The 55752-nt window shown below is 72.8% G+C and carries 57 protein-coding genes and 1 riboswitch (1 of these 58 only partly in view); of the genes, 25 read left to right on the top strand and 32 right to left on the bottom strand.

Features of this window, described 5'->3' with window-relative positions; translation table 11 throughout:
- Together HNP84_RS46490 and HNP84_RS46485 are read left to right on the top strand one after the other, a co-directional pair.
- Positions 1 to 437, top strand: the 3' portion of a protein-coding gene (locus tag HNP84_RS46490) for a LacI family DNA-binding transcriptional regulator (protein WP_185056539.1). The gene continues 568 nt to the left of window position 1, outside the view; the window shows 437 of its 1005 coding nt (coding positions 569-1005); the start codon falls outside the window, past its left edge; the stop codon is at positions 435 to 437.
- Between the two features lie 85 nt (positions 438 to 522).
- Entirely contained in the window at positions 523 to 1266 is a 744-nt protein-coding gene (locus HNP84_RS46485) for a hypothetical protein (RefSeq protein WP_185056538.1), read from the top strand.
- Position 1267: 1 nt separating this feature from the next.
- Here HNP84_RS46485 and HNP84_RS46480 read toward each other — a convergent pair whose 3' ends face one another.
- The 3 genes from HNP84_RS46480 to HNP84_RS46470 form a co-directional block, all read right to left on the bottom strand.
- On the bottom strand, positions 1268 to 2614 hold the full coding sequence (locus HNP84_RS46480; RefSeq protein WP_185056537.1) for a cation:proton antiporter: 1347 nt from the start codon (positions 2612 to 2614) through the stop codon (positions 1268 to 1270).
- A 482-nt stretch (positions 2615 to 3096) separates the two neighbouring features.
- Positions 3097 to 3750, bottom strand: a complete 654-nt coding sequence (locus HNP84_RS46475) for a hypothetical protein (protein WP_185056536.1) — start codon at positions 3748 to 3750, stop codon at positions 3097 to 3099.
- Between the two features lie 245 nt (positions 3751 to 3995).
- Positions 3996 to 4703, bottom strand: a complete 708-nt coding sequence (locus tag HNP84_RS46470; RefSeq protein WP_185056579.1) for a lysophospholipid acyltransferase family protein — start codon at positions 4701 to 4703, stop codon at positions 3996 to 3998.
- Between the two features lie 207 nt (positions 4704 to 4910).
- On the opposite strand from HNP84_RS46470, the gene HNP84_RS46465 reads away from it, so the two are divergent.
- Together HNP84_RS46465 and HNP84_RS46460 are read left to right on the top strand one after the other, a co-directional pair.
- Positions 4911 to 5675 (top strand): alpha/beta hydrolase, encoded by a 765-nt coding sequence (locus tag HNP84_RS46465; protein ID WP_185056535.1) that lies wholly within the window; start codon positions 4911 to 4913, stop codon positions 5673 to 5675.
- A 67-nt stretch (positions 5676 to 5742) separates the two neighbouring features.
- Complete coding sequence (locus HNP84_RS46460) at positions 5743 to 6318, top strand: hypothetical protein (RefSeq protein WP_185056534.1); 576 nt, start codon at positions 5743 to 5745, stop codon at positions 6316 to 6318.
- Between the two features lie 75 nt (positions 6319 to 6393).
- Here HNP84_RS46460 and HNP84_RS46455 read toward each other — a convergent pair whose 3' ends face one another.
- From HNP84_RS46455 to HNP84_RS46425, 7 genes are all read right to left on the bottom strand, one after another.
- Positions 6394 to 7557, bottom strand: coding sequence for a hypothetical protein (locus HNP84_RS46455; protein ID WP_185056533.1), 1164 nt, complete (start codon positions 7555 to 7557; stop codon positions 6394 to 6396).
- 49 nt (positions 7558 to 7606) lie between these two features.
- Positions 7607 to 8305 carry an endonuclease/exonuclease/phosphatase family protein gene (locus HNP84_RS46450; RefSeq protein ID WP_185056532.1) on the bottom strand — a complete coding sequence of 233 codons (699 nt, stop codon included), beginning with the start codon at positions 8303 to 8305 and terminating at the stop codon, positions 7607 to 7609.
- A gap of 39 nt (positions 8306 to 8344) precedes the next feature.
- Complete coding sequence (locus HNP84_RS46445; RefSeq protein ID WP_185056531.1) at positions 8345 to 9289, bottom strand: ROK family glucokinase; 945 nt, start codon at positions 9287 to 9289, stop codon at positions 8345 to 8347.
- A 29-nt stretch (positions 9290 to 9318) separates the two neighbouring features.
- Positions 9319 to 10011 (bottom strand): hypothetical protein, encoded by a 693-nt coding sequence (locus HNP84_RS46440; protein WP_185056530.1) that lies wholly within the window; start codon positions 10009 to 10011, stop codon positions 9319 to 9321.
- Positions 10004 to 11194, bottom strand: a complete 1191-nt coding sequence (locus HNP84_RS46435) for an ArsA family ATPase (RefSeq protein WP_185056529.1) — start codon at positions 11192 to 11194, stop codon at positions 10004 to 10006. Before HNP84_RS46435 ends, HNP84_RS46440 begins: the two co-directional genes overlap by 8 nt.
- Positions 11191 to 11628, bottom strand: coding sequence for an SRPBCC family protein (locus tag HNP84_RS46430; protein ID WP_185056528.1), 438 nt, complete (start codon positions 11626 to 11628; stop codon positions 11191 to 11193). The genes HNP84_RS46435 and HNP84_RS46430 overlap by 4 nt, the downstream gene beginning before the upstream one ends.
- Before the next feature lie 81 nt (positions 11629 to 11709).
- A complete protein-coding gene (locus HNP84_RS46425) occupies positions 11710 to 12477 on the bottom strand; it encodes a metallophosphoesterase family protein (RefSeq protein ID WP_185056527.1) in 768 nt (255 codons plus the stop codon).
- 195 nt (positions 12478 to 12672) lie between these two features.
- On the opposite strand from HNP84_RS46425, the gene HNP84_RS46420 reads away from it, so the two are divergent.
- Positions 12673 to 14463: an AMP-dependent synthetase/ligase gene (locus HNP84_RS46420; RefSeq protein ID WP_185056526.1), complete on the top strand. Its 1791-nt coding sequence runs from the start codon at positions 12673 to 12675 to the stop codon at positions 14461 to 14463.
- A gap of 57 nt (positions 14464 to 14520) precedes the next feature.
- On the opposite strand, the gene HNP84_RS46415 is transcribed toward HNP84_RS46420, so the two are convergent.
- Positions 14521 to 15483, bottom strand: a complete 963-nt coding sequence (locus tag HNP84_RS46415) for an SEL1-like repeat protein (RefSeq protein ID WP_185056525.1) — start codon at positions 15481 to 15483, stop codon at positions 14521 to 14523.
- Positions 15484 to 15843: 360 nt separating this feature from the next.
- On the opposite strand from HNP84_RS46415, the gene HNP84_RS46410 reads away from it, so the two are divergent.
- On the top strand, positions 15844 to 16056 hold the full coding sequence (locus HNP84_RS46410) for a hypothetical protein (RefSeq protein WP_185056524.1): 213 nt from the start codon (positions 15844 to 15846) through the stop codon (positions 16054 to 16056).
- A 37-nt stretch (positions 16057 to 16093) separates the two neighbouring features.
- Complete coding sequence (locus HNP84_RS46405; protein ID WP_185056523.1) at positions 16094 to 16273, top strand: hypothetical protein; 180 nt, start codon at positions 16094 to 16096, stop codon at positions 16271 to 16273.
- A 46-nt stretch (positions 16274 to 16319) separates the two neighbouring features.
- Here the strand turns inward: HNP84_RS46405 and HNP84_RS46400 are convergent, their stop codons facing one another.
- From HNP84_RS46400 to HNP84_RS46385, 4 genes are all read right to left on the bottom strand, one after another.
- Positions 16320 to 17432, bottom strand: coding sequence for a glycosyltransferase family 4 protein (locus HNP84_RS46400; protein WP_312927245.1), 1113 nt, complete (start codon positions 17430 to 17432; stop codon positions 16320 to 16322).
- A complete protein-coding gene (locus HNP84_RS46395; RefSeq protein WP_185056521.1) occupies positions 17429 to 18781 on the bottom strand; it encodes a M48 family metallopeptidase in 1353 nt (450 codons plus the stop codon). Before HNP84_RS46395 ends, HNP84_RS46400 begins: the two co-directional genes overlap by 4 nt.
- 86 nt (positions 18782 to 18867) lie before the next feature.
- Entirely contained in the window at positions 18868 to 19665 is a 798-nt protein-coding gene (locus HNP84_RS46390) for a gluzincin family metallopeptidase (protein ID WP_185056520.1), read from the bottom strand.
- 282 nt (positions 19666 to 19947) lie between these two features.
- A complete protein-coding gene (locus tag HNP84_RS46385; RefSeq protein ID WP_312927244.1) occupies positions 19948 to 20562 on the bottom strand; it encodes a C40 family peptidase in 615 nt (204 codons plus the stop codon).
- Positions 20563 to 20584: 22 nt separating this feature from the next.
- A riboswitch (cyclic di-AMP (ydaO/yuaA leader) is annotated at positions 20585 to 20740 on the bottom strand.
- Between HNP84_RS46385 and HNP84_RS46380 the strand changes: the two genes are divergently transcribed.
- The gene (locus HNP84_RS46380; protein ID WP_185056519.1) at positions 20719 to 21021 is read left to right on the top strand and encodes a hypothetical protein; all 303 of its coding nucleotides are present in this window, start codon (positions 20719 to 20721) and stop codon (positions 21019 to 21021) included. (Overlaps the previous riboswitch by 22 nt.)
- Positions 21022 to 21226: 205 nt before the next feature.
- On the opposite strand, the gene HNP84_RS46375 is transcribed toward HNP84_RS46380, so the two are convergent.
- From HNP84_RS46375 to HNP84_RS46360, 4 genes are all read right to left on the bottom strand, one after another.
- Positions 21227 to 22201: a C40 family peptidase gene (locus HNP84_RS46375; protein ID WP_312927243.1), complete on the bottom strand. Its 975-nt coding sequence runs from the start codon at positions 22199 to 22201 to the stop codon at positions 21227 to 21229.
- 145 nt (positions 22202 to 22346) lie between these two features.
- Entirely contained in the window at positions 22347 to 23003 is a 657-nt protein-coding gene (locus HNP84_RS46370) for a hypothetical protein (protein WP_185056518.1), read from the bottom strand.
- Between the two features lie 132 nt (positions 23004 to 23135).
- Positions 23136 to 24458, bottom strand: coding sequence for an NYN domain-containing protein (locus tag HNP84_RS46365; RefSeq protein ID WP_185056517.1), 1323 nt, complete (start codon positions 24456 to 24458; stop codon positions 23136 to 23138).
- Positions 24459 to 24788: 330 nt separating this feature from the next.
- Entirely contained in the window at positions 24789 to 25232 is a 444-nt protein-coding gene (locus HNP84_RS46360) for a hypothetical protein (protein ID WP_185056516.1), read from the bottom strand.
- A 42-nt stretch (positions 25233 to 25274) separates the two neighbouring features.
- On the opposite strand from HNP84_RS46360, the gene HNP84_RS46355 reads away from it, so the two are divergent.
- On the top strand, positions 25275 to 26372 hold the full coding sequence (locus HNP84_RS46355; protein ID WP_185056515.1) for a phosphotransferase family protein: 1098 nt from the start codon (positions 25275 to 25277) through the stop codon (positions 26370 to 26372).
- Between the two features lie 78 nt (positions 26373 to 26450).
- Here the strand turns inward: HNP84_RS46355 and HNP84_RS46350 are convergent, their stop codons facing one another.
- The gene (locus HNP84_RS46350) at positions 26451 to 27128 is read right to left on the bottom strand and encodes a response regulator (protein WP_312927242.1); all 678 of its coding nucleotides are present in this window, start codon (positions 27126 to 27128) and stop codon (positions 26451 to 26453) included.
- A 60-nt stretch (positions 27129 to 27188) separates the two neighbouring features.
- Complete coding sequence (locus HNP84_RS46345) at positions 27189 to 28454, bottom strand: sensor histidine kinase (RefSeq protein ID WP_185056514.1); 1266 nt, start codon at positions 28452 to 28454, stop codon at positions 27189 to 27191.
- A 110-nt stretch (positions 28455 to 28564) separates the two neighbouring features.
- Between HNP84_RS46345 and HNP84_RS46340 the strand changes: the two genes are divergently transcribed.
- The 3 genes from HNP84_RS46340 to HNP84_RS46330 are packed head-to-tail and all read left to right on the top strand — an operon-like array spanning position 28565 to position 31079.
- Entirely contained in the window at positions 28565 to 28774 is a 210-nt protein-coding gene (locus HNP84_RS46340) for a hypothetical protein (RefSeq protein ID WP_185056513.1), read from the top strand.
- A gap of 5 nt (positions 28775 to 28779) precedes the next feature.
- On the top strand, positions 28780 to 29262 hold the full coding sequence (locus HNP84_RS46335; RefSeq protein ID WP_185056512.1) for a PH domain-containing protein: 483 nt from the start codon (positions 28780 to 28782) through the stop codon (positions 29260 to 29262).
- A complete protein-coding gene (locus HNP84_RS46330) occupies positions 29259 to 31079 on the top strand; it encodes a PH domain-containing protein (RefSeq protein ID WP_185056511.1) in 1821 nt (606 codons plus the stop codon). The genes HNP84_RS46335 and HNP84_RS46330 overlap by 4 nt, the downstream gene beginning before the upstream one ends.
- Here the strand turns inward: HNP84_RS46330 and HNP84_RS46325 are convergent.
- Entirely contained in the window at positions 30977 to 31426 is a 450-nt protein-coding gene (locus tag HNP84_RS46325; RefSeq protein WP_185056510.1) for a BP74-related protein, read from the bottom strand. The genes HNP84_RS46330 and HNP84_RS46325 overlap by 103 nt on opposite strands.
- A 206-nt stretch (positions 31427 to 31632) precedes the next feature.
- Here HNP84_RS46325 and HNP84_RS46320 point away from each other — a divergent pair, with 206 nt between their 5' ends.
- From HNP84_RS46320 to HNP84_RS46300, 5 genes are all read left to right on the top strand, one after another.
- On the top strand, positions 31633 to 32298 hold the full coding sequence (locus HNP84_RS46320; RefSeq protein ID WP_185056509.1) for an ATP-binding cassette domain-containing protein: 666 nt from the start codon (positions 31633 to 31635) through the stop codon (positions 32296 to 32298).
- The gene (locus HNP84_RS46315) at positions 32295 to 33188 is read left to right on the top strand and encodes an ABC transporter ATP-binding protein (protein WP_185056508.1); all 894 of its coding nucleotides are present in this window, start codon (positions 32295 to 32297) and stop codon (positions 33186 to 33188) included. Before HNP84_RS46320 ends, HNP84_RS46315 begins: the two co-directional genes overlap by 4 nt.
- Positions 33185 to 36220, top strand: a complete 3036-nt coding sequence (locus HNP84_RS46310) for an FtsX-like permease family protein (protein ID WP_185056507.1) — start codon at positions 33185 to 33187, stop codon at positions 36218 to 36220. Before HNP84_RS46315 ends, HNP84_RS46310 begins: the two co-directional genes overlap by 4 nt.
- Before the next feature lie 57 nt (positions 36221 to 36277).
- Complete coding sequence (locus HNP84_RS46305) at positions 36278 to 38005, top strand: DEDD exonuclease domain-containing protein (RefSeq protein WP_312927240.1); 1728 nt, start codon at positions 36278 to 36280, stop codon at positions 38003 to 38005.
- A 101-nt stretch (positions 38006 to 38106) separates the two neighbouring features.
- Positions 38107 to 38394: an Lrp/AsnC family transcriptional regulator gene (locus HNP84_RS46300; protein WP_185056505.1), complete on the top strand. Its 288-nt coding sequence runs from the start codon at positions 38107 to 38109 to the stop codon at positions 38392 to 38394.
- Here HNP84_RS46300 and HNP84_RS46295 read toward each other — a convergent pair.
- The 3 genes from HNP84_RS46295 to HNP84_RS46285 all read right to left on the bottom strand — a co-directional run bounded on the left by HNP84_RS46295 (position 38337) and on the right by HNP84_RS46285 (position 40831).
- Positions 38337 to 39212 carry a sensor histidine kinase gene (locus HNP84_RS46295; RefSeq protein ID WP_185056504.1) on the bottom strand — a complete coding sequence of 292 codons (876 nt, stop codon included), beginning with the start codon at positions 39210 to 39212 and terminating at the stop codon, positions 38337 to 38339. The two genes, HNP84_RS46300 and HNP84_RS46295, sit on opposite strands and share 58 nt — an antisense overlap.
- A gap of 90 nt (positions 39213 to 39302) precedes the next feature.
- Positions 39303 to 40355: an anthranilate phosphoribosyltransferase gene (gene trpD, locus HNP84_RS46290; protein WP_185056503.1), complete on the bottom strand. Its 1053-nt coding sequence runs from the start codon at positions 40353 to 40355 to the stop codon at positions 39303 to 39305.
- Positions 40356 to 40426: 71 nt separating this feature from the next.
- The gene (locus HNP84_RS46285) at positions 40427 to 40831 is read right to left on the bottom strand and encodes a response regulator transcription factor (RefSeq protein WP_185056575.1); all 405 of its coding nucleotides are present in this window, start codon (positions 40829 to 40831) and stop codon (positions 40427 to 40429) included.
- Positions 40832 to 41091: 260 nt separating this feature from the next.
- Between HNP84_RS46285 and ctaE the strand changes: the two genes are divergently transcribed.
- The 4 genes from ctaE to qcrB are packed head-to-tail and all read left to right on the top strand — an operon-like array spanning position 41092 to position 45290.
- A complete protein-coding gene (gene ctaE, locus HNP84_RS46280) occupies positions 41092 to 41706 on the top strand; it encodes an aa3-type cytochrome oxidase subunit III (protein WP_185056502.1) in 615 nt (204 codons plus the stop codon).
- Between the two features lie 17 nt (positions 41707 to 41723).
- Entirely contained in the window at positions 41724 to 42539 is an 816-nt protein-coding gene (qcrC, locus tag HNP84_RS46275) for a cytochrome bc1 complex diheme cytochrome c subunit (protein WP_185056501.1), read from the top strand.
- Positions 42532 to 43629 (top strand): cytochrome bc1 complex Rieske iron-sulfur subunit, encoded by a 1098-nt coding sequence (gene qcrA, locus HNP84_RS46270; protein WP_185056500.1) that lies wholly within the window; start codon positions 42532 to 42534, stop codon positions 43627 to 43629. The genes qcrC and qcrA overlap by 8 nt, the downstream gene beginning before the upstream one ends.
- The gene (qcrB, locus tag HNP84_RS46265; RefSeq protein WP_185056499.1) at positions 43626 to 45290 is read left to right on the top strand and encodes a cytochrome bc1 complex cytochrome b subunit; all 1665 of its coding nucleotides are present in this window, start codon (positions 43626 to 43628) and stop codon (positions 45288 to 45290) included. Before qcrA ends, qcrB begins: the two co-directional genes overlap by 4 nt.
- 662 nt (positions 45291 to 45952) lie before the next feature.
- Here the strand turns inward: qcrB and HNP84_RS46260 are convergent.
- Positions 45953 to 46543: a TIGR03086 family metal-binding protein gene (locus HNP84_RS46260; protein WP_185056498.1), complete on the bottom strand. Its 591-nt coding sequence runs from the start codon at positions 46541 to 46543 to the stop codon at positions 45953 to 45955.
- Between the two features lie 95 nt (positions 46544 to 46638).
- On the opposite strand from HNP84_RS46260, the gene HNP84_RS46255 reads away from it, so the two are divergent.
- Both HNP84_RS46255 and HNP84_RS46250 read left to right on the top strand, forming a co-directional pair.
- Complete coding sequence (locus HNP84_RS46255) at positions 46639 to 47214, top strand: TetR/AcrR family transcriptional regulator (protein ID WP_185056497.1); 576 nt, start codon at positions 46639 to 46641, stop codon at positions 47212 to 47214.
- Between the two features lie 66 nt (positions 47215 to 47280).
- Positions 47281 to 48081: an SDR family NAD(P)-dependent oxidoreductase gene (locus HNP84_RS46250; protein ID WP_185056496.1), complete on the top strand. Its 801-nt coding sequence runs from the start codon at positions 47281 to 47283 to the stop codon at positions 48079 to 48081.
- A 66-nt stretch (positions 48082 to 48147) separates the two neighbouring features.
- Here the strand turns inward: HNP84_RS46250 and HNP84_RS46245 are convergent, their stop codons facing one another.
- The 4 genes from HNP84_RS46245 to ctaC form a co-directional block, all read right to left on the bottom strand.
- The gene (locus tag HNP84_RS46245; RefSeq protein WP_312927237.1) at positions 48148 to 49383 is read right to left on the bottom strand and encodes a L,D-transpeptidase; all 1236 of its coding nucleotides are present in this window, start codon (positions 49381 to 49383) and stop codon (positions 48148 to 48150) included.
- A gap of 154 nt (positions 49384 to 49537) precedes the next feature.
- Entirely contained in the window at positions 49538 to 49933 is a 396-nt protein-coding gene (locus HNP84_RS46240; protein ID WP_185056495.1) for a cytochrome c oxidase subunit 4, read from the bottom strand.
- Complete coding sequence (gene ctaD, locus HNP84_RS46235) at positions 49930 to 51597, bottom strand: aa3-type cytochrome oxidase subunit I (protein ID WP_185056494.1); 1668 nt, start codon at positions 51595 to 51597, stop codon at positions 49930 to 49932. The genes HNP84_RS46240 and ctaD overlap by 4 nt, the downstream gene beginning before the upstream one ends.
- Positions 51594 to 52352, bottom strand: coding sequence for an aa3-type cytochrome oxidase subunit II (ctaC, locus tag HNP84_RS46230; RefSeq protein ID WP_446697330.1), 759 nt, complete (start codon positions 52350 to 52352; stop codon positions 51594 to 51596). The genes ctaD and ctaC overlap by 4 nt, the downstream gene beginning before the upstream one ends.
- Positions 52353 to 52532: 180 nt before the next feature.
- Here ctaC and HNP84_RS46225 point away from each other — a divergent pair, with 180 nt between their 5' ends.
- Both HNP84_RS46225 and HNP84_RS46220 read left to right on the top strand, forming a co-directional pair.
- Positions 52533 to 53666: a cysteine desulfurase family protein gene (locus HNP84_RS46225; protein WP_185056492.1), complete on the top strand. Its 1134-nt coding sequence runs from the start codon at positions 52533 to 52535 to the stop codon at positions 53664 to 53666.
- Positions 53666 to 53935 (top strand): sulfurtransferase TusA family protein, encoded by a 270-nt coding sequence (locus HNP84_RS46220; protein ID WP_185056491.1) that lies wholly within the window; start codon positions 53666 to 53668, stop codon positions 53933 to 53935. Before HNP84_RS46225 ends, HNP84_RS46220 begins: the two co-directional genes overlap by 1 nt.
- 57 nt (positions 53936 to 53992) lie before the next feature.
- Here HNP84_RS46220 and HNP84_RS46215 read toward each other — a convergent pair whose 3' ends face one another.
- Positions 53993 to 54979, bottom strand: coding sequence for a carbohydrate kinase family protein (locus tag HNP84_RS46215; protein WP_185056490.1), 987 nt, complete (start codon positions 54977 to 54979; stop codon positions 53993 to 53995).
- A gap of 198 nt (positions 54980 to 55177) precedes the next feature.
- On the bottom strand, positions 55178 to 55531 hold the full coding sequence (gene erpA, locus HNP84_RS46210; RefSeq protein ID WP_185056489.1) for an iron-sulfur cluster insertion protein ErpA: 354 nt from the start codon (positions 55529 to 55531) through the stop codon (positions 55178 to 55180).
- Positions 55532 to 55752 lie beyond the last annotated feature (221 nt).

Raw genomic sequence — 55752 nt, 5'->3', positions numbered from 1 at the left:
TCCGGCAGTGCGCCGACCGCCGTCAGGGGGCCGAGCGGGCGCTGGCCGCCGCGGGGCGCGATCCCGCCTCGCTGGTGGAGGTGCCGATGACGGCCATGACGGCGCGGGCCGGGCAGCAGGCCGCCGAGAAGCTGCTGGCCGAGGGGCTGCCCGACGCCGTCTTCTGCGCCAACGACCTGCTGGCCCTGGGCGTGCTGCGGGGCCTGATGCACGCGGGCGTACGGGTGCCAGACGACGTGGCCCTGGTCGGCTACGACGACATCGACTTCGCCTCGGCGTCGGCGGTGACGCTGACCTCCATCCGCCAGCCCACCCACCGGCTGGGGCAGGTCGCCACCGAACTCCTGCTCGACGAGTGCGACAACCCGGGCAGCCACGCGCACCAGCAGATCATGTTCCAGCCCGAGCTGATCGTGCGCGAGAGCACCCGGAACTAGCGAGCCACCGAACCACCCGAACGAACGAAGCGGCCTCGGCCATACGACCGATGCCGCCGGCGCCGCCAGGCACGACGATCGCGTCATGAGGCGATTCCTGGCGACCACGACGGCGCTGGCGGCACTGTCGGCGCTCGCGGCCACGGCGACGGCGTGCGCGATCGAGCTGGAGGCGGAGGAGGCGCACGCCGCCCGGTCCTTCGCGTACAGCGGCGCCGAGCTGACCATCACGTCCTCACTGGGCGGTCTGCGCATCCTGCCCGGCACCGGCGACACCGTGAAGGTGGACCGCTGGCTGCGCGGCAAGGCCGCCGAGCCGGACCAGAGCTCCTGGTCCCTGCGCGACGGCACCCTCCGCCTGACCGCCGAGTGCGCCGGCGTCCTGGGCGACTGCGGCGCCCGCTACCACATCCGGGTCCCGCCCCGGGTCCGCCTGAAGGTCAACTCCCACGACGACGGGGTGACCCTCAACGACCTGACCCAGGACGTGGAGGTGGCGGCCTCCGGCCCCATCAGGGCGTACGGCACCTCCGGGGCCCTGCGCCTGCTGGGCGACGACGACGTCATCGTCGGCGACCGCCTGAGGTCGGCCAGGGTGCACGCCCGCGCCGACGGCGGCCCGATCAACCTCTCCTTCGCCGAGCCGCCGGACGACGTGGACGTGCGCTCCCGCGACGGCCGCGTGACCACGACGCTCCCCCGGGCGAGCTATGCGATCAAGGCCAGGAGCGAGGAGGGCGAGGAGCGCTGCGAGCTCGACTCGCGCCGCAGCTCCCGGACCATCGTGGCCAGGAGCACCGGCGGCGACGTGCGCGTCCTCGCCCGGTGAGTCACAGGATCGGCTCGGGCCCGCCGGCGGGCTGGCGGGTCCAGGCGCGCTGCTCGTTCTCGCGGATCTCCTCCTCCGCGGTCTGCTCGACCCGGGTCATGGCCATGCGCAGGATCGGCGGGGCCATCAGCGAGGTCACGATCGCCACCAGCACCACGATCGTGTACGCCTCGACGCTCAGGATGCCCAGCCGGAGCCCGACCATGGCCACCACGACCTCGATCACGCCGCGGGCGTTCAGCCCGGCGCCCAGCGCCAGCGCCTCCCAGCGGTTCAGCCGGCTCAGCCGCGCACCGGCGTACGCGCCCAGGAACTTGCCGATGATCGCGATGGCCAGCACCGCCAGACCGGCCAGCAGGACCTCCGGGCGCACCAGCGCGGTGAGGTCCATGCGCAGCCCGGCCGTGGCGAAGAAGATCGGCGCGAAGCCGGACAGCACCACCGTGCGCAGCGGCGCCAGCCGGGACGGATCGACCTTGCCCGCGGTGCCGATCAGGATGCCGCAGACGAACGCGCCGAAGACCGCCTCCAGCCCGAGCGCGTGGGTGCCGGCCGAGGCCAGCAGGATCAGCACCGCCGCGGTGGCCACCGTCGGGCCGGGCTCCTCGGAGCGGGCGGTCAGGCGCAGCGCCCCGCGCACGATCGGCCGGCCGATGGTGAGGGCGAAGACGATGATGGCGGCCAGGTAGGCCAGCGAGGTGAACACGGTTCCCGCGGAGACCGCGTTGACCGCCATGGCGCTGACGATGGAGAGCATGAACCAGCCGAAGGCGTCATCCAGCATGCCGGCGGTCAGGGTGAGCTGGCCGATGTTGCGGTGGATGAGCTTCATGTCCATCAGGGTCTTTGCGATGACCGGGATGGCGCTGACGCACATGGCGACGCCCAGGAACAGGGCGAAGACGGTGGTGTCGGTGCCCTCGGGGATGAGGGCCTTGGGCAGCAGGAAGCCGGCGGCGATGCCCAGGCCGAGCGGGATGACCAGGCCGCCGATGCTGACGCCGGCGGCGGTGCCGCCGCGGCGCCGGACCAGGCTCATGTCCATGTGCATGCCGGTCAGGCCGACCAGCAGCAGCACGCCGATCTGGCCGACGGCGTCCAGCAGGTGGTACTGCTCGGGGCTGGCGGGGAACAGCCAGGTGTGCAGGCCCGGGGCTGCCCAGGCCAGGAAGGACGGGCCGAGGATCACGCCCACGAACAGCTCGCCGACCACGGCGGGCATGCCGAAGCGCATGGCCAGGCGGCCCAGCCCGACGGCGAGCATGAGCAGCAGCCCGACCTGCAGCAGGAAGACCAGGAGATCATGGTGGGCGATGGGCGCTATGGGAGCGGCCAAGGACGGAAGCATCGTGCTCCTTGGGGAGATGGGGAGAGGACGGCGTGGGTCACGCCGCGTGGGGCCGGCACGGGGCCGGGGTGCCCTGCGGCGAGACGGGTGCGGGCCGCACTCGCCGGGCGGGCGGAAGGCCGTCGCCGGAGACGCGGCACGGCGCCAGGTGGTCGATCCCTGCCCGGACCCGGGTCACGGCGGTCGCCTCACCGCCGTCGACGAGTGCTCCCTGGTTCACTCCGGATCGGATCGTTCCAAGAGCCGCCGCCGTGGGGAGCGCCACGTGAACCTCACGGCCACAGGGCGGCAACCCCGGCATCCCAAGCGGGCGCGACCACGTCACGTCCACTTCCACCTCCGATCACCGGGCGCCTGGCGGGCGGTCTCGGGGGGTTAGATGCCCGCCTGTGCCGGGATGTTCGGCGGAAAATGTCACGATCTACGGAACTTTCCCCCACGCCCCCGGCGGGCACCCGGTGAGGCGCGACCCGGGCGGCCTGTCAGCGGACGGGATGCAGCGGGACCGGGAGCTCCCGCGGCGCGACTCCGTTCTCGTCCGCCTCTCGCACCAGGTCCGCCGGAGGGCGGGTGATCTCGACCTTGCCGCCCCAGCCGGTCACCCTCAGGTCCACGCGATGGGACTGGTCCGGGATCTTCCGGTCCACCGGCTCGGTCCAGGTGGCGCGGACGCGCCGGACGAGCCGGTCCTTCCCGAACCACAGCCTCCAGGCGATCTTGATCTTCCGCTCCGCGCGGTTCGGCTTCAGATCGATGCCGAGCCGCAGCGAGGGGTCCAGTTCGTACAGCGCGCCCACGGTGATCACGCCGTCGTGGCGGGTGAGGCCGCCCGGAACCGGCCGCGTGGTCGTGGTGGTGGCGAGCACCGCCTTCAGGACGGCGGGGTCGAGCACGTCGATGTGCCCGGCGGTGAACCGGGGCCGGTCCGTGCTCGCGCTGCGCAGCCACTCACCGGTCTCTTCGAACAGGCCGTGGACGTAGACCTCGCCGGGGAAGGTGAGCCACCGGACGCGCGTCGTCCTCTTCTTCGCCGGTTTCCACTCGGAGGTCCAGTCGGTGGCGGCGATCCGGCCCGGCCCGAAGGCCACCCGCCCGAACTCCCTGCTGGTCACCCACTGCGAGGCGGGAGTGTCCACCGACCGGGACGAGTGGGTGCCGGAGAAGCGGATGCCGTTCCCCCTCGACCAGGGCCCGCTTCAGCGCGGCCACGGGCCCCTCGGCCGCCGTCTCCGCGCGGGCCGCCGTGCCCGTGCCCGCCATGAGCGGGATCGCGAGCACGAGCGCCATGACGGCGCCCCATCGTCGGGCCACGAGTGTCCTCCCGGTGTCGGTCAGGCGGCCCGGGAATCCTCGCAGGCGGAGATCACGAAAAGATCGACCGTCAGTCGTCGCCGGAACCGGCGCGGGCCGCTCTGATCATCTCGACCTTGGCGCTGGCGGCGTACTTGTCGACGTACTCCTGACCGGACAGCTCCATCAGGGCGTACATGATCTCGTCGGTGACCGCGCGCAGGACCAGGCGGTCGTCCTCCATGCCGTAGTAGCGGGAGAAGTCGAGCGGCTTGCCGAAACGGACCCCGGTGCGGACGCCGAAGCGGGGGAAGACGCGGCCGGGGGGCATCATCTCGAAGGTGCCGATCATGGCCCAGGGGATCACGGGGGCGCGGGATTCGAGGGCGAGGCGGGCGACACCGGTCTTGCCCTTGTAGAGGCGGCCGTCGGGGGAGCGGGTGCCCTCGGGGTAGATGCCCAGGACGTGGCCGCCGCGCAGGATGCGCAGGCCCGTGCGCAGGGCGGCCTCGCTGGCCTTGCCGCCGGAGCGGTCGATGGGGACGGTGCCGACGCCGGTGAAGAAGATCCGGCTGATCAGGCCCTTGATGCCGCGGCCGGTGAAGTACTCGGCCTTGCCCAGGGAGATGACCTTGCGGGGGACGTGCAGGGCGCCGATGAAGTGGTCGGCGAAGGAGAGGTGGTTGCCGGCGAGGATGACCGGGCCCTCTCTCGGGATGTTCTCCACACCCTCCTGCCAGGGCCGGAAGAAGAGGTGGATCAGCGGCGCCAAGATGGCTTTGACCACCCAGTAGAACAACTCGGGCACCTCTTCTCGGCGTCGGTCTGTGGAGCCAGCGTTATCTTCCCATTTTCCGGGCTGATCCAGCACGCGACAAACGGGGCATATACCCAGTGATTCCTCCGGCACGCCCCCTCGCCAACCCTTGTGGTCGCGTGCGACGATCGGGCGTGCCGCCGGTTGGCCGAGGGCCGTGCCGGCGGTGACGGCGGGAGGAGGAGTGCGATGCCGGTACTTCCTGGCGCGGAGCCCTATCGCCACGACGGCGGGGAGGTCGGCGTGCTCCTGTGCCACGGCTTCACCGGGACGCCGCAGTCGCTGCGCCCGTGGGGCGAGGCGCTGGCCGCGGCGGGGCTGAGCGTGGTGCTGCCCCGGCTGCCCGGCCACGGGACGACCTGGCGGGAGATGGCCCGCACCCGCTGGCAGGACTGGTACGCCGAGCTGGACAAGGCCCTGGCCGACCTGCGCGGCCGGTGCGCCGAGGTGTTCGTCGCCGGGCTGTCGCTGGGCGGGTGCATGGCGCTGCGGCTGGCCCAGGTGCACGGCGACGCGGTGCGCGGGATCGTGGTGGTCAACCCGTCGATCGCCAACGACGTGCCGCTGCTGGCGCTGGCGCCGGTGCTCAAGCTGTTCGTCGCCTCGGTGCCCGGCGTGGCCGGGGACATCAAGAAGGAGGGCGTGGCCGAGCTGGGCTACTCGCGTACGCCGGTCAAGGCCGCGGCCACGCTGCCCCGGCTGTGGTCGCTGGTCCAGGGCGAGCTGGACAAGATCACCCAGCCGATACTCGTCTACCACAGCCGCGACGACCACGTGGTGAAGCCGACCAGCGTGCGCATCCTGCGCGAGCGGCTGAACGGCGGCAACCTCACCGTCGTCGAGTTGACCAACAGCTTCCATGTCGCGACCCTTGACAATGATGCCGATCAGATCTTCGCGGGGAGCCTGGAGTTCATCAGGACGCACGCCTCGGTACCCTTACAGAGGGACTGATCGCCGGACGGGGGATGCGCGGTCCCGGGAGGAAAGGCACCGGCCGATGACCAACAGGCCCAGCTAAGTGACACCCCAGAGTGACGAGGACGAGGTCTGGCGTCAGATCGTCGCCTCTTTCAACGAGCCAGCCGAGACGACCGCCTCGGGCGATCAGCCATGGCCGGACAGCGAGAACCTCCCGGCCGAGCCCGCCCGCAGGGTGGTCAAGCGGCCCGACGACGACGCCCAGGCGCCGCCCTTCGGCGACGATGCCCAGGCGCCGCCCTTCGGCGACGACGGCCGCGGTGTGCGCGACGGGCGCGACGGGCGCGACGGGCGCGACGCCCCGCCCGAGGACGACGACGCGTTCGCCGGCGACGAGCGGGCGCGCGACGCCGAGGCGGCCGACGACGACGACCACTACGTGCCCCCGCCGCCGCCTCCGCTGCCCAAGGCCGACACCTCGACCAAGATCGCGTGGCTGGCGCTGTTCGGCGGTCCCGCCTACCTGCTGCTGGCCGCGCTGCTGGACTGGCACATGCAGGGGTGGGCGCTGTTCGCGGCGGTGGCGGCGTTCATCGGCGGGTTCGTGGCCCTGGTCGTGCGCATGGGCGACGGGCCGCCGAACGACTCGGGGTGGGACGACGGCGCGGTGGTGTAGCCGCCGCGCGCCCTCGCCCGCCAAGGTCCGTCACACCAGGGTCCGTCAGGAGACGCCCTCCCGCGCCGGGGGCCGTCAGGAGGACGTGGAGCGGGTGCCCTTGGGGCCGAAGCGCTCCACGACGTCGGTGTACTTGTCCTCGGCGTCCACGACGTGGCCCACCGCCCACACGGTGGAGGTGCCGGGCACGTACGTCACCGCCTGCAGGCGCATCGTGCTGGACTCGCCGCCCCGCGCCGCCTCGCCTCGGATGATCTTGGTGTGCTTGCCGTCGTAGCGCAGCAGGTACGGCTCGCCGGGCCGCTGCGGGTCGAAGCCCGACACCCAGAACCGGCCCTTGCCGTCGCCGGTGACGCCGTACAGGCTGGCCTCGCCGTCGGGCACCCGCACCCGCGACCACCGCTTGCCGTTCCAGGACAGCAGCAGCGGGCTCACCTTGCGGGAGCCGTGGTAGACGCCGCCGATGGCCAGCGCCCTCTTGGCGCCGTCGAGGTGCACGTCGCGCAGGTAGCCGCCGGGGATCTCGGGCAGCGACACGCGCTTCCAGGAGCCCTCGGACAGCCGCACGACCAGCGGCTCGCCCTCGCTGTCGCCGACCGCCCAGCCGGTGTCGCCCTTGGCCGAGACCGACACGCCGTACAGGGTGCCCTCGGTCACGCGCACCGGCTCGACCTGCCACGCCGCGCCGGTGCGGGTGACGACCAGCGGGGCGCGGTCGCGGCTGCCCACCGCGACGACCTTGCCCGGCACCGCCGCCACGCCGCCCAGCCAGTCGCCGGCGCGGAGCTGGTCCACGCCGACCCGGTCGAAGGCGGAGCCGTCGCCGTGGGCGACGTAGGGCAGGCTGTCGTGGGCCGTGCCGACCGCCCACAGGTCGGTGGCGGAGGCGGCGGCGATCGAGCGCAGGTGCCCGGCCCCGGTGTCGTCGTTGCGGATGCCGATCTGGGTCCAGGAACGCCCGTCCCAGTGGCTGATCGCGCCGCGGTTCTCCCAGACGTCCCAGATGTCCTGCTGGCCCACGGCCCAGATGTTCGACGCCGACAGCCCGGTCACGTCGGACAGCGAGCCGTCGCCCTGCAGGCCCACGCTGCTCGACTGCTGCCACGCCTCGGCGATGGCGGGCGGGCGCGTCGGATCGGCGTGGGCGTGGGCGGCCGACATGCCGGGGACGATAGGTCCGGTGCACAGCGCGACTCCCGCGCACACCGCCAGCGCACGCCGCTTGGTGCGGCGGGTCATAGCAGAATCGTACGGGGCGGATCTGCCACATGAGCACAACACCGGTGTTTCAGCAGGCCACAAGCTCGGCGATCACCGGTAAATGATCGGTGGCGGCGGCCAGATCCTCACGGGAGGCGTCGGAGCCGCCGCACGCGACCACCGCCAGGCCCGGCCCGGCGAAGATCGCGTCGATGCGCTTGCCGGGGCTGCGCGCGGTGAAGGTCATCCCGTCGCCGCCGGGGCTGGGCGCGTGCCGGTAGCAGTCGGCGAGCCGCCCGGCGATGTAGCCGAAGCTCTCGCGGTCCTCCTGCTCGTTGACGTCGCCCGCGAGCACGGCGGCGGCGCCGTGGCGCGCGGCGATCCGCTCCACCAGCTCGACGGCCTCGCCCGCGTGGTGGAACCTGGCGGCCTCGTCCAGGTCCAGGTGGATGGAGCCGACCGCCAGGCGCACGCCCTCGACCTCCACGACCGCGACCGCCACGGCCCGCCGCTCCAGGCGGAAGTAGAACCGCAGCAGGTGGTTCTCGGCGTGCAGCACGCGCGCCCGCGGCCCGGCGAACACCGCCACGCCGCCGCGCCGCCCGCCCGCCGCGACGGTCATCCCGGCGGCGCGGGCCAGCGCGCGGCGCTTGCGCCGCCAGCACAGGAACCTGGGGGCCTCCTGCACGCACAGCACGTCGGCGCGCAGGCCGCGGATGACCCTGGTCAGCGCGGGCACGCTGTCGTACATCGAGCGCACGTTGTACGTCGCGACCCTGACCGCCATGCCCGAAGCGTAATCGGCGCCCCCGGCACCGGCCAGGGCTCAGCGCAGGCGGGCCAGGTCGGCGGCGCCCACCAGGCCGGCGGACGCCCCCAGCTCCGCGAGCCGGATGTCGGCGACCGGCCGGTGCCCGCCGCCGGTGAGGGTGCGGACGAAGGTCTCGCGGGCGCGCTCGATGAACAGGTCGGCGGCCCGGGAGACGCCGCCGCCGATGATGAAGCAGCCCGGGTCGAGCACCGCCGCCATGTCGGCCATGCCCTGGCCGAGCCAGTCGGCGAGCAGGCCGAACGCCTCCAGCGCGGCCGGGTCGCCCTTGCGCGCCGCCTCGGTGACCTCCTCGCCCTCGATGTCGTCCACGGTGCCGCCGGCCAGCTCCAGCATCAGCGCCGCCCTCTCGGGGTGGGCGGTGGCGATCTCCCTGGCGTCGCGCACGAGCGCGCGCCCGCTGGCGTACTGCTCCCAGCAGCCCCGCTGGTCGCACCCGCACGGGCGGCCCTCGGGCACGACCTGCATGTGGCCGAGCTCGGCGCCCATCCCCCACCGGCCGCGGTAGAGGTTGCCGTCGAGGACGATGCCGCCGCCGATGCCGGTGCCGAGGGTGATGCACACGACGTGGCTCTCGCCCCGGCCCGCGCCGTAGCGGACCTCGCCCCACGCCATGGCGTTGGCGTCGTTCTCCACCACGACGGGCAGGCCGACGAGTGAGGCCACCTTCTCGCGCAGCGGCTCCTCCCGCCAGGCGAGGTTGGGGGCGAAGCGGACCAGCGAGCGGGTCTCGTCCACGAACCCGGCCGCGCCGAGGCCCACCGCCTCGATCTCGCGGCCGTGGGCCAGCTCCTTAACCACGCCGGCGATGGTCGCCGCCACCTGGTCGGGTTCCCGCGCCGGGGTGGGCCGCAGCATGTGCTCGACGATCTCGCCGTCGTCGTCCACCACGCCCGCGGCCACCTTGGTACCGCCGATGTCGACACCGATGGTCAGCGCCATCTCCCCAACCTTTCCTCCCGGGCCTGCTGTCAGCCCAGGTCGATGTGCTCCACGTCCGGGCGGCGATCCTCCCGGGGCTCTCGGGGCTCCCGGCCCTCGCGGGACGCGGGCGGGCGCGAGAGCGCGTCCATCGCCTGCCGTACGGCGGCGAACAGCTCGCCTCCGGCGGCCACGAGGTGGTCGGCCACGCCGCCCTCGGCCGCGGGGCCGGAGGCGCGCCCGGCCTCGCGCTGTGCCGCGATCACCCGGCACACGGGGCAGGCACGGCAGATGTACTCCTCGTCCTCGGGCGCGGAAACCGCCTCTTCCCACACGTCGCGCCGCCGGCCGCCCTGGCCGCTCATGCTGCGGATGGTGTGGCCGATACCGCCGGTGGCGCCCCTGATCAGGCCGCGTCCGACCTCGCGGGCCGCGCGGTCCTGCAAGGACTCCAGCAGCCGCATCGCCTCGCCGGCGAGCGCGCCGAACGGGTCGGGGCGTTCCCCCGTCTCCCGCTCCTGCCCGCGGCGGCCGGTTCCACTCGCGGAACCGCCGCCGGTCTCGGCGGTCGCCTCCGCCCAGACGTCGCCGGGGTCGCCGGGGTCACGGGGGTCGCGATCACCGGGCTCACGGTCCCGCGGGTCGCGATCGTGGGGGTCGGGCTCCGGTACGCGGTGCGCGCGCTCGTCGCGCGCACCGGCCTCGCCGGTGTCGTTGCGGTCGTTGTCGCTGTGCTCACTCATCTGGGCCTCCCGATTCGAACCGTACCCGGAGGCGGCCGCCGGTGAGTGCCGCGTCGCGGACGCGACGCCGGGCCAGGGCCGCGGGGAGGGCCAGCACGCGGCGGTGGCCGCCCGCGGTGACGATCAGTTCGTCGCCCCTGCGCGCCAGGTTCACCTCGTGCCTGTCGGCCAGGGGGAGGGCGAGGATCAGCTCGCCGTCGCCGGTGATGGTCAGCGGGGGCTCGACGGCGGGCGGGGCGAAGGGGTCGGCGCCGCAGTACAGCTTCTCGCCGACGGCGGCCAGGGCCTCGACGCCGACCGGCTCGCGGTCGAGGTAGGGCACCACGTGCAGGGGCAGCGGCGCGAAGGACTCGGCGGCCTCGCGCATGTGCGCGGCCTGGGCGGCGACCCACCGGCTGCGCCACGGGTCGGCGTCGCCGCCGGGGAAGACCCGGTTGGCGACGACGGCGTCCACGCGGTAGCCGTACAGGCTGAGCGAGGTCAGGGTGCGGCGGGCCTCGGCCAGCACCACGGCCTCGGGGGTGAACACCAGCCGCACCGAGGCGTGGCCGCCGGCCAGCAGCTCGCGCACCTCCATCAGGCCGCGGTGCAGCCGCTCCCCCACGCCGACCACGTCGTCGCCGGGCGCGGTGACCCCGGCGACGTGCTTGATCACCGGCGCCACGGCGCGCAGCAGCCGCCTGCCCACGGGCAGCAGCCTGCCGACGTGCCAGTCCAGGGCCTCGGGCAGGGCGAGCAGGCGCAGCGTCTCGGCGGTGGGCGCGCAGTCCACGACGATGACGTCCCAGCGGCCGGTCGCGGCCTGCTCGCGCAGTTCGAGCAGGGCCAGCAGCTCCTCCGCGCCGGGGAGGACCGTGATCTCCTCGGAGGTGATCTCGTCCAGGCCCAGCTCGCCGAACAGCCCGCGCAGGTACGCGCGCAGCTCGCCCCACTGCCGTTCCATCGCCTTCTGGGTGTCCACCTGAAGGGCGTACAGGCCGGGGGCGGCCTCGGCGGGCTCGGCGCAGGGCGGCACGGCCAGCGCGTCGGCCAGGGAGTGGGCGGTGTCGGTGGACACGACCAGGGTCTTGCGCCCCGCGCGGGCGGCGAGGGTCGCGGTCGCCGCGGCCACGGTGGTCTTGCCCACCCCGCCCTTGCCGGTGAACAGCAGTACGCGGGGCGAGTCGGCCGGGGGCGCGCTCACGCGGCCTCGACGCGTCGCTTCAGCCCTTTCAGGGCGGTGTCGACGATCACCTTCTCGGCCCGGCGCTTGATCATGCCGATCATGGGCACCTTGAGGTCCACGGTCAGTTCGTAGGTCACCTCGGTGCCGCCGCCCACGTCGGCCAGGCGGTAGCTCCCGGTCAGCTCGGCGACCATCTTGCCGGAGCGCACGACGCGCCACTCGACGCGCTCGTCGTCGTGCCACTCGTAGCCGAGCACGTACTCGTCGCTGATCACCCCGGCGTCGAGCACGAACCTGACCTCGGACGCACGCCCGTCCTGGCCGGTGCCGAGGACCTCCGCGACCTTCACCTGACCGGCCCACTCGGGGTAGGAGGGGAAGTCGGCGATCACCGCGAGGACGCTCGCCCGGTCGGCCTCGATCGTGATGCTGGAGGTGGTGCGATCAGCCATGGGCTTACCGTACTCGCATCGGAACTCGGCGCGCACTGCGCGGCGCGCCGGGTGTGCGCGGGCGGGGCGCGGGTGCGGCGGTCACCACTCCAGCGCGAACGGGGTGCCGCGGGCGCGGAAGTGGCCGACGTTGACGCACTCGGTGCGGCCGATCCTGGTGCGGGCCGCCAGGGGCTGGTGCACGTGGCCGAACAGGGCGTAGCGCGGCTGGGTGCGCCGGATCGCCTCCAGGGTGGCCTCGCTGCCGCGCTCGAAGCGGCGGGCCACCACGTCGTACAGCAGCTCGGGCACGGCGGGCGGGATGTGGCAGCACAGCACGTCCACCTCCCCCAGGGCCTCGACCTTGGCGGCGTACTCCTCGTCGTCCAGCTCGTAGGGGGTGCGGTAGCGCGTGCGCAGCCCGCCGCCCACGAAGCCGACCCGCAGGCCGCCGATCTCGGCCACCTCGCCGTCGAGGACGTGGTGGCCCTCGCGGACGAAGTCGGGCCAGAAGCGCGGGATGTCCACGTTGCCGTAGGTCATGTAGGCGGGGGTGGGCATGGCGGCGAAGATCTCGGCGTACTGGTGGCGGACCATGCGCTCGATGTGCTCGCGCGGGTCGCCGCCGAGCCCGGCCCACAGCTCCGCCGACATCGCCCTGGCCTCCTCGAAGCGGCCCGCGGTGCGCAGCCCGATGAAGGCCGCCGCGCGTTCGGCGCCGAACAGGGCGGGGAAGATGCCCTGGGAGTGGTCGTCGTAGTCGATGAACAGGATCAGGTCGCCGAGACAGATCAGCGCGTCGGCCCCCTCGCCCGCGCGGGCCAGGGCGTCGGCCCGCCCGTGGACATCGCTCACGACATGCACCCGCATGGCGCAAATCCTAACCGGCCGGTAACCGGACGAGCGCTTGACCGTGGCGCCCGGGGCCGCGGCCCGCCGGCTGATACCGTGAACAGGCCGGGTAACGCCTCTGTGACGGACCCTACCCATGCGTAACCCGACGCGATAGCGTCCTGACCACCCGCGGGACACGAAGTCCGGCCCGACGTGCACCGAGGAGCGACAGTGCGCGAGTACTCCGTCCCCACGCTGGTCGACGTCCCCGCCACGGCCAACTGCACCGATACGGTGTTCGAGCGGGCGGACGACGACCCCGGCATGGTGATCATCCGGCGCAAGACCGGCGCCGAGTGGGCGGCGGTCACCGCGCGGGAGTTCCGCGACCAGGTGGCCGGGGTGGCGAAGGGGCTGATCGCGGCCGGCGTCGAGCCGGGCGACCGCGTGGCGCTGATGTCGCGCACCCGCTACGAGTGGACCGTCGCCGACTACGCGATCTGGGCCGCCGGCGGCGTCAGCGTGCCGATCTACGAGACCTCCTCCCCCGACCAGATCGCCTGGATCCTGTCCGACAGCGGGGCCACCCGGATCTTCGTCGAGACGCCCGCGCACGAGGAGTCCGTACGCCAGGTGCTGGGCGACCTGCCCGAGGTCAAGGACGTGTGGTGCCTGGAGACGGGCGCCCTGGACGACCTGGCCGCGGCCGGGTCGGAGGTCGCCGACGAGACCGTGACCGAGCGGCGCACGGCGCGGGGCGGCGCCGACCTGGCCACCATCATCTACACCTCCGGCACCACCGGGCGGCCCAAGGGGTGCAAGCTCACCCACGACAACCTGCTGTTCACCGCGCGCAACGTGATCGCGGGGCCGCTGGAGCAGCTCTTCGAGGTACGCGGCCGGGCCGCGCTGCTGTTCCTGCCGCTCGCGCACAGCTTCGCCCGGCTGATCCAGATCGTGCTGATCGAGACCGGCACGGTCATCGGGCACACGCCCAACATGAAGAACGTCGCCCCCGACCTCCAGTCGTTCAAGCCGACGTTCCTGCTCGGCGTGCCCCGGGTGTTCGAGAAGGTCTACAACACCGCCGAGCAGAAGGCGTCCGCCGAGGGCAAGGGCCGCATCTTCCACGCCGCGGTGGACACCGCCATCGCGTGGAGCCGCGCGGAGTCCTCCGGCGGCGCGGGCCTGGGCGTGCGGGTGAAGCGGGCGGTGTTCGACCGGCTGGTGTACGCCAAGCTGCGCGCGGCCACCGGCGGGGCGCTGTCGGCCGCGGTGTGCGGCGGGTCGGCGCTCGGCGAGCGGCTCGGCCACTTCTTCCGGGGCATCGGCATCGAGGTGTTCGAGGGCTACGGGCTGACCGAGACCTCCGCGCCGTCCACGGTGAACATGCCCGGCGCCAACAAGATCGGCACCGTGGGCAAGCCGCTGCCCGGTGTGTCCCTCAAGATCGGCGAGGACGGCGAGGTCCTGGTCAGGGGCCGGCACATCTTCGCCGGCTACTGGAACAACGACGAGGCCACCGCCGAGGTCTTCGAGGACGGCTGGTTCCGCACCGGCGACGTCGGCGAGATCGACGCCGACGGCTACCTGCGGATCACCGGCCGGAAGAAGGAGATCCTGGTCACCGCGGGCGGCAAGAACATCGCGCCGGCGCCGCTGGAGGACGTCATCCGCGCCCACCCGCTGGTCAGCCAGGCGATGGTGGTCGGCGACGACCGGCCGTTCGTGGCGGCCATCGTCACGCTCGACCCCGAGGCGCTGGAGCAGTGGAAGGCGGCCAACGGCAAGGGCTCGGCCACCCTGGCGGAGCTGGCCCACGACCCGGCGATCCTGGCCGAGGTGCAGAAGGCCGTCGACAACGCCAACCGCACGGTCTCCAGGGCCGAGAGCATCAAGAAGTTCGTGGTGCTCGAAAGCGACATGACCGAGGAGTCGGGGCACCTGACGCCCACGCTGAAGGTCAAGCGCAACCTGGTCATGCGCGACTTCGCCAAGGAGATCGACTCCCTCTACTCCTGACCGGTCTCTGCTCCGGGCCGGTCTCCGCTCCAGACCGCTGCTGCTCCTGGCCGGTCTCTACTCCTGGCCGGTGCCGTCCAGGTCCTTCAGGTACATCCGCACCACCCAGTCGGGCAGGCCGACCGGATCGCTGGACTCGTCCACGGGCGCGGCCAGGGGCAGCTCGTACGCGCCGCGGCGCACGGGTTCGGCGGCGGCCGGGGCGCCGAGGCGGGCGGTGAGAGCGGCGAGCAGGTCGCGCGCCTCCTCGTGGCCGTGCTCGGCGGCGAGGCGGTAGTAGAACTGGGCGAGATACGCCTTGCGCTCGCCGTAGGCCGCGTACTCCCGGCCGTACTGGCAGGCCAGCTCGGCGGCGAGTGCGGCGCGGTCCTCCCGGGCGAGCAGGAGCGCGGCGTTGCCGTGCCCGGCCGCCACCGCGCGCCGCAGCCACTCCCCCGCGGCGTCCGGCGGCCCGTCGAGCAGCGTGATGATGCCGAGCTGGAAGCACGCCTCGGCGCTCCCGGCGCGGGCGTGGCGCAGCAGCCGTACCCCGGTCCTGCCGTACCGCTCCAGGTACGCCGGCGGCTCGGGCTGCGGCGCGCTCTCAGGGCCCGGCGGCGGCGCCGCACCTTGGCGGCCGGCGGGCGGCGTGGCAGGGTGGTGCCCGCCGGACAGCGTTGCGGGGTGGCCGCCGAGGCCCGGGGACGGGTCCGGCGCCTCACCGCGGGCGACGGACCAGCGGGCGAGCCAGTCGTGCACGGAGCCGAGCGCGGCCGGGTCGAGCCCGTTCATCTCGGCGGCCTCCTGGCAGGTGAGCACGAAGGACATGACCCACGGCCATTCCGGCACCTGGGCCCGCCTGCCGGCGAGTATGTCGTGGGTGGTGCTCTTGGCCAGCACCCTGCGCTGGTGGCCCTGCTGCCGCGCCCGCTCCGACAGTTTCTCCAGCATGGGCAGGGAAGGCGCCCCGGCCCGGCTGCGCAGCTCGTTGAGCTGCGCGACGAACCTGCTCCGTGCGGCTCTGCGATCTTCTTCGTCCATGGCTCCAACGCGTCCACAGATGAGGGGTTGCCTAATCACTTTCATGTTTTTCGGCAGCAATGGTCCCACTGATGCCTCGCAAGCCGGGCAGGAATGGAGATTCCGGCTGCGTCCGGAGGGAGGAAGCGCCACCAGAGGTGGAATTCCGGAACACCTCGGACATACTCGGATGTCCCCCGCGCCCCTTACCGGAATGGCGGAGACGCGGAAGTAGACCGGGATTCTGGGTGTTTGCGGGGTAGGACGGGGCTTTCCGGAGCTTCCTGGTTCGTCCGGAGATGTTGGGTGCGGTGGCGCTGGGGCCGGTGGGGCCGCATGGTTGGAGCGCACGCCTGCCGGACGACGCCGAGACGAGATTCGATGCTGTGCTTCGCACCCGCGTACACCCTGCTGGAGACCGAGGGACGGATCGGTGACGACGACCTGTTGCTGATCCTGCTCGTCACCACCTGGGCCCTGCGCAGCGGCCGCATCCCGCCGGGGACTCCGCCCGGCCGGCTCGGCGCGGACGAGCTGATCGCCTTCTGGGCCGACCCGCACCTGGACGAGCCCTCCTCCGGCAGGCCGTGCTGAAACCGTTGTCCCCGTCGTTCACCTTCCGTAGGACGCCATGTTCACCGTGCCCGTGCTCCTCAGTCTGACCATCGCGACCGTCGTCGCGGCCATCGCCTGCGCGCTCGCCCTGGCGGCGGGGGCGTCGTGGCCCACGGCCCTGCTCAGCGCGGGCGCGGGCGGGCTGGCCACGCTCGCCGCGCTGCCCCGCCTGCTCGACCCGCGCGATCCCGACTGATCCCGAGCGATCCGAGTGATCCCGGCTGCCGCTCGTCGGTCTCGGGTCACAGCAGGCGGGCGAAGCGGGCGTTGACGTGCCGCCAGGTCCACTCCTCGGCGATCCAGGCCCGCCCGCGGGCGCCCATGGCGCGGGCGGCGGCCGGGTCGGACAGCAGGGCGACCAGGGCCTCGGCGATCCGGGCCGGCGAGGTGCCGTCCACCACCACGCCCGTCTCCCCGGGCCGTACGGCGTCGGGCGCGCCGCCCGAGGAGCCCGCGACGACCGGCAGGCCGGTGGCCGACGCCTCCAGGTAGACGATGCCGAGCCCTTCGACGTCGATGCCGCCGAGCCGGGTGCGGCAGGGCATGGCGAACACGTCGCCGGCGTCGTAGTAGGACGGCAGCGAGCCCCACGGCACCGAGCCGGTGATCCGCACCGACTCCCCCAGGGCGCGGGCCGCGCGTTCCAGCCGGGCCCGGATCGGGCCGCCGCCGACCAGCAGCAGCACCGCGTCGGGCACGGCGCGCAGCACGGCGGGCCAGGCGCGCACCAGCATGTCCTGGCCCTTGCGAGGCACCAGGCGGGAGACGCACACCACCACCGGGCGGTCGCCGATGCCGAGCCGCTTGCGCACCTCCACGCCGCCCGCGCCGGGCCGGAACACCTCCGCGTCCACGCCGGGCGCGAGGCGTACCAGCTTGGCCTCGGGGATCACGCGGGCCAGCCTGCGGCGGGTGTAGGCGCCCAGGTAGGTGACGACGTCGGCGTGCCGGCCGATCCTGGCCAGGACGCCGCGCGCGCCCGGCGTGCTCGCCCAGGACCCCTCGTGGCCGTGGGTCAGCATGACGATCCGGCTCGCGCCCGCGGCGCGCAGCGCCGGAGCGATCAGGCCGAGCGGGGCCGCCGCGCCGAACACCACGGTCTCGCAGCCGTGCTCGGCCACCAGCGCGGCGGCGCGGCGGGCGACCTGGGGCACCGGCAGCATGAGCCGCCCGGGGTGGCGCACGACGGTGAAGGGCTGACGGCGGTCGAACGCCTCGCTGCCGTGCCAGCGCGGCGCGTACACGGTGACGGTCTCGGGCGGCCTGCCGGCGGCCAGGCCGTGCACGAACGCCTGGATGCCCCCGGCACGGGGCGGGAAGTCGTTGGTGACGAACAGAACCCGCCGCCCGGTCACGGACCCGCGTTCCCCGGCGGTGCGGGCAGGCGGTTCAACAGGGCCCATGACCGGGCCAGGGCGATGCGTTCCGGCGTTGCAGGATGAGAGGCATAGAGGACATATTCGACGACATCGGGCGACAAGTCGGAAATATTGGTAATTGCCAGGCGCTTCTGCATGGCGACGAACGTCGCCGGGTCGCGGGTCAGGTCCAGCGCGTGCGCGTCGGCGCGCGCCTCGATGTGCCTGCTGATCACATTCTGCGCCGGCCCCGACAGCACCGCGCCCAGGGTCATCAGGCCCATCAGCAGGCCGACCGCGCGCGGATCGGCGAGCGAGGACACCCGGGTGCGGCGGCGTACCGGGCCGGCCGAGGTCACCAGGTGGAGCAGGACGACGCCGGCGGCGCCGCCCAGGGCCCCGAGCAGGGTGCCGTACAGCACGTCGTTACGCTTGGCGTGCCCCAGCTCGTGCGCCACGACCAGCTCGACCTCGCGCGGCGGCGCCTTGAGCAGCGTGTCGTACACGACGATGCGCCGCGTCGCGCCGAACCCGGACACGTACGCGTTGAGCGCGGTCGTCCGGCGGGAGGCGTCGGCGACCAGCACGTCCTCCACCGGCACGCCGTCGCGCTCGGCCATGGCGAGCAGGTCGCGGCGTAGCGGCCCCTGCGCCATCGGCGTGAAGTCGCTGAACAGCGGCTCGACCACGACCGGGTAGACGAAGGAGGCCGCCACGGTCAGCGCGAACGCGCCGGCCGCCGCCGGGATCCACCACCGGGCGAACCGCCGCGCCAGCGCGATCACCACGACGATCATGGCGGCGGTGAGCAGGGTCTCGACGCCGGCGCTCTTGAGCCGGTCGCCCGCCCAGCTCCCCCAGGTCTGCACCGACAGGCCGTAGTCGCGCAGGCGCGACTCGTACCACATGCCGAGCGGCCAGCGCAGCAGCTCGGTGACCGCGGTCAGCGCGGCGACCGCGCACAGGGCGCGCACCCACCACGGGCCGCGCAGCCGGGCGGCGAGCAGCGCGCCGGCCGGGGTCGCCACAAGCACGCCCGCGACCAGCAGCGTGAGCGCCAGCGACAGGTACGACGGCACGCTGAGCGCCGCGTCGAAGGCGCGGGCCCTGGCGATCTGCTCGGCGGTGAAGTCGCGCGCCGGATCGGGCGCGACGTGCGGCGCCCCGGCCGGCAGCGTGCGCCACGGCGTGCTGAACCAGGCCACCGCCCCGATGACCACCCCGAGCCCGGCCAGCGCCCAGCCGGCCCCCCGCAGGCTCGCGCCGCCCCCGGCCTCGGGCGTCTCGCGCACGTCCTCACCCCCGGTGCCCGGCTCGTCGCGCGTGCCCGTCGCCTCTCCCGGCATTGAGTCCCCCCGTTCCGCGGCCGGCTCCCCCGCCGCCGCCTTCACCCGCGCTGGTAATCATCTCCTACGGGGGCCGTCGCGCGGGGTCATCCCGCGCGACCGAGCGCGGCGCGCACGTACACGCGCCAGCGGGCGGTGAGCGTGGCCGTGGTCAGGCCCAGGGTGCCCAGGGCGGCGGGCACGCCGCGGCGCAGCGCCTCGCGGTACAGCCGCACCAGGGCGTCCTCGCCGTAGCGGCGGGCGATGTAGTGGCAGGCGAGCCAGGCCGCCTCGTACGCCTGCGGCAGCCGCGCCGCACCCGCCCGGAAGTCGCCGTCCGCGGGCAGGGAGCCCGGCAGTACGCCGGCGCGCACCTCGGCGGCCAGCTCCGCGGCGGCGGTGGGCAGCGGGATGCCGGAGTCGCGGTAGCCGACGTAGTCGGCGAACCCCTCGGTGAGCCACAGCGGCAGGCCGGTGCCGGTGGCGGCGCCGGTGGCCACATGGGTCAGCTCGTGGGTGAGCACCACCTGGCGGCCGGCGGCGGACAGACGGGAGAAGCCATCGGGGACGATCACGACCCGGTCGGCGGTGGCGACGGCGGCCAGGCCCCACAGCGCGGGGGTGCCGGCGAGCCGGGTGGCCTGCTCCCTGGTGGCGGGCACCTCCACCAGGACCGGCACCGCTCCCCAGACCTCGGCCACGGTGTCATGGGCCCGATCGGCGACCGCGGCGATCTCGGCGAGCCGGGCGCGCGGCACCCCGGCGGCCCCGGTGACCCGGGCGTGCACGCCGTACACGACGATGCCCGCAGGGGGCGCGGCAGGCGGTGCGGCCCCGGTGAGCGCGGCGCCCGCGGCGACGGCCAGCAGCCCGGACAGCGCCAGGCGACGGCGCACGGGTGGCATGGGCCCACGGTACCGGGGGTGGAAACAGGCCCAGGCCCGTCCGCGGCCCACCGGAGATTGCAGGACGGCGGGACCGCGGACGGGCCTGGGTTGTGCCCGTGAGAACAGGGCCGTAATCCCAAGAAACGCCCAACCTTTTCCACGGCATCGGGAAAATCGCTCCGCGATGCCGCTCCGCGCCGAAAAGGAGGCGGTTCACCGGATCACGACGGGGCGGCGGGCGGATCGCACCGCGCGGGTCCCGCGGCAGGGACCCGGCAGCGGGCTCGGCCCGCGGCGGCGCTACACCCCCGGGCGCACCGCGCCGCTGAAGGAGGCCTTGCGCCAGCCGTTCAGCTTCTCGATGCGCACGGTCTTGCCGCTGCTCGGGGAGTGCACCATCCGGCCCTTGCCGATGTACATCCCCACATGCCCCTTCCCACGGAAGAACAGCAGGTCACCGGGCTTGAGGTTCTTGAAGGAGACCTTCGTCCTGATGCGTGCGTACTGGCTGTGCGTCACGCGCGGGATGGGCACGCCGGCCTTGCGCCAGGCGTACTGGACCAGGCCGGAGCAGTCGAACGCGTTCGGCCCGGTCCCTCCCCACCGGTAGGGGTCTCCGACCTGCTTCTTTGCCACCGCCACGGCTTTCGCGGCCTTGATCCGCTGCTTGGCGGCCTTGCTGAGCTTGGCGGTCTTCGCCTTCTTGTTCTTCTTCGCCGTGGCGGTGGTGGTCACCGTGGCGGCGGAGAGGACGCCGGCGGTCGTCGCCGTCGTGCCGGTCACGGCCGTGCTCGTCGTCGTCGCCGCCACCGCCGCCGTGGGCTGCAGCGTCACCACTCCCGCCGAGGCGGTCAGAGTGAGCGCCGCACCGCCCAGAGAAAGGCGGGCCAGCCGCGAAAGACGCAGAGTAGACACAGATGTGGACAGGATTGCTCCTAGGCTCTTCCATGAACGCCTACCGGGTTAGCTGACGGATTCGGGCGTGGAAGTCGCCCTACGGCGCGTGGCGCGCCGATTCACCCCTGGCCGTGATCGGCCTATTGGGTCCCCGGCTCCATGCCTCCTGGCTGCATGGATTCGGCAGGTCACCGCACACCCCGCTGGGGGATCGGCTGCTGCCTTCAGGGCAGCGGCGACCGAGTGGATGGTTATGAAGTCATCGGCGAAGCAGCCGATAAGACCGCGACGGCATGGCTTGCTCGCCGCGATGCGAGAAGGTACTCGGATCGTCACAGACGAGCAAAGCCCACACCAAAAACAAAGATCGGGAAGGACCCCCGCGGCGTGAAGAAATGCCTGCTCGAATGGGGGGCGCGTTACCAGAATGTGACCTCGCTCACAATTCTGGGAATGATCCTTAAGATCGTCACATGAGTAACATCAGTCACATGGGTCGATGCACCTCCCCCGCGCCGCGGCAGCCACTGTGAGCGATTTCACTATCTGCTTTCCGGCCTACCCCATGCGCAACATCGGTTAAACTCCACCGGTTACTCGAGCGCAATGGGTATGCTGCGGATTGCGGGCGAGGGAGTTGATCAAAACGTGATCTGCGTGAAAACAGCGGCGCCTGAGGCCGTCAGGGCCGCACGGCGCCGACCAGGCGGCCGCCGTACGCCGACAGCGGCACCACCTTGACCACATCGCCGGTCTGCGGGGCGTGCACCATCTTGCCGCCGCCGGCGTAGATGCCCACGTGGCCCAGGCCGTTGCTGAAGACCAGGTCGCCGGGCTGGAGCGCGTCCAGTGAGACCCTGCGGTCGGCGCCCCAGTTCCACTGCTCCCAGGTCGTGCGCGGCAGGCTCACCCCGCCGGCCCGCCAGGCGGCCTGGGTGAGGCCGGAGCAGTCCCAGGAGCCGGGGCCGCTGCCGCCGTACTGGTAGGGCTTGCCCACCTGCGCGAAGGCGAACTGGAGCACCTGGCGGGCGTTGCCGGAGGCGTTGCCCGTGTAGGTGATGCCCTTGCTGTTGCGGTTGCCGCTGTTGTACGTGCCCAGGCGGCGCAGCAGCTTGGTCTGCTCGGCCACGAGCCGGTCGGCCTTGGCCTTCTCCTTGCGCAGGTCGTCCAGGACCTTGTCGGCCTCGGCGTACGCGCTCTTGGCCTTGTCGCGCTTGTCGCGCAGGCCCTTGGTGGCCTGGTCGAAGGCGTCCAGTGACCGGGCGCGCTGGGCGGAGAGCTGGCTCACCGAGGCCAGGCCGCCGAGCACGGCGGCGGGGTCGTCCACGGCCAGGAACCCGCCCCAGCCGAACAGGTCGCCGCCCTGGTAGGTGCTGCGGACCACGCCCACGAGCTGCTTGCGCAGCCCTTCGACGGTGCTCTCCTGCGTCTTGAGCTCGCTGTTGAGCGCCTCGTACTTCTTCTTGGCCTTCTTGTACCGCTCGCGCGCCAGGTTGAAGCGGTCCACGACCTTGTCGGCCTGCTCGTTCAGCTTCTCCAGCTTGGCCCTGGCCTGGGCGACGGTCGGCTGCGGATCGGCCACGGCGCCGTCGATCGGCGCAATCAGCAAGGTAGCGGCGACCAGTCCCACGGCCACCGGCAACCGTCGCAGCCTCACCGGCACGAATCCACCCCCATCGCTCAGACCTGGGGCGAAATAGTACAGAAGATGCGGGTGTGACCTGACATCTTCCGCTGTTTTACCATGCCCTGAAGTCCGGGGTCACCGCCCGCGGTCATGTGCGCCCCGGACGCGGGGGCGGTCAGGCGCCGTGGCAGCGGGCGATGGCGCAGATCTTCGCCACCATCTTGGCCGCGTCGCGGCGCTGCTGCGAGTACTGTGCCGGTTTCGGCATACCGTACTCCGCGGCCTCGCTGTAGATCATGATCGCGTTGCCGCGCCGCACGACGTACGCGCGCTCGCCGCCGACGGCGACCTCGTCGCCCTTCCTGCCGCTGTAGCTCTGGCCGGCCACCCGCAGCGCCTCGTCGCCCAGCGGCGCGCGCTGCCAGCTGTAGCGGTAGGCGCCGTACTCCTCCCTGTTGACCTCGCACCGGCGCAGCGCGGCGCGGACCTCGCCGAAGGCGTCCCGCGCCTCGTGCACGCCGCGGTAGAGCAGGACCTGCTCCACGCGCTGGAACTCCGGCGCCCGGTAGACGATCGTGCGCGCGGCCGCCCGGCCGTGCCGGGCGAGGGACTTGTCCTGGCACGGGTTCACGGCCAGCGTGTGCCCGCGCCGGTCGCTCACCCGCCAGGAGGTCTCCTCGCTGTGGTCGTCCTTCGCCGCCGCCTTCTCGTAGAGCAGGAAGCCCTCCGGGATGCGGTGCCCGGTCGCGGCCGAGGCGGGCTGCGCCGCCAGGGCGACCGCCGCCGTGGCGGCGCAGGCGGTGGCGAGGATGGTCGTGATGATTCGCCGCATCGGAACCCCCGTGTTGTCCCCCGTTGAATGCTGACAGCAGGTTCGATGCGCGCCGGGCCGGAAAAGTTTGCGAGTGGTTGCGCGGAATACGAAATATACGAAAAGGCCGGTTATTACGGGGAAAACCTGGATTCAGGCCCGGCCGAGGCGGCGCAGCAGCAGCGCGGAGGGGACGGGCCGCGCGCCCATACGGCGTACGGACTCGGCGACCTCGCGGTCGGAGGAGACCACGGCGATGGCGCGGCCGGCGGGCTCGGCCCGCACGAGCTGCCGGATCAGGTCGTCGGCGATCTGGCCCGGGGCGCTGAACATCACCCGCACCCCGCGCGGCGCGGCGACCTGCACCGGCCCGTTCAGCTCGGCGCCGTCGAAGACGCAGGTCACCTCGATCCTGGTCTGCGCGACCAGCCCGGCGAGCCCGGTCATCAGCCGGTTGCGCTGGTCGGCGAGGGTGAGCGTGCCGTAACCGGTCTTGGTCACGTTGTAGCCATCGACGATCAGGTGCACCTGCGGCAGCGCGATGAGCTGGTCGAGCAGCGCGGGATCGTCGTCGGCGAGGGCACGGGCGGGCACGGCGCGCACGCCGGGCCGGTCGGGCGACACCGCGGTCACCGAGTCGGCCGGCCTGCTGATCGTGGACGGCAGCGCCAGCTCCCGGCGCAGGCCCGCCGCGGCGTCCTGAAGGGCGTCGAGCAGCACGCGTACGCGGGCGTCCTCGACGCTGCGGCCCTCGCGGGCGGCGCGGCGCGCGGCCTCCAACTGGCGCTCCACGTCGGCCAGGCGCTCCTTGGTACGGCGCAGCTCGGTCTCGGCGGCGCTGCCCGCCGAGGCGAGCGCGGCCCTGGCCTCCTCGGCGGCGACGGTCATCGCCGCCGCGGCGGCCTCGGCGGTCTTGACCCGCTCACGCGCGTCGTGCAGCTTGCGCCGCAGGTCGGCGTTCTCGGCGCGCGCGGCCTTGAGCTGCTCGCGCAGCCGGTCGGCCTCCTCCTTGGCCGCGGTCTTCTGCGCGGCGAGCTGCTCACGCAGCCGCACGACCGCCTGCTCGTGCGCCGAGCCCTGCGCGGCCGCCGCCGATCGCTCCAGATCGGCGCGCGCCGCCTCCACCATCTCCGGCCACCCGGGCGGCCGGGTGAGGTAGGCCGCCGCCGCGACCATGACGGGCTCGGCCGCGGGCGGCACATTGCCCTCGGCCAGGCTCTCGACCAGCTCGGGCCAGCCCGCCGCGAGGGTCTCCGCGACCATCTCGCGGAACTTCTTGTCGTTCTCAAGCTGCGCGGCGATCGGCGTGCCGCCCAGCTTGGCCCGCTTGCGCGGGTCGAACTTGGCGATCCCGCGCAGCGGGGCGGGGATCGCGGACTGCGGCATCGAACCGAGGACCTGCGCGGCGAGATCCACGACGTGTAACCGGACCTGCTCGGGCAGCGGACGAGACAAGCCCTCTCCGGCTGAACTCATCCCATGTCCCCTCAGCCCTGGGACGCCTTCCTGTTCGGCGCCTTCCGAAATTCGTCTATCAGACAAGGGTACGGCCGTCGCACCTGTGGCCATGCCCCCACTCCCGGGATCCGTCCTGATTGACGGTGGTTACGTAGCGCATCCGCCCCATGTCCCCTCTGCGAGGAGACGCCCCCCACACCCGGTACGCACAGTGCACGGGCAAATGTCCGCCAAGCGACGGCAAGGGGAACGGCACGCGAATCCCATGTGGACAAGCGCTTGGTTGAGGTGTACCACTGGGCCGGAGAAAGGGATCGCCCACATCCCCCGGGAGCCCCCATGTCCCACCTACAGGAGCCCCACGAAAGCACCCGGCCGCGCCCCCAGGAAGGCATGCACGACCGGCATCGACAGGGCACGCCCGAGCGGCACCGCGAGGACGGGCGCGACCACCCCGAGTACGCGCAGCAGCGCGAGCGGGAGCGCGAGCGGGAGCGCGAGCGGGAGCGCGAGCGGGAGCGCGAAGAAGCGCGCGAGCGGCACCAGGACACGCAGACCCGCTACCGGGAAAGCGCGCGAGAGCACCGGAAAGGAACGCGCGAGCGCCAAGAGGACGCCCACGCCCCGCGCGAGGCCGCGCGGGACCGGCAGCGGGAGACCGAGCGGGACCGGCGCCGGGAAGGCGCGAGCGAGCGGCGGCGAGAAGGCGCGAGCGAGCGACACCGGGACGACACACGGCACCAGCACCCGGAAAGCCCACGCCATCACCAGGATGACGCGCGCGGGCGTCAAGAGAGGGCGCGGGAGGGGGAGGAAAAAGGAGGCTCCGGGGGGATGCGGACCTCTACTCGGGATCTTGGGGAGTTGCGGCGGCGGATGCGGGGGTGGCTGGCCGGGCGGGTGGGGCGGGCTCCTGGGGCGGTCGTGGTGTCGGAGCTGAGCGCTCCCTCCGGGAACGGGCTGTCCAGTGAGACGCTGATCTTCGACTCCGAGTGGGACGGGCGGCGGGTGGGGTGTGTGGCGCGGATGGCGCCGGCGGAGGACGCCGTGCCCGTGTTCCCCGAATACGACCTGCGCAAGCAGTACGACGTGATGCGTCTGGTCCGCGAGCGCGCCGGGGTGCCGGCGCCGCGCACGCTCTGGTACGAGCCCGACCCCGCCCATCTGGGCTCGCCGTTCTTCGTGATGGAGCGTGAGGAGGGGCTGGTGCCGCGGGACGTGATGCCGTACACGATCGACGGCTGGCTAGTCGAGGCGGCCCCGCACGAACTGGAGCGGCTGCAGCGGCTCACCGTGGAGGTCCTGGCCAGGCTGCACGACGCCCCGTTCGCCCCGGAGGAGCTGGAGTTCCTGCGGCCCTCCTCCGCGGAATCGGCCGGGGAGTGCGCGCTGCGGCGGCATGTGGAGGATCAGCGCGCCTACTACGAATGGGCGCACGGCGAGCGGCGCATCCCGGTCCTGGAGGCGGCCTTCGCCGCGCTGGAGGACCTCTGGCCCGACGACCCCGGGCCGGACGTCGTGAGCTGGGGCGACGCCCGGATCGGCAACGTGATCTACCGGGAGTTCCGGCCGGTCGCCGTGCTCGACTGGGAGATGGCCTCGCTCGGGCCGCGCGAGATCGACCTGGGCTGGATGATCTTCCTGCACCGCTTCTTCCAGGACCTGACCGAGGGGCTCGGCCTGCCGGGCCTGCCGGGCTTCATGCGGCGCGCCGACGTGTGCGCGCAGTACCGGAGCCTGACCGGGCACGAGCCGCGGCACATGCGCTTCTACGAGCTGTACGCCGCGCTGCGGCACGGCATCATCATGGCCCGCGTGTGGCAGCGCAGGATCCACTTCGGCGAGCAGCCCATGCCCGACGACCCCGACGACCTGGTCATGCACCGCGCCACGATCGAGGCGATGCTGGACGGCTCCTACTGGCGCCGTTAGGGCGAGGCCGCGGGGCCCGCCTCAGCGTGGCGCACCCGCCTCCGGAAAGCGCGCCCGCGTCTGCACGGCGCGCCCGCCTCACATCAGCGCGCCCGCGTCGTGCACCACCAGGGCGATCTGCACCCGGTTGTTCAGCTCCATCTTGGTCAGCACCCGCGACACGTGCGCCTTGACGGTCGCCACGCTCATGTACAGCTCGGCGGCGATCTCGGCGTTGGAGGCCCCGCGGCCGACCGCGAGCGCCACGTCGCGCTCCCGGTCGCTGAGCCGTGCGAGCAGCCCGGTCGCCCGTAGCCTGCGCTCGTCGGCGTAGGGGTCGGAGACGTGCGCGATGAGCTGCCGGGTCACCGCGGGCGACAGGATCGGCTCTCCGGCCGCGACCCGGCGGATCGCGTGCAGCAGTTCGGCGGGCGGGGTGTCCTTGAGCAGGAACCCGGCCGCCCCCGCGCGGAGCGCGCGCAGCACCTGGGCGTCGGCGTGGAAGGTGGTCAGGATGACGACCTCCGGCGGGCGGGGGGCCGCGCGCAGCCGCTCGGTGGCCTCCAGGCCGTCGATGCGGGGCATCCTGATGTCCATCAGCACGACGTCGGGGCGGTGCTCGGCCACCAGTGCCGGCACCTCGTCGCCGTCGGCCGCCTCCCCCAGCAGCCGCACGTCCGCGGCGCCGCCCAGGATCATGCCGAGCCCGGCCCGGACCAGCGCGTCGTCGTCCACGATCAGCACGCCGATGGGCTTGTCCACGTCTCTCCCGTCCACACGACCAACGATCTCATCCGGGGCTCATCCACGGGCTCGTCCACGGGCTCGTCCACGGGATCACGCCGCCGCGGCGGCGGGCCAGGGGAGCCAGGCGCGCAGGCGGAACTCGTCCTCGCCGGCCCCCGGGGCGTCGGCGGCGCTCACTCCGTGCTCCAGACGGCCCCCGGCCAGGCTCACCCGCTCGGCCAGGCCGATCAGACCGGTGCCGCTGCCGGGGATGGGCAGCGCGGCCGGCCCGGACGCGTCGCCGCCGAAGGGGACCACGTGGGCGAGCTGGCGGGCCGGGGCCCGCACCGGGTTGCGGAGCACGACGGTCAGGCCGTCGCCCGGCGCGCCGTCCACCTCGACCCGCACCGGTGAGCCGGGGGCGTGCTTGCGCGCGTTGGTCAGGCCCTCCTGCGCGATCCGGTACGCCGTGCGCCCGAGGGCGTCGGGCACGGCGGCGGGATCGGCCAGGCGCAGCGCGAGCCGTACCGGCGTGCCCGCCTTGCGGGACTCCTCGACCAGGCCGGGCAGGTCGGCCAGGGTGGGCTGCGGCGGCTGCGGGGCGTCGCCGTCGTCGCCGTGCCGCAGTACGCCGATCACCGCGCGCAGGTCCTGCAGCGCCTGGTGCGCGCTGTGCCTGATCGCCTCGGCGGCCCTGGAGACGTCCTCGCGGGGCATGTCTCTGCGAAAGGCCAGCGCGCCGGCGTGCACGCTGAGCAGCGAGAGCCGGTGGGCGAGCACGTCGTGCATCTCGCGGGCGATGCGCTCGCGCTCCAGCCGCTTGGCCTCCTCCGAGGCGCGCTCGGCCCGGTCGCGCAGCGACAGCACGAGCTGGCGGCGCGCCCGGATGAACATGCCCCACGCGACCAGGGCGAGGTACAGCGAGACACCGAGCACCATGAGCCCCACGACGCCCAGCTCGGGATCGGGGCGCAGCACGGCGTAGGGCAGCACGCACAGCACGTACAGGCCGCCGACCAGCGCGACGTGCCGGAACGGCCGGTGCACCGCCACCGTGAACAGCGCGACCAGCGTCGGCCCCGAGACCAGGGCCGAGAACCACGACACCGGCACCAGCGCCAGCGCGAACCCGACCGGCCACCTGCGCCGCAACCAGATGCCGGCGCAGGACACCGCGCCGATCACCTGCTCGACCATCATCAGCGGAGGGGGGTCGCCCTCCAGCTCGCTCAGGATGATCAGCGTGAACAGGCTGGTGACCACGAACAGGGTGATGTCGACGAACCAGTCGCGCGCCGAGCGCCGGACCCGCCCCGGCCCGCGCTCGGCGCCCGAGCCGAGCAGGACCGAGGGCAGCAGCCACCGGTACTCCGTCATGTCTCCCGAGATTACGGCCTCGCGTGACCAGCGGACAGCGACCAAAGTCGATGTCCCGCTCGACCTCCGGCCGACGCCGCCGCCCGGCCCGCCCGGCCACGCTGGACGGCATGAGAGGACTCGCGGAGGTGCTCGGCGTCCTGCTGATCGTGCAGGGCGCGGGCGGCGTGCTCAACAACCTGTTCGGCGACTCGCCGAGCTGGTTCGCGGTGAACCACATCGGCTTCCTCGACGGGTGGGAGATCCCGGCGAGCGTGGCCGTCCTGCTCGCCGGCTTCGTGCTGACGGGGCTGGGCCGCACGCGGGAGAAGAAGGGCTAGAGGACATGGAGCCGCGTCCCCCGCGCAACCTTCCCGACCCGCGGGCCGTGGGCTGGTGGACGGTGCACTGCGCGCTGCTCGGCGTGCCCGCGGCGGGCGGCGCCGCCGTCGCGTACGTCACGCTGACCGACCGTCCGCTGTGGCTCGGCCTGCTGGTGGCCGCCTTCGCCGTGCTCTGCCTGGCCCTGGTCGTCGTCGTGCCGCGCGCCTACTACCGGATGTCGCGGTGGGAGGTGACCGAGGACGCCGTGTACACCAGGTCCGGGTGGATCGTGCGCACCTGGCGGATCGCGCCGATGTCGCGCATCCAGACGGTGGACACCGCCCGCGGGCCGGTGCAGCGGCTGTTCGGCCTGTCCGACGTCACCGTCACCACGGCGTCGGCGGCCGGCCCGGTCAAGATCGAGGCGTTGGACCACCACCTCGCCGCCGAACTGGCCGAACGCCTCACCCTGATCACCCAGGCGACCCCCGGGGATGCGACGTGACGACCCCACGGCGAGCGGACGGCACCGGCGACGTGACCCTGCCGGCCGGGGCCGAAGAGGTGGCCGGAACGGTGCCGGATGGGTGGCGGCGGCTGGAGCGGCGGTCGCACGCGGTGGCGGCGGCGTACTCGCTGGCGGTGGCCACGCCCGTGGCGGTGGCCATCGTGCGCGGCATGACCGGCGCCGGCGTGGCCGTGGAGCTGATCGTGGCGGCGTGCGCGGGGGCGGCGCTGCTGATCCTGGCCGGCGCGGTGGTGTACGACGTGCTCAGGTGGCGGGCCACGGAGTACCGGGTGACCGGCGAGCGGGTCGAGCTGCGCTCGGGCGTGGTCCAGCGGCGGCACCGGTCGGTGCCACGCGAGCGGGTGCGTACGGCGGACGTCACCGCCGACCCCGTACGCCGGGTGCTCGGCCTCGCGGTGCTCAAGATCGGCACCGGCGAGCACGCGGGCGAGGGCGCGTCGGAGCTGAGCCTCGACCCGATCTCGCGGCGTGAGGCGGAGCGGCTGCGGGCGTTGCTTCTGCACGCGCCGGATCGCGCGCCCGGGGCCGCGCGCCCCGATGCCGCGCGCTCCCCCGGGACCGCGTACTCCGCCGATGGCGCCTCCTCCCCCGCCGGCCCCGGCACCGTGCCGATCGCGTCGCTGGCGTGGGGGTGGATCAGGCTGGCCCCGCTGACCGTGTGGAGCTTCGTCGGCGGCGGCGCGCTGCTCGGCGTGGCGTACAAGGCGCTGGACGTGGTGGGCGTGGACCTGTTCCAGGACGTGCTCGACCCGGACCGGTTCGAGGGGGTGTGGCGCGGGCTGGCCGCGTGGCCGCCGTGGCTGCTCATCACGCTGGGCGTGCTCGCGAACCTGCTGGTCGGGGTGGCCGGCGCGCTGCTGATGTTCGTGGAGTCGTGGTGGCGCTACCGCCTGGACCGCGAGCCCGGCGGCACCCTGCTGCTGCGCCGCGGCCTGCTCACCAAGCGGTCGGTCACGCTCGCCGAGAGCCGCCTGCGCGGGGTGCAGATCGCCGAGCCCCTGCTGCTGCGTCTGGGCGGCGGCGCCCGGGTGACCGCGGTCGCCACCGGTTTGCGCGAGGCGGGGGCGGGCGAGTCGGAGTCGGCCGACGCCCTCACCCCGCCCGTGCCGCTCGCCGAGGCCCACCGCATCGCGCGCGAGATCTCGCCGCCCGGGGTGCCGGGGCCGGGCGCGCTGCCGGGGGAAGGCGGGCTGCGCGGGCATCCGGTGGCGGCGCGGCGGCGGCGCGCGCGGTGGGCGTGGCCGGTGGCCGGCGCCGCGGGCGCGGTGGTGCTGGGGGTGCACGCCTCCGGCGCGTTCGGGTTGGACCGGCTGCTCAGCGCGGGCACGGCCCGGTGGGCGGCGGCCGGGGTGGCCGTGGCCGTGCTCCTGGCGGGATGGGGGCTCGCCGCCGTGGCGTACCGGTCGCTGGGGCACGGGCTCACCTCGCGGCACCTGCTGGCCCGCTCGGGCGCGGTCGTGCGGCGCACGACCGCGCTGGACCGGACGGGCATCATCGGGTGGAAGATCGAGCAGAGCGTCTTCCAGCGGCGGGCCGGGCTGATGACGGTGCGGGCCACGACGGCGGCCGGACGGGGTGTGTACTCCGTGCTGGACGCCGCCCCGGCCGACGCGCTCGCGCTCGCCGACCGCGCCGTGCCCGGCCTGCTCGGGCCCCTCCTCCCCGAGCAGGCCACGGACGAGCCCGGTGGTTACGGGGCGGGCACCTCGCGGATCAGCTGCGAGCCCCACGGGCACCAGACCAGGCCGGGCAGGAACGCGCCGCCCGCCTCGTCGAGATGGTCCTCGACGTAGCGGATGCTCGCGTCGCAGACCTCGATGGCGTAGTCGAAGAACTGCACGGTGCCGGGGTCGAGGTGGTAGCTCCACGGGCGGTTGTACGGGGCCGGGCGCTTCACGATCCTGCCCACGATGTGCGGACGGTCCTCCGTGGCGCCGCTGACCAGGTCTCTGGCGTGCTGGATCGCGGCCGGATCGGTGAGCTTGACGACGAACCGGTCCGGGGCGGGCGGGTAGTGGAACTCGAAGTACGCCTCCACCGCGGCGGCGCTCCGCTGCGCGCTCGCGGGCGCGGCGACGGCCGTCAGGGCGAGCATCACGACCGCCGCCAGGGTGGCGATCCTGCTGCCGATACGTGGCATGTAGCCTCTCCAGGTTCCTCGGGGCCGTGGTCGCGGCCCGTTCGCCACGTACTGTAGTCACACAGTCACCCTGTGCAGCAGTGTCCTTCTCGTTACACACAGCTACCGCCGGAAGGGGGATCGTGACGGTTTCGTGACCCCCTCCACACGATCCGGCGATCTTGCCGCGGCTAGGTAGGGGAAAGGGCGCAGGACGGAGGCCGTGGATGCCCGAGCCAGCACTGTCATGCCGGTCCCTCACCTGCCGGGCGGGCGACCGCGAGGTGGTGCGCGACTTCGACCTCGCGGTGGCGGCCGGGGAGCGGGTCGCGCTCACCGGCCCGTCGGGGTCGGGCAAGACCACCCTGCTCACCACGCTCGCCGGGCTGCTGCGGCCCGCGGCCGGCCAGGTGCGGGTGGACGGGGTGCCGCTCGCCGACGACCCCTCGCTGCGATCCCGGCTGGCGCTGGTCTTCCAGTCGTACGGGCTGCTCACCCTGCTCACCGCGGCCGAGAACGTCGAGGTGGCGCTGCGCGCGGCCGGGCGCACACCGAGGGAGGCGATGAGCGAGGCCGCCGCGGCGCTGGAGCGGATGCGGCTGGGCGGGCACGCCGACCACCTGATCGAGGAGCTGTCCGGCGGCCAGCAGCAGCGCGTGGCCGTGGCCAGGGCGCTCGCGCTCGCGCCGCGGGTGCTGCTGGCCGACGAGCCCACGGCCGAGCAGGACGGCGTCCACCGCGCGATCGTGCTGGACGAGCTGGTGGCGGCGGCCCGGCGCGGGGCGGCGCTCGTGGTGGCCACCCACGACCCGGAGGTGGCCGAACGGTGCGACCGCGTGATCGAGCTGCGCTCGGCGGCCAGCCCGCTGAGCCCCGCGGAGGTGGGCGCGTGACCGCGGCGCCCCGGCCCCCGGCGGTCCGCTGCGACGGTCTGGTGCGGATCTACCGGTCGCGCGAGACCGAGGTGGTCGCGCTGCGCGATGTGGACCTGGTGGTGGACCCGGGCGAGAGCGTGGCGCTGCTGGGGCCCTCCGGCGCCGGGAAGTCCACGCTGCTGTGGCTGATGGCGGGGCTGATGCGGCCCAGCGCCGGACGGCTCCGGGTGCACGGCGTGGACCTGGGCCGGCTCGCGCCGCGGGCCCTGGACCGGCTGCGGGCGGCGGAGATCGGCGTGGTGCTGCAGAATCCGGCGCGCAACCTGATCCCGTACGCGACCCCGGCGCAGAACATCGCGTTCGCGCAGCGGGCGGGGCGGGCGGCCCGCGGGCGCGGGTGGCCGGGGCGGCGTGAGCGCGACCGGGCGGCCGAGCTGCTGGAGCGGGTCTCGCTCGGCGGCCCGGTGGCCCGTACGCGGGCGGGCCGGATGTCCGGCGGTGAGCAGCAGCGGCTCGCGGTCGCCGTGGCGCTGGCCAACCGGCCCCGGCTGCTGCTCGCCGACGAGCCCACCAGCCAGCTCGACGCCGCCTCCGGCCGGGCCGTGATCGAGCTGATCAAGGAGACCGCGGCCGAGACGGGGGCGACCGTCGTGGTGGTCACGCACGACCCGGCGGTGGGCGCGGCCCTGGACCGCACGGTCACGATCCGCGACGGCCGGGTCGGCGCGGAGGGCAGGCACGGCGAGGACTTCGTCGTGGTCGGCCGCGAGGGCGCGGTGCAGCTCCCGCCCGAGTACCACGAGCTGCTGCCGCCGGGGACGATGGCCAGGATCGAGGCCCTGGAGGACGGCGTGGCGTTGCGGCGCGTGGACGGCACCGGTCATCCCGGCGACGGGGAGCGGCCGTGAGCGGCGGGCTGGGGCTCACGCTGCGGGGGCTGTGGGAGCGGCGGGGGCTGTCGCTGGTCGTGTTCCTGGTGGCGGCGGTGTCGGTGGCGACGGCCGCGGCGGGGCCGATCTTCGCGGACAGCGCGCGTACGATCCTCGCCCGCACGACGCTGGAGGCGGCCTCGCCCGACACCCGCGCCTGGCGGCTGACCACGCGGGAGGAGGACGGGCTCGCCGCCCGCACCGCCAAGCTGACCGCCGGACTGCCGTTCCTGGACCCGCCGATCCCGGGCGCGGAGCTGGTCAGCCCGGAGGTGACCACCCGCCGCAACTACCCGCTGATGTGGCAGGACGGCCAGTGCGAGCACCTGGCCCTGGCCGAGGGGCGCTGCCCGCGCACGGCCAAGGAGATCATGGTCAGCGCGGCGTCGGGGTTCCCGCTGGACTCCACCGTGAGGGTGAGCGGGGTGAGCGACCCGCCGGGGGCGGACGGCGAGCAGCGGCTGGCGGAGCTGCGCGTGGTCGGCGTGTACCGCCCCGGCGACATCGACGACCCGTTCTGGTTCGGGCGCAACCTGTTCGCGCAGAGCGCGGGCGCGACCGAGACCAACGGCGACCCGTTCTTCACCGTGCCCGCGACCAGGGCCCACACGGTGGCCACCGGGACCGCCGCCTGGACCGAGTCGGCCATCGTGTTCCTGGACCCGCGCCGGGTGACCGGGGCCGACATCGGCCGCGTGGAGGAGGCGCAGCGGCGCGCCGACGAGATCGCCGCGGGCGGGTCGGTGCTCGTCTTCACCGGCGTGCCGCGGCTGCTGGAGGAGCTGCGCGCGCAGACGGGCACGCTGGGCGTGCCCGCGCTGGTCGTCATCGCCCAGCTCGTGGCGCTGGGCTGGCTGCTGCTGTTCCTGACCGTCTCCGACCTGGTGGCGGCGCGGGCGCCGGAGATCGCGCTGGCGCGGGTGCGCGGGCACGGCCGGGCGCGGGTGTGGCGGTTCGGGATGGCCGAGCCGCTGGTGCTGCTGGCCGCGGCGCTGCCGGCGGGGCTGGCCCTGGCCGCGGGGCCGGCGGGCTCGGTGCTGGCCGGCCTGCTGCCGGCGCAGGGCGCTTCGCCCGTGGTGGTGACGGCGGGCGCGGTCGCGGCGGGCGCGGCGGTGCCGCTCGGCGGGCTGGCCGCGGCGGCAATCGCCGCCTGGCGGATGGCGCGGCGCCCGGTCGTGGAGGAGTGGCGCGGCGCGCCCCGGCGCCGGGCTCGCGGCTGGATCGTGGACGCCGTGGTGCTCGCGCTCACCGCGCTCGGCCTGGCCGAGCTGCTGGCCACCGGCGGCGTCATCGCCGAGGGCTCGGGACAGCGGGCGGGCGCCCTCGCGGTGCCCGGCCTGGTCGCGCTGGCGGCGGCCCTGCTCGCCTGCCGGGCGCTCCCGCTCCTCGCGCGTACGCTGTTCGCCCGGACCCGCAGGTCGGGCGGCCTGGGCCCGTTCCTGGCGCTGCGCCAGATCGCCAGGGGCTCGGCGACGGCGGGCAGCGTGATCGTGCTGGGCACGGCGTTCGGCCTGGCCACGTTCGGCACCGCGGCCTGGTCGGTCACCTCGGCGAACTACGAGCGGGTGGCCCGCACCCACAACGGGGCCGACACGGTGCTGCGGGTGGGGGCCATGCCGCTGGAGGAGTTCCGGGAGGCGGTGGAGCGGGCCGACCCGTCCGGGAGCCGGGCCGCGCCGGTGCTGTCCGTGCCGGGCGGCCAGGCGGCGATGCTCGCCACCGACCCCGCGCGCTTCGCGCGGGTGGCGTACTGGCGGCCGTCCTTCGCCGGGGACCAGGCGGGGGTGCCGCTGAGCACGCTGGCCGGGCGGCTCGGACGCGAGATGGCGCCGCGCGTCCTGGTGACCGGCGACCGGTTCCGGGTGCGGATCGGGAGCGTGCGGCCCCCGGAGAACTGGCAGCCGCGGCTGCACGCCGACTTCCGGGTGCCCGGCCACCCGCGGCCCGTCTCGATCCCGCTCGGCCTGCTCGACCCCGCCCGCACCGTGCTGGAGTGGGGGCTGCCCAAGGACTGCCGGACGGCGGTGTGCGAGCTGCGCGCGATCCGCGGCGAGGTGGACTTCTCCCCCGGCGCCACCGCCGCGCCCGACTCGCGGCTGGACGTGCCGGTGCGGGAGCTGGCCGTACGCCGGGACGGCCGGTGGCGGGAGCTGGACGCGGGCCTGACCGATCCCGGGCGGTGGCGCGGCCCGGCCGAGGCCGGGCCGAAGGGCCTCACGCTGCCCATGACGCCCTTCGGCGCCGTGAGCGCGATCCCCGAGACGTTCCCCGAGGAGCTGCCCGCCCTGGTCAACGGGCAGCTCGACGGCCGGTACTCCCAGGGGGCCGACCAGGCGTACCTGGTGAAGTACGACGCGGTGTCCACCGGCCCCGCGCTGCCCGGCCTGGACCGGCCGGGGGCGATCGTGGACCTGGAGCTGGCCGACCGGGCGGCGTACGCGGTGGACCCCAAGGCGGAGTTCCAGGTGTGGGTGGCGGCGGGGCACGGTGAGGCGGTGCGGGCGGCGCTGACCCGGCAGGGCGTGCCGGTGTTCGAGCCGACGAGGTACACCGACCTGGTGGCCCGCTACACGCTCCAGGGGCCGGGGCTCGCGCTGTTCCTGCTGCTGCTCGCCGCCCCGGCCGCGGCCGTCCTCGCCCTGGGCCGGGCGGTGCTGGCGCTGTACGCGGCGGCGCGGCGGCGCTCGTACGAGCTGGCGGCCCTGGAGGCGGCGGGCGCCCGGCCCCGGGCGCTGCGCGCGGCCCTGCTGCTGGAGCAGCTCATCACGCTGGCCGCGGGCATGCTCGCCGGGGTGGCCGCGGGCCTGGCCGCCGCGGCGGCGGCCCTGCCGCGCATCCCGCAGTTCACCGCCACCCCGCTCACCCCGCCCCTGCTGTACGATCCGGCGCCGCTGCCCCTGGTGGCGGTGGCGGTCCTAGCCCTCCTCGCGGCCCTGGCGGCGGCGGCGCTCACCGCCGAGCTGCTGCTGCGCCGGGTGCGGGTGGACCGCCTGCGCGAGTCCCCCGCCTGACGCCCTCGGGGCGGGGTCACGGGATTTATGTCGGTCGCGGCTTCTAAGGTCAAGGGCGTGGAGATCGCGGTTCAGGGCACGCTGGACGAGCTGGGCACACCGCTCGACCAGGTGACGTTCGTGGTGTTCGACCTGGAGACGACCGGCGGCTCCCCCGCCGAGCACGCGATCACCGAGATCGGCGCGGTCAAGGTGCGCGGCGGGGAGGTGCTGGGCGAGTTCGCCACTCTGGTCGATCCGGGCGGGCCGATCCCGCCGTTCATCTCGGTGCTCACCGGCATCACCGACTCGATGGTGATGGCGGCCCCGCGGATCGATTCGGTGCTGCCGGCGTTCCTGGAGTTCATCACCGGCGCCACCCTGGTGGCGCACAACTCCCCGTTCGACACCGGGTTCATCAAGGCGGCCTGCGCCGCGCTGGGCTACCCGGCGCCGGCGAACCCCGTGGTCGACACCGCCGACCTCGCCCGGCGCATGCTCACCCGCGACGAGGTGCCCAACTGCAAGCTGGGCACGCTGGCGCGGTTCTTCCGCGCCGCGACCGAGCCGTGCCACCGGGCGCTGGCCGACGCGCGGGCCACCACCGACGTGCTGCACGCGCTGCTGGAGCGGGCGGGCTCGCTGGGCGTGCACACGCTGGAGGAGCTGCGCAGCTTCGTGCGCACCCCCACCCCCGAGCAGCAGCGCAAGCGCCACCTCGCCGACTCGGTGCCCAGCGCGCCGGGGGTCTACGTGTTCGAGGACCGGCGCGGCGAGGCGCTGTACGTCGGCAAGAGCGGCAACCTGCGCACCCGGGTGCGCAGCTACTTCACCGCCGGCGAGACCAGGTCGCGCATCCGCGAGATGATCGGCATCGCCGAGCGGGTGCGCACGATCGTGTGCGCGACCGGGCTGGAGGCCGAGGTGCGCGAGCTGCGGCTGATCGGGGCCGCCAAGCCGCGCTACAACCGAAGGTCGCGCTTTCCCGAGAAGGTGGTGTGGCTCAAGCTCACCGACGAGCCGTTCCCCCGCCTGTCGATCGTGCGCGAGCTGCGCGCCGACGACGCCGCCTACCTCGGCCCGTTCGGCAGCAGCCGCGCGGCCGAGGACGCCCGCACGGCCCTGCACGAGGCGGTGCCGCTGCGGCAGTGCACCGAGCGGCTCAGCGCGACCAGGCTCCGGTCGGCGTGCGCGCTGGCCGAGATCGGCCGCTGCGGCGCGCCGTGCGAGGGCCGTGAGAGCCAGGCCGACTACGCGCTGCACGTCGAGAGCGCGCGGCGGGCGATGGAGCACGACGCCGCCATGGTGTTCACGGCCGTCGAGGCGCGCATGGAGCGGCTGTCGGTCGAGCAGCGCTACGAGGAGGCCGCGTCCGAGCGCGACCGGCTCGCGGCGTACGTGCGCACGGCCGCGCGCATGCAGCGGCTGCGCGGCCTCACCCGCATCCCGCATCTGGTGGCCGCGGCGCCCGCCTTCGACGGCGGGTGGGAGCTGCACGTCATCCGCTACGGCCGGCTGGCCGCGGCGGGGGTGATGCCGCGGGGCGCGCACCCCACCCCGTACGTCGAGGCGCTGGTCGCCACCGCCGAGACCGTCGCGCCCGGCCCGGGGCCCACCCCGGCCGCCAGCGCCGAGGAGACCGAGTGCATCCTGCGCTGGCTGGAGTCGCCGGGCATCCGGCTGGTGCAGATCGAGGGCGGCTGGAGCATGCCCACCCACGGCGCGGCCCGGCTGAAGGCGCGCATCGACCGGGCGTACGAGCCGCTCGCCCGGCGCTCGCAGCGCGAGGGCAGGCCGCTGCGGTGAGCCCGGCGGCGGAAGGCGCCGGTGCAGGTGAGCGATAGGGTTGATAGTGGTTTGCCGGATGCCTCCGTAAATAGTGGAGGCAGCGCTGTTTTGGAGGATTCGTGGTCACCGCGATCGTGCACATCAACGCAGAGGTGGACCGCATTCCCGAGGTCGCCGAGATGATCGCCGATCTCGACGGCGTGAGCGAGGTCTACTCCATAACCGGTGAGTACGACCTGCTGGCGATGGTCCGCGTGCCGTCCTACGAGATGGTGGCCGAGATCATCCCGGGGCGGCTGAACAAGGTGCCCGGCGTGCTGCACACCGAGACCCACCTCGCGTTCCGCACCTACTCCAAGCACGACCTGGAGGCCGCATTCTCCATCGGGCTCGACGAGGCCGACTGACCGACGCCCGCCAGCCACAGGCCGGCCCGCAGCTCGTGGCCGCCCGACGGGAGCGGCCCGGCCGTGACGGTGCCGCCGAACACGCCCGCACGTTCCCGCGCGGCCGTCAGCGGGCCCCGTGCAGCGGGGTCGCGGCCGGGCGCCGGGGTGTCGCGCACGATCACAGTCACGGCGTCGTGGCGCCAGCGCAGGCTCACCCGCGCCTCGGTGGCGGCGCGGTGGCGTACGGCGTCGCCCAGGGCGTCCTGCACGATCCGGCAGACCGCCAGCTCCAGCAGCGGGCTGAGCCCGGCCGGGCGGCGGCCGTCCTCGGTCAGCTCCGCGTGCAGGCCGCCGTCGGCGCAGGCGGCCACCAGCCGGGGCAGGTCCGACAGGCGCGGCTGGGGCTCGGTCCCGCCGCGCGCGGGGTCGGCGTGCCCGCGCAGCAGGCCCACCATGCGCTGCAGGTCGGTGAGCGTCTGGCGGCCCGACTCCTCCGCCTCGCGGAGGGTCTGCCTGGCCCGCTCCGGGTCCTTGTCCATGATCATGCGGCCGGCGCCGACGCCGAGCGTCATGACGCTGACGCCGTGCGCGACCACGTCGTGCATCTCCCCCGCGATGCGGAAGCGCTCCTCGGCCGCCGCGGCCCACTCCAGCTCGCGCTCCTGGGCGGCCAGGCGGTCGCGCTCGGCCCGCAGCCGGCGCAGCAGCCTGCGCCGCTCTTGGGCGCACCAGCCGATGATCCCCGCCAGGCCCGCGAGGAAGGCGAGCGCCGCCGCGGCCAGACCGGTGGCCACCGGCATGGCCAGGGCGATCGCATCGGGAGGATAAGCGCGCATGCCCCGAAGGTTATGGCGCGCTCGGCACCTGAACATCCGCTCTCAGGGGGATGAACACTCCCCCTGTATGAGTAGGGTCGCCCTGACCCGTCAGGACGCGCCGTGCAGGGCGCGGCTGGTCTCGATCCAGCGCTCCAGGAGGGCGGCGGCGGCGCCGGAGTCGACGGCCTCGCCGGCGCGGGCGTACGCGGCCCGCATGGCGGCGTCGAGGTCGTCGCCCGGCCCGTCGAAGGCGACGAGCCCGGCCGCGGCGTTGAGCAGGACCGCGTCGCGGATCGGCCCGGTGGTCTTGCCGGCCACCAGGTCGCGCACCGCCTGGGCGTTGAACTCCACGTCGCCGCCGCGCAGCGCGTCGGCGGGAGAGCGCGGGATGCCCAGGACGGCCGGGTCGAAGGTGGTCTGGGTGGCGGTGCCGTCGCGCACCACCCACACCGTGGAGGTGGTGGAGATCGTCAGCTCGTCGAGCCCGTCGTCGCCGCGGAACACCAGCGCCGAGACCCCGCGCTCGGCGAAGACGCCCGCCATGATGGGCAGCATGCGCGCGTCGAAGACCCCGATGGCCTGGGCGGCGGGGCGGGCCGGGTTGCACAGCGGGCCGAGGAAGTTGAACACCGTCGGCACGCCGATCTCCTTGCGGGTCGGCCCGGCGAAGCGCAGCGCCGGGTGGTACAACGCCGCGAAGCAGAACGCGATGCCCACCTCGTCGGCGACCCTGGCGGTCTGCTCGGGGGCGAGGTCGAGCACGACGCCGAGGTGTTCCAGCACGTCGGCGGCGCCGCACAAGGACGACGCGGAGCGGTTGCCGTGCTTGACCACGCGGGCCCCCGCCGCCGCGGCCACGATCGCGGCCATGGTGGAGATGTTGACGGTGTGGGCGCGGTCGCCTCCGGTGCCCACGATGTCCACCGCGGGCCCCTGGACCGACAGCGGGGTGGCCAGGTCGAGCATGACCCGGGCCAGGCCGGCGACCTCGGCCACGGTCTCGCCCTTGGCGCGCAGCGCGACGGCGAAGGCCGCGATCTGCGACGGCGTGGCCGCGCCCGTCATGATCTCTCTCATGGCCCAGGCGGTCTCGTCGGCGGTCAGGTGCTCGCCGGCGAGCAGGGCCGACAACAGCGCGGGCCAGGTGGTGCGCGCGTCCATGGGCTTCTCCAGAGGTGGCCGGGACGGTCGGGATACGGGCAGGAGTCTGGGCGGGGGTCCGGGCGGGGCCGTCAGCGGGTGGTGAGGCTGCCGCGGGAGGCCAGGCGCTGCCGCATGAGCCCGGCGACGGCGTCGGCGAGGGCGACCGGGTCGATCGGCTGGCCGATGACCGCGTCGGCGCGGGACCAGGTGGCCAGCCAGCGGTCGTCGCGGCGGGCGACGATGAGCAGGATCGGCGGGCAGTCGTAGACCTCGTCCTTGGCCTGGCGGGCCACGCCCATGCCGCCGGCGGGCCGCGCCTCGCCGTCGAGCACGGCCACGTCGATCTCGCCGGAGTCGAGGTACTGCACGCACTTGGGCTGGGTCGCGCACTCCACGACCTCCACGAAGGGCACGTCCACGGCGGGACGGCGCCCGATCGCGAGGCGTACCTTCTCACGGGTTGCGGCGTCGTCGCTGTAGACGAGCACCCTCATCTTCTCGTCGGTGCCTGCGTCGCTGGCCAAGGTCGTGCTCTCTCTCGCGTCGGAACCCATGCGGTCCACCAGACCCCCGGGCGTCCGCGCGCCCGCGCGGTCCAAGAGGTATGGTCACCTGGGATGGTACCGGTCGCGCCGCACGGATACCCAGGCCGGAGCGCATGCACCGATAATTAGCGTGTTTTGCCCCGTTTACGGGGAGTCCTAACCCCCCTAACGGGGGGTCGTGCGGCGACCCGACCAGGGGAGCCGCAATAATGCTGCCCGTGGCGACAGCATCCGCAGTAACGACGACGGCAGCACACCCGTCCCGCAGACCCAACCTGGTCAGCGTCGGGACCATCGTGTGGCTGTCCTCTGAGCTCATGTTCTTCGCGGCGCTGTTCGCGATGTACTTCACCATCCGGTCGGTGAGCATCGGCGACGGGCTTCCCTGGCCCGAGGCTCACCTCAACGTCCCGTTCTCCACGGCGAACACGATCATTCTGGTGCTGTCGAGTGTGACGTGCCAGATGGGCGTGTGGGCCGCGGAAAAGGGCCAGGTCAGCAAGCTGCGCTTCTGGTACGTCGTCAGCTTCCTCATGGGCCTGGTCTTCGTCATCGGCCAGGTCTACGAGTACGGCCAGCTCGCGGCGGAGGGGCACGTCCTCTCCCACTCGGCCTACGACTCGATCTTCTATCTGACCACCGGTTTCCACGGCCTGCACGTCACGGGTGGATTGATCGCGTTCCTGTTCATGCTGGGACGCACGTACGCCGCGAAGCGCTTCACGCATGAGCAGGCCACCAGCGCGATCGTCGTGTCCTACTACTGGCACTTCGTCGACGTCGTCTGGATCGGCCTCTTCGCGACCATCTACATCATCCAGTAACGGGAACGGGGATCTCTGTGTTTAGGATCACCGCTGGGCGGCGGCATCCCCTCGCGAGATACGCCGTCCTGCTCTTCGCTCTCGTCCTGGCGGGGAGCGTGTACACGCTCACCGCCCTGGGCGACCAGAGCGCCGACGCGGCGATCGCGACCGGCAAGGTCGACGACGTGGCCGAGGGCGAGAAGCTGTTCGAGGCCCACTGCATGAGCTGCCACGGCACCGACGCCGTCGGCACCGCCGCGGGGCCGACCCTGGTCGGCGTGGGCGCGGCCGCCGTGGACTTCCAGATGAGCAGCGGGCGCATGCCCGCGGCCACCTACTCCGGGGCCCAGGCGCTGCGCAAGCCGCTGCCCGAGTGGGTGACGCCGGAGAAGATCCGGCAGATCGGGGCGTACGTCCAGTCGCTCGGCGGTGGCCCGACCGTCCCCACCAAGGCCGATGTCTCCACCGAGGGCGCCGACATGGCCAAGGGCGGTGAGCTGTTCCGGGCCAACTGCATCAGTTGCCACAACTGGGTCGGCGCCGGCGGCGCGCTCACCGAGGGCAAGTTCGCCCCGCCGCTGAACGAGGCCACGCCGGAGCAGATCTACGAGGCCATGATCACCGGCCCGCAGGCCATGCCCGTGTTCAACGACTCCGTCATCTCGCCGCAGGAGAAGCGCGACATGATCGCCTACATCGTCGGGGTGCGGAACCAGACCGACCCGGGCGGCTTCGGCCTCGGCCGCATCGGCCCCGTGACCGAGGGCCTGGTGGCGTGGATCGCCGGGATCAGCGCCCTCGCGCTCGCCGCCATCTGGATCACCGCGAAGAAGCGACAGACCAATGACTGACCACACCCCAGGCACAGAGCTGCCGGAGGACCGCGCACCGAAGCGCGTCATCGGCACCCCCTCCCCCGCGAGCGGCACATCCCTGCTCGGCCGGGAGGAGCAGGCCGGCGAGGCCGCCGTCCCCGGCGTCCACCCACCGGACGAGAAGAAGGCGCGCCGCGCCGAGCGGATCGCCGCGCTCTGCTTCTTCATCACCTTCCTGTCGGGCATCGGGTTCATCGCCTCCTACGTCGCCTTCCAGGTGAACACCGTTGACAACACCGCGGTGTCCAACCTCGCGCTCGGCGGCACGCTGACGCTGGCCCTGCTGGGGCTGGCCGTCGGCATCGTGGTGTGGGTGCGCGGCGTCATGCCCAAGTACAACCTGGTCCAGGAGCGCCACCCGATGCGCTCCGACGCCGAGACCAGGAGCTACGTCGGCGAGACCTTCCTCCAGGGCGCCCAGGAGAGCGGGATCACCAAGCGCCCGCTGCTGCGCCGCACCCTGCTGGCCGCCGCGGCGCCGCTGGGCCTGGCCCCGCTGGTGCTGCTGAAGGACCTCGGCCCGCTGCCCGAGACCAAGCTGCGCCACACGGTCTGGAGCCCGGAGCACAACGGCGGCAAGGAGCTGCGGCTGGTGGTCGAGGGCTCGGGCCAGCCGATCAGGGCCGCCGACTTCAACTCGCCGGGCGGCCTGCTGTCGGTCGTGCCCGAGGGCTACGAGCACGACCTGACCGCGCTGGCCAAGGCCACGCTCATCCTGATCAACCTTCGCCCCGAGGAGATCAAGTCGGGGACGAACAAGAACTGGATGCACAACGGCATCGTGGCCTACTCCAAGATCTGCACCCACGTCGGCTGCCCCGCGGCCCTGTACGAGCAGACCACCCACCACATCCTGTGCCCCTGCCACCAGTCGACCTTCGACGCCACCGACGGCGCCAAGGTGATCTTCGGTCCCGCGGCCCGCCCGCTGCCCCAGTTGCCCATCGGCGTCGACTCCGAGGGGTACCTCGTGGCGAAGGGCGACTTCGCGGTCCCGGTCGGTCCCAGCTTCTGGGAGCGCGGCGACGCCGAGGCCGAGGTCAGGAACCAGGGGAGGACCTCATGAGCACCCCCACCGCCGTTCCCAAGCCGATCGCGGGCACCAGCGGCTGGCTGGACGACCGCCTGGGCGCGGGGAACTTCCTCAAGCGCAACATGCGCAAGATCTTCCCCGACCACTGGTCGTTCCTGCTCGGCGAGATCGCGCTCTACTCGTTCATCATCCTGCTGCTGACCGGTACGTTCCTGACGTTCTGGTTCAAGCCCAGCATGGGGCACGTCATCTACGACGGGCCGTACGAGCCGCTCAAGGGCGTCATGGTCTCCGAGGCGTACGCCTCGTCGCTGCACATCAGCTTCGAGGTGCGCGGCGGCCTGCTGATGCGGCAGATCCACCACTGGGCGGCGCTGCTGTTCATCGCCGGCATGATGGTGCACATGCTCCGCGTGTTCTTCACCGGGGCCTACCGCAAGCCGCGCGAGCTGAACTGGATCATCGGCGTCCTGCTGCTGTCGCTGGCGCTGTTCGAGGGCCTGACCGGCTACTCGCTCCCCGACGACCTGCTGTCGGGCGCGGGCCTGCGGATCACCCAGGGCGTGGCGATCTCACTGCCACTCGTCGGCACGTACATCTCGTTCTTCCTGTTCGGCGGCGAGTATCCCGGCGAGGACGTCATCTCCCGGTTCTACACGCTGCACATCCTGCTCATCCCGGGCATCCTGGTGGCACTGGTCACCGCGCACATGATCCTCATGTGGGTGCAGAAGCACACGCAGATGCCGGGCAAGGGCCGCACCGAGCAGAACGTCGTGGGCGCCCCGTTCTACCCGGCCTTCATGGCCAAGGCGGGCGCGTACTTCCTGTTCACCTTCGCGGTCCTGGCGGGCCTGGGCACCTTCGCCCAGATCAACCCGATCTGGCTGTTCGGCCCGTACACACCGGCCGACATCTCGGCGGGCTCGCAGCCCGACTTCTACATGGGCTTCCTCGAAGGCTCGCTGCGAATCATGCCCGCCTGGGAGATCAACGTCCTGGGCTACACGATCCCGCTCAGCGTGATCATCCCGGCGCTGGTGCCACTCGGCATCGTCATGACCGGCCTGGCGCTGTATCCGTTCCTGGAACGCTGGATCACCGGCGACAACCGCGAGCACCACATCGCCGACCGTCCGCGCAACAACCCGGTCCGCACCTCGATCGGCATGGCGGGCATCACGTTCTACGGCGTGCTGTGGCTGCTCGGGGCGAACGACGAGATCTCGGCCAACTTCCAGATCTCGCTGTACGCGACCACGTGGTTCGGCCGGATCGCCATCTTCGTCCTGCCGGCCATCGCGTACGTCGTGACCTACCGCATGTGCCTCGGCCTCCAGCGCAAGGACGCCGACATCATCGGGCACGGCGTGGAGTCCGGCGTGATCCAGCGCCTGCCGCACGGTGAGTTCATCGAGGTCCACGTGCCCCCGGCCGAGGACATCGAGGCCCACATGCGCGGCAAGGAGGCCATCCCGATGATCGACGGCGCCGAGGCGTCCGAGACCGACGGGGTCCCCCCGCGCGGCCTGCGCGGCCCGGTGGGCCGCCTCCGCGCCCGCATGAGCCAGGCGTACGGCGGCGAGAAGATCCCGCTGGACGCCGGCCACGGCAACGGGCACGGCGACGGCCACGGCGAGCACCACGCCGCCATCGGCTCGGGCACCGGCGACGACAAGTCCCTGACCCACTGACCGGACTGCCCCACCGGCACACCGCACAGAGCCCGGACGCGATCGGCGTCCGGGCTCTGTGCTTTATGGCCCGTGCTCCGCACGGGCGGGCTTGGGCGCCCTGCAGGGTCGTGTCTTCCCTCGTCGCTCCGGTCGCTTCGCTCCCTGCGCTCCTCCTCCAGACACGACCCGCGCCCAAGCCACCACAACCCACTCGCGAAACGTCGGCAGGACACCCGCAACCCACTCGCGCTGTGCTCATGCGCGTGCCCCGGCACCGGCAGGGCTTGGCCGCGCCCCGAGGCTCGTGTCTTCGCTCGTCGGCCGTGAACCGGCCGTGTCAGGCTCTCGCCCTCCCCCGTCCGGACATGACCTCGCCCTCCTCCACCCACGGGAACTGACCCGCCCAGGCCCGCCCCCCTCCCTCGCGGAACCCCGATAGGACGCACGCGACCCACCCGCGCTCGTGCTCAGGGCCTGCGCCCCACATGCACAGGGGTTGGGCGCACCCGCTCCCACTCACCTCAGGCCCAACACAACCCGCGCCTGCTCGCGGAACTCCTACAAGGCACCGCAAACCACGCGCAATGCCCTGGCCCCTGCTCGCCGTGGGCCGGGCCTGGGCGCGCTGAGGGCGAGCATTTCGCTCTCCGTCGCTCCTCTTGCCCGGACACCGCCTCTGCTCAAGGGGTCCAGTGGGGGTCTCGGCCGAGGTGGCGTAGCAGGGATGCCGCCTCGTCGTCGCCCTCGTGGGGCTGGAGTGCCGGGGCGTACGCGCCGAAGGCGCGCAGTGGGTCCACGAGGGCGTGGGCGGTGGGCAGGAGGGCGCGGGCCAGGGCCGGGGTGAGGGGCGAGGGGCGGCCGGTGGCCATGGCGATGTCCCAGGCGTGTACGGCGGCGTCCAGCGCGCATATGCCGACGCCCAGTTCGGCTTGCAGTTTGCCCGGTGGCACCGGGGAGGGCACATCGGCCGTGCCCGGTGGGACGGTGGCCCAGGCCGCCGCTGAGGCTCGCATCGCCGCCTCCGCGAGTTCCTGCGGGTCGCCGCCGAGTACGCCGGAGGGGGCGAACGGGTCCTCGTCCGGCATCGGGCCGCCGGTGATGAAGCCGGCGAAGCCGATCTGGTCGCCCAGTGCGTGTTGCAGCACCTGGGTGACGTTCCACTGCGTGCACGGCGTGGGGCGTGCCCAGCCGTCGTCGCCCACACCGCGTACCGCCGTGCGCAGCGCCTCGTGCGCGTCCGTCAGTACGGTCCAGTCCGTCCCGCCGCTCATGCCGTTCCCCTTTCGTCCCCCACATTGAAGAGCGGAACGGTCCGTTCCGCCAGCGTGCCCGGCCATCGGCGGACCGGCATCGCTAGCATGCGGCCATGGGCACCACGACCGGCAGGCGGCTGCGGGCCGACGCGGAGCGGAGCATCCGGGCGATCACCACGGCCGCCGAGCGGCTGCTGAGCGGCAATCCGGCGGCGACGATGGAGCAGATCGCGGAGGAGGCGGGGGTCTCGCGGGCGACCATCCACCGCCGCTTCGCCAGCCGGGAGGCGCTGATCGAGGCCATGGAGGCCACGGCCTGGCGTGAGATCGACGAGGCGATCGAGGCCGCCCACCCCGCCACCGCTCCCCCGCTGGTGGCGTTGCACCAGGCCACGGCCAACATCCTGCGAATCAAGTCGGGGTGGCGGTTCGCCCTGGCCCGTACGGTCCCGCTCGGCGCCGAGGCGGGGCGCATCCGGGAGCGCGTGATGGCCAGGTGCGAGGCCGCCTTCCGCCGGGCCCGCGAGGAGGGTCTGCTGCGGCCCGACGCCGACCCCGCCTGGGTCCGGCGGGCCTACCTGGCGCTGCTCACCGAGACCGCGCACCAGGAGCCCGGGGAGGCGGAGCCCGACCTGCTGGCGGCGCGCATGCTGGACACCCTGCTGTACGGGGTGGGCCGCCAGGATTAACTGAGACATAGTGACTCATATAAGCGAATAACTGCTACATTGGGACTCACATAGAGAGGAGTCCCCATGCGATCGACCGCTTTGGTGACCGGTGCCTCCTCGGGCATCGGCGCCGAGTTCGCCCGGCAGCTCGCCGCCCGCGGCCACGACCTCGTCCTCGTCGCGCGCAGCGTGGACCGGCTCGACGCGCTCGCCCGGGAGCTGCGCGCCGCGCACGGGATCGAGGCCGAGGTCATCGGGCAGGACCTCGCCTCACCCGGGGCCGCCGAGCGCGTGGCGGCGGAGCTGGAGGCGCGCGGCCTGACCGTGGACCTGCTGGTCAACAACGCGGGCTTCGGCACCGCCGGGCGCTTCGCGGAGATCCCGGCCGAGCGCGAGCGCGACGAGCTGATGGTCAACGTGGTCGCGCTGGTCGGCCTGACCCACATGGTGCTGCCCGGCATGCTCGCGCGCGGGCGCGGCGCGGTGGTGAACATCGGCTCCACGGCCGGCTTCGCCATCTCGCCGTACTTCGCCACGTACGCCGCGTCCAAGACCTTCGTGCTCAACTTCAGCCTCGCGCTGTGGAGCGAGCTGCGCGGCAGCGGCGTGAAGGTGCTCGCGGTCGCGCCCGGCCCGGTCGAGACCGCGTTCTTCGACGTGATCGGCTCCCGCCAGGCGGCGATCGGCGCCAAGATGGGCACGCCCGCCGAGGTGGTGACGGCGGCGCTGCGCGCGCTCGACCGCGACCGCGGCTACGTCGTGCCCGGCCGGGGCAACTTCGGCATGGCGCACCTGATGCCGCGCCGCCCGCGCAAGCTGCTGGCCCTCATCGGGCGCAGGGTGACCCGGCAGGTGGCCGACGCGCTCACCGTACCGGCGCGCTGACGGCCGCGTACGGGCGTTTCAGGGCGCTGTAGGGCCCGGAGCCGGGGCGGCCGGAGGCCGGCCGGGTCAGGCGGCGGCCAGGGGCGTGGTGGTGTGGCCGAAGCCGAGGCTGCTCCACTGCAGCCACTGCTGCCAGGACTCCTGCCAGTGGCCCCAGCCGTTGGTGGGCTCCAGCGGGCGCGGGCTGCCGGTCAGGATGATGGGGTCGCCGATCAGAGTGTTGTCGATGAACCAGCGGGCGTTCTCGGGGCTGATGTTCACGCAGCCATGGCTGACGTTGGCGCGGCCCTGGGAGCCGACCGACCACGGCGCGCTGTGGACGTACTCGCCGCTGTTGGAGATGCGGACGGTGTTGTAGACGGTGAGCTGGTAGTAGCCGGGCTGGCCGGGGCCGATGCCGGGCGAGGTCATGACGGTGACGGGCTCGCGCGACATGGCCAGGTGGATGCCGCTGGTGGTGTGGTACTTCATGACGCCGCCCTGGCCGGCACTGAACGGGATCGTCCTGACCACCTTGCCGTCGCGCTTGACCCGCATGTAGTGCTCGTCGATGCGACCCTTGCTGATCTGGGAGCGGCCGATCTTGAAGTCGAGGACGTAGTCCTTCTTGCCGTACATGCCCTCGCCGCCGCGCGCACCCGCGAGCCTGGCGATCAGGCGGACCTTGGTGTGCGCGGGCCAGAACTCCTTGGGCCGGAAGTGGACGGTGCGGTCGTCGAACCAGTGCCAGGCCCCGAAGACCGGCTTGGAGGACTGCACCTCCAGATTGCGCTCGACGCCGACCCGGTCGGTGATGTCGCGATCGAAGGTGATCATGATCGGCATGCCGACGCCGACGGTCTCACCGGTGACGTCCTTGCTCGGCAGGATGCTCTCCACCTCGAAGGAGCTGGTGGCCTTGACCACGGAGAACGTGCTGGTGGTCTCGGTGGTCCTGCCGTCGGCGCCCCTGGCCACCGCCGTCACCGTGTACGTCGTGCCGGGCTTGGCGGTGCCCTTGCTCCGCCACTGCGTACGGTCGGCGCTCAGCACGCCCGCCAGGGCGCCCCCCTTGGCGGCGGTGACGGTGACCCTGACGAGGGTGCCGTTCTGCGCGGCGACGAGCACGGGGGTGTCGGGCGCCACGTCACCCGTCTTGTCGGCCGGGGTGATGCTGACCGACGCGCCCGCCGCGTTCGGCGTGGCCTCGGTGGCCGCTCCCACGCCGGCCGAGCACGAGGTGACCAGTGCCAGCGCCAGCAGGCCCACGGCAGCGGCGCCACGGCGTCTCAGGTACGGTTCCAGGCGTCTCTGGTGTCCCACGGTCGCTCCCCCCAAGCAGCCAGCAGGCCGAGCTTATGAGGAGTTACTACCCATAGTCACCACATGGTTGCTTGTTGCCTACCATGTCATCTGCAAAAAACATCAAAACGGGCGATCGGCCCCGCGGCCGATCGCCCGTCCGGCACAAGCCAGGCTAGTGCGAGAAGTGGCCCCGGTAGTACTCGAACACGAAGCCGATCGACGCCATGATCACCGCGAACACGCCGATCATGAACAGCCACCAGCCGATGACGAAGCCCAGCGCGGTCAGCGCCACCGCCAGGCACACGAACAGCGGCCACCAACTGTGCGGGCTGAAGAAGCCGATCTCGCCCGCGCCGTCGGCGATCTCGCCCTGCTTGTTGTCCTCCGGCTGCTCGCCGATGCGACGCGCCGTGAACATCAGGTAGTAGCCGATCATGAAGGCGAAGCCCACCGAGATGGCCATCGCCGTGGTGCCCACGGGCTCGCGGGACCAGAACCAGTACACGATGTCCACGGCGGCGAAGAAGACGCCGCACAGCAGGAACAGCCAGCCCTGGACCTTCATCGCTGACCCTCCAACTGAGGCTTGGCGGAGACGTGCGGGTAGTGCAGGTCGAACGCCGGGCGCTCAGACCGGATGCGCGGCAGCGAGGTGAAGTTGTGCCGCGGCGGCGGGCAGGAGGTCGCCCACTCGAGCGAACCGCCGTAGCCCCACGGGTCGTCCACGGTGACCTTCGGCGCGCTCTTGTGGGTGCGCCACACGTTCCACAGGAACGGCAGGGTGGACGCGCCGAGGACGAAGGCGCCCACCGACGAGATCTGGTTCAGCAGGGTGAACCCGTCGCCCGCGCTGTAGTCGGCGTAACGGCGGGGGAAGCCGATGACGCCGAGCCAGTGCTGCACCAGGAAGGTGAGGTGGAAGCCGATGAACAGGGACCAGAAGTGGACCTTGCCCAGGGTGTCGTTGAGCATCTTGCCGGTGAACTTCGGCCACCAGAAGTAGAAGCCGGCGAACATCGCGAACACCACGGTGCCGAAGACCACGTAGTGGAAGTGGGCCACCACGAAGTAGGTGTCGCTGATGTGGAAGTCCAGCGGCGGCGAGGCCAGGATGACACCGGTGAGGCCGCCGAGCAGGAACGTGACCAGGAACCCGATCGAGAACAGCATGGGCGACTCGAAGGTGAGATGCCCGCGCCACATGGTGCCGATCCAGTTGAAGAACTTCACGCCGGTCGGCACCGCGATCAGGAAGGTCATGAACGAGAAGAACGGCAGCAGCACCTGGCCGGTCGGGAACATGTGGTGCGCCCAGACCGTGATCGACAGGCCCGCGATGGCGATGGTCGCGGCCACGAGGCTGATGTAGCCGAACAGCGGCTTGCGGCTGAACACCGGCAGGATCTCGGTCACGATGCCGAAGAACGGCAGCGCGATGATGTACACCTCGGGGTGGCCGAAGAACCAGAACAGGTGCTGCCACAGCAGCGCGCCGCCGGTGGCGCTGTCGAAGATGTTCGCGCCGAGCTTGCGGTCGGCCTCAAGGGCGAGCAGCGCGGCGGCCAGCACCGGGAAGGCCATCAGCACCAGGATCGAGGTGAGCAGCACGTTCCAGGTGAAGATCGGCATGCGGAACATGGTCATGCCGGGCGCGCGCATGCAGATGATCGTGGTGATGAAGTTCACCGAGCCGAGGATCGTGCCCAGACCGGAGATGGTCAGACCCATGATCCACAGGTCGCCGCCGATGCCGGGCGAGCTGACCGCGTCCGACAGCGGCGTGTAGGCGAACCAGCCGAACGCCGCCGCGCCGCCCGGGGTGAGGAACCCGCTGAGCGCGATCAGGCTGCCGAACAGGAACAGCCAGTAGCTCACCATGTTCAGGCGCGGGAACGCCACGTCGGGGGCGCCGATCTGCAACGGCATCAGCTCGTTGGCGAACCCGGCGAACAGCGGGGTCGCGAACATCAGCAGCATCACCGTGCCGTGCATGGTGAAGAGCTGGTTGAACTGCTCGTTCGTGGTGAGCTGGAGCCCGGGGGCGGCCAGCTCCGCCCTCATGATCAGCGCCATCACGCCGCCGATCAGGAAGAAGGCAAAGGAGGTGATCAGATACAGGTGGCCGATCACCTTGTGGTCCGTCGAGGACGCCCACTTCGCGATGATCGAGCCCTTACGGGTCGGCCTCGCGGCGGCGACGTGGCGGACGGGTTCGTTGATGGCGGTCACTGAGCACTCCCCGCCTGACTGGCGATGTACTGGTCGAACTCGGCTTGGGACACGAGCTTCACCGAGAACAGCATTCGGCTGTGGTCGACGCCGCACAACTCGGCGCAGCGCCCGGCGTAGATACCCGGCCGGTCGAGCGTGTCGATCTCGAACTCGTTGTGCACGCCGGGGATGACGTCACGCTTGAACAGGAACGCCGGCACCCAGAAGGAGTGGATGACGTCCGGCGACTCCAGCTCGAAGCGCACCCGCTGATCGACCGGCAGCACGAGCTGCGGGGCCTTGGCGTCGCGGTAGTCGTTGACCGGGACGCCCGTCTCGACCGCCGTCTTGCCCTGGTACTCGGTGGTGAACCGCCAGCTCCACTGGAAGCCCTCCACCTTGACCGTCACGTCGGGATTGGGCGTGATCCGGTTGATCTCGTTCTGGTCCCGGGCGGTGAAGTAGAAGAAGACCGCCACCATGATGATCGGCACCACGGTGTAGAGGATCTCGATCGGCAGGTTGTACCGCACCTGCGGCGGCAGCTCCTGGTCGGAGAACCTCTTCTTACGGTGGAAGATGCAGGCCCAGATGATAAGGCCCCACACGACTGCACCGGTTGCGAGCGCGGCGATCCAGGACCCGTTCCAGAGAGTCTGGACGATGTCGCCCTGGCGAGTGGCGGACTCGGGCATGCCGCCACGGGCCCATTCTTCGGTGCTACACGCCGACACTGAAGCCAGCAACAGCGCCGCGGCGGCTGCGCGCGGCACGCTGCGGCTGGCCAACGGACGCCGTGTCGGACGGCGGGTCGGACTCACGGATCGCCTACCCCACAGATGCAGCCCAGGAGCCTCTCCTGGGCGGTCGATTGCGTTAATCAAGCTTGGCTGGGGGACACATTAGCGCTAACCCCCGTCGCCCCTCTGCGCAGCCCCCGTTAATGTCGCGCTGTGGTCTACTTCGACGCGGCCTCTGCCGAACCGCTCCATCCGCAGGCCAGAGAGGCGCTTCTCGGCGCGCTCGACGCGGGCTGGGCGGACCCGGCACGCCTGTACGGCTCCGCCCGTCGGGCACGTATGTTACTGGAACAGGCGCGCGCCGAGGTCGCGGAAGTCCTCGGCGCCCGGCCCGACGAGATCGTCTTCACGACCTCGGGCACCCAGGCGGTGCACCTCGGCGTGCTCGGCGCGCTGGCCGGGCGCCGCCGGGCGGGCCGCAGGCTGGTGGTGGGCGCGGTGGAGCACTCCGCCGTGCTGCACGCGGGCGAGGCGCACGAGCGCGAGGGCGGCACGGTCGAGACGGTCGGCGTGAGCCGTACCGGAGTGGTGGACGTGGAGGCGTTCGCCGCGGCCGTGGCCGAGCCCGGCACCGCGCTGGCCTGCCTGCAGACCGCCAACCACGAGGTCGGCACGCTGCAGCCGGTGGCCGAGGTCGCCGCCGCCTGCCGCGAGGCCGGGGTGCCGCTGCTGGTGGACGCCGCGCAGACGGCCGGGCGCATGCCGATCCCCGAGGGGTGGTCGGTGCTGGCCGCGAGCGCGCGCAAGTGGGGCGGGCCGGCCGGGGTGGGCGTGCTCGCGGTGCGCAAGGGCACCCGCTACCGCTCGCCGCTGCCGTCGGACGAGCGCGAGGGCGGCAAGGTGCCGGGCGCGCAGAACGTGCCCGCGATCCTGGCCGCCGCGGCGGCGCTGCGGGCGAGCTGGGCCGAGCGTGAGGAGTACGCCCGGCTGTCGGAGCTGGTGGACCGCATCCGGCGCACCGTGCCGCGCGTGGTGCCCGACGTGGAGGTGATCGGCGAGCCCGTACGGCGGGCGGCCCACATCGTCACCTTCTCCTGCCTGTACGTCGAGGGCGAGGCGCTGCTGACCGAGCTGGACCGGGCCGGGTTCGCGGTATCGTCGGGTAGCTCGTGCACGGCGAGTACGCTTCGACCATCGCACGTCCTGGAGGCGATGGGGGTGCTGACCCACGGCAACGTGCGCGTGTCGCTGCCCCGGGGCACGACCGCCGCCGACGTGGAGGCGTTCCTGGCCGCGCTTCCGGAGATCGTGCGCCGCATACGCCGGGAGGCAGGGGTGAACACGTGATGTCCCGCTGGCAGACCGCACCGCAGGAGGAGGCGCAGACGCCCGCGCTGACGATCGACGCGCTGGGCAAGAAGTGCCCCATCCCGATCATCTGGCTGGCCGAGCGGATCAACGAGGTGCCGCTGAACGCGATCGTGGCGGTGCTCGCCGACGACCCGGCCGCCTACACCGACGTGCCGGCGTGGTGCCGGCTGAAGTCGCACCCGCACGTGGGCACGTACGAGCTGCCGCAGGGCGGCTGGGCCATCCACGTGCGCCGCAACTACTGAGGCCCGCCCTGGCGGGCGTGCCGGCGCGGCACGCCCGCGGTCGCCTCGCGCCCGCCGTCAGGCGTAGTGGCAGCGGATGTGCCCCGCCACCTCGGCGGCGGCCTCGGCGCCGTACGCGGCGGCGAAGCGCTCCATGAAGGTCTTCTGCGACAGCTCGTACTCCTGCCCGCCCACGCACTCCAGCACGTGGGTGGCGGTCAGGTTGCCGAGCTGGCCGCAGCGCTCCAGCGACAGCCCCCAGGCGACGCCCGACAGGAACCCGGCGCGGAAGGCGTCGCCGACACCGGTCGGATCGACCTTGCTCAGCTCGGGCGCGGGCGGGATGTGCAGCGTCGGCTCGCCCTTGCGCGAGATCATGGCGCCCTTGGGCCCGAGCGTGGTCACCCGGACCTCCACGCGGTCCAGGATCTCCTCCTCCGACCAGCCGGTCTTCTGCTCGACCAGGGCCTTCTCGTAGTCGTTGCCGAACAGGTAGGCCGCGCCCTCGACCAGCCTGCGGATGTCGTCACCGTCCATGCGGGCGAGCTGCTGGGAGATGTCGGCGGCGAACGGGATGCCGCGCTCGCGGCACTCCTCGGTGTGCCTGATCATCGCGTCGGGGTCGTTGGCGCTGATCAGGACCAGGTCGAGCCCGCCGACGCGGTTCGCCACCGGCTCCAGCTCGATCTCGCGCGCCTCGGACATCGCACCGCTGTAGAACGAGGCGATCTGGTTGTGGTCCTGGTCGGTCGTGCACAGGAAGCGCGCGGTGTGACGCAGCTCGGAGACGTGCACCGAGTCGCAGTCGACGCCGTGACGCTCCAGCCAGGAGCGGTAGTCGGCGAAGTCGGCGCCCACGGCCCCGACCAGGATGGGGCGCAGCCCCAGGCAGGCCATGCCGAAGCTGATGTTGGCCGCGATCCCGCCGCGCCTGATCTGCAGGTCGTCGACGAGGAAGGACAGGGAGACCCGATCGAGCTGTTCCGCGATGAGCTGGTCGCCGAAGCGCCCGGGGAAGGTCATCAGGTGATCAGTCGCGATGGAGCCGGTGACGGCGATGCGCACGGGGTTCTTCTCCTCGTTGTCAGCATCATTGCTTCGGATGTTCGCTGCTTCGGATGTCCGCGTGTTCACTGCGAACGAGCCCACGAATGAGCCACGGATGAGCCCAGCAAGAATACGCGAAGACCTCGCCTGCCCGCGGGCATGCGAGGTCTTCATCCGAAACCGGCCGGCCCCGCCTGCGGGCTCCGGCGGCCTTCGTTAGTTGAACGAGTCGCCGCAGGCGCACGACCCCGTCGCGTTGGGGTTGTCGATCGTGAAGCCCTGCTTCTCGATGGTGTCCACGAAGTCGATGCTGGCGCCCATGAGGTAGGGGGCGCTCATGCGGTCGGTGACGACGTTGACGCCGCCGAACTCGGACACGATGTCGCCGTCCATGGACCGGTCATCGAAGAAGAGCTGGTAGCGCAGCCCGGAACACCCGCCCGGCTGCACCGCCACACGCAGCGCGAGACCCTCCTCGCCCTGCTGTTCGAGCAGGCTCTTGACCTTGGCGGCGGCCGCGTCAGTCAGGATCAGGCCCTGCTGGGTGGTCTCGCTGCTCTCAACCGTCATGTGCTGACTCCCGCGTCTGGGACAGCCCCCGAAGGCAGGCTGCTGTGTTGACGTCCTACTAAGACGCTACCAACACGAGCCGCATCCCACACATTCCCTGCTTATGGCCCGCGCTTCGCGCGGGCAGGGCTTGGGCGCTCTTCAGGGTCGTGTCTTCCCTCGTCGCTCCGGTCGCTTCGCTCCCTGCGCTCCTCCTCCAGACACGACCCGCGCCCAAGCCA

This window comes from Thermocatellispora tengchongensis (genome assembly GCF_014202315.1).
In the GTDB taxonomy this organism is placed as follows: Bacteria; Actinomycetota; Actinomycetes; order Streptosporangiales; family Streptosporangiaceae; genus Thermocatellispora; species Thermocatellispora tengchongensis.
The sequence above is the reverse complement of the archived record's forward strand: the minus strand, read 5'-3'. Positions and strand labels throughout refer to the sequence as shown.

Excerpts from the sequence above, each read along its gene's own strand:
- HNP84_RS46485 (WP_185056538.1), top strand. The coding sequence starts at position 523 with ATGAGGCGATTCCTGGCGACCACGACGGCGCTGGCGGCACTGTCGGCG.
- HNP84_RS46480 (WP_185056537.1), bottom strand. The coding sequence starts at position 2,614 with ATGCTTCCGTCCTTGGCCGCTCCCATAGCGCCCATCGCCCACCATGAT.
- HNP84_RS46465 (WP_185056535.1), top strand. The coding sequence starts at position 4,911 with ATGCCGGTACTTCCTGGCGCGGAGCCCTATCGCCACGACGGCGGGGAG.
- HNP84_RS46455 (WP_185056533.1), bottom strand. The coding sequence starts at position 7,557 with ATGACCCGCCGCACCAAGCGGCGTGCGCTGGCGGTGTGCGCGGGAGTC.
- HNP84_RS46450 (WP_185056532.1), bottom strand. The coding sequence starts at position 8,305 with ATGGCGGTCAGGGTCGCGACGTACAACGTGCGCTCGATGTACGACAGC.
- HNP84_RS46445 (WP_185056531.1), bottom strand. The coding sequence starts at position 9,289 with ATGGCGCTGACCATCGGTGTCGACATCGGCGGTACCAAGGTGGCCGCG.
- HNP84_RS46440 (WP_185056530.1), bottom strand. The coding sequence starts at position 10,011 with ATGAGTGAGCACAGCGACAACGACCGCAACGACACCGGCGAGGCCGGT.
- HNP84_RS46430 (WP_185056528.1), bottom strand. The coding sequence starts at position 11,628 with ATGGCTGATCGCACCACCTCCAGCATCACGATCGAGGCCGACCGGGCG.
- HNP84_RS46425 (WP_185056527.1), bottom strand. The coding sequence starts at position 12,477 with ATGCGGGTGCATGTCGTGAGCGATGTCCACGGGCGGGCCGACGCCCTG.
- HNP84_RS46415 (WP_185056525.1), bottom strand. The coding sequence starts at position 15,483 with ATGGACGAAGAAGATCGCAGAGCCGCACGGAGCAGGTTCGTCGCGCAG.
- HNP84_RS46410 (WP_185056524.1), top strand. The coding sequence starts at position 15,844 with ATGCTGTGCTTCGCACCCGCGTACACCCTGCTGGAGACCGAGGGACGG.
- HNP84_RS46405 (WP_185056523.1), top strand. The coding sequence starts at position 16,094 with ATGTTCACCGTGCCCGTGCTCCTCAGTCTGACCATCGCGACCGTCGTC.
- HNP84_RS46395 (WP_185056521.1), bottom strand. The coding sequence starts at position 18,781 with ATGCCGGGAGAGGCGACGGGCACGCGCGACGAGCCGGGCACCGGGGGT.
- HNP84_RS46390 (WP_185056520.1), bottom strand. The coding sequence starts at position 19,665 with ATGCCACCCGTGCGCCGTCGCCTGGCGCTGTCCGGGCTGCTGGCCGTC.
- HNP84_RS46380 (WP_185056519.1), top strand. The coding sequence starts at position 20,719 with ATGGATTCGGCAGGTCACCGCACACCCCGCTGGGGGATCGGCTGCTGC.
- HNP84_RS46370 (WP_185056518.1), bottom strand. The coding sequence starts at position 23,003 with ATGCGGCGAATCATCACGACCATCCTCGCCACCGCCTGCGCCGCCACG.
- HNP84_RS46365 (WP_185056517.1), bottom strand. The coding sequence starts at position 24,458 with ATGAGTTCAGCCGGAGAGGGCTTGTCTCGTCCGCTGCCCGAGCAGGTC.
- HNP84_RS46355 (WP_185056515.1), top strand. The coding sequence starts at position 25,275 with ATGCGGACCTCTACTCGGGATCTTGGGGAGTTGCGGCGGCGGATGCGG.
- HNP84_RS46345 (WP_185056514.1), bottom strand. The coding sequence starts at position 28,454 with ATGACGGAGTACCGGTGGCTGCTGCCCTCGGTCCTGCTCGGCTCGGGC.
- HNP84_RS46340 (WP_185056513.1), top strand. The coding sequence starts at position 28,565 with ATGAGAGGACTCGCGGAGGTGCTCGGCGTCCTGCTGATCGTGCAGGGC.
- HNP84_RS46335 (WP_185056512.1), top strand. The coding sequence starts at position 28,780 with ATGGAGCCGCGTCCCCCGCGCAACCTTCCCGACCCGCGGGCCGTGGGC.
- HNP84_RS46325 (WP_185056510.1), bottom strand. The coding sequence starts at position 31,426 with ATGCCACGTATCGGCAGCAGGATCGCCACCCTGGCGGCGGTCGTGATG.
- HNP84_RS46320 (WP_185056509.1), top strand. The coding sequence starts at position 31,633 with ATGCCCGAGCCAGCACTGTCATGCCGGTCCCTCACCTGCCGGGCGGGC.
- HNP84_RS46295 (WP_185056504.1), bottom strand. The coding sequence starts at position 39,212 with ATGCGCGCTTATCCTCCCGATGCGATCGCCCTGGCCATGCCGGTGGCC.
- trpD (WP_185056503.1), bottom strand. The coding sequence starts at position 40,355 with ATGGACGCGCGCACCACCTGGCCCGCGCTGTTGTCGGCCCTGCTCGCC.
- HNP84_RS46285 (WP_185056575.1), bottom strand. The coding sequence starts at position 40,831 with ATGAGGGTGCTCGTCTACAGCGACGACGCCGCAACCCGTGAGAAGGTA.
- ctaE (WP_185056502.1), top strand. The coding sequence starts at position 41,092 with ATGCTGCCCGTGGCGACAGCATCCGCAGTAACGACGACGGCAGCACAC.
- qcrA (WP_185056500.1), top strand. The coding sequence starts at position 42,532 with ATGACTGACCACACCCCAGGCACAGAGCTGCCGGAGGACCGCGCACCG.
- qcrB (WP_185056499.1), top strand. The coding sequence starts at position 43,626 with ATGAGCACCCCCACCGCCGTTCCCAAGCCGATCGCGGGCACCAGCGGC.
- HNP84_RS46260 (WP_185056498.1), bottom strand. The coding sequence starts at position 46,543 with ATGAGCGGCGGGACGGACTGGACCGTACTGACGGACGCGCACGAGGCG.
- HNP84_RS46255 (WP_185056497.1), top strand. The coding sequence starts at position 46,639 with ATGGGCACCACGACCGGCAGGCGGCTGCGGGCCGACGCGGAGCGGAGC.
- HNP84_RS46250 (WP_185056496.1), top strand. The coding sequence starts at position 47,281 with ATGCGATCGACCGCTTTGGTGACCGGTGCCTCCTCGGGCATCGGCGCC.
- HNP84_RS46240 (WP_185056495.1), bottom strand. The coding sequence starts at position 49,933 with ATGAAGGTCCAGGGCTGGCTGTTCCTGCTGTGCGGCGTCTTCTTCGCC.
- HNP84_RS46220 (WP_185056491.1), top strand. The coding sequence starts at position 53,666 with ATGTCCCGCTGGCAGACCGCACCGCAGGAGGAGGCGCAGACGCCCGCG.
- erpA (WP_185056489.1), bottom strand. The coding sequence starts at position 55,531 with ATGACGGTTGAGAGCAGCGAGACCACCCAGCAGGGCCTGATCCTGACT.